The organism is Nonomuraea sp. NPDC049400, from assembly GCF_044466425.1.
Lineage (GTDB): Bacteria > Actinomycetota > Actinomycetes > Streptosporangiales > Streptosporangiaceae > Nonomuraea.
On sequence record NZ_JBITMP010000020.1, the window covers coordinates 1 to 56,858 of the forward strand.

The 56,858-nt window shown below is 69.9% G+C and carries 50 protein-coding genes and 2 pseudogenes (1 of these 52 running past the window's edge); 23 read left to right on the top strand and 29 right to left on the bottom strand.

The features are described from left to right. The first annotated feature begins 99 nt into the window (after window positions 1-99). Complete coding sequence (locus ACIBVN_RS29245) at window positions 100-1,848, top strand: ThuA domain-containing protein (RefSeq protein ID WP_397141718.1); 1,749 nt, start codon at window positions 100-102, stop codon at window positions 1,846-1,848. Window positions 1,849-1,868: 20 nt separating this feature from the next. Here the strand turns inward: ACIBVN_RS29245 and ACIBVN_RS29250 are convergent, their stop codons facing one another. The 9 genes from ACIBVN_RS29250 to ACIBVN_RS29290 all read right to left on the bottom strand — a co-directional run bounded on the left by ACIBVN_RS29250 (window position 1,869) and on the right by ACIBVN_RS29290 (window position 10,797). Next, entirely contained in the window at window positions 1,869-2,828 is a 960-nt protein-coding gene (locus ACIBVN_RS29250) for an aminoglycoside phosphotransferase family protein (protein WP_397141719.1), read from the bottom strand. 47 nt (window positions 2,829-2,875) lie between these two features. Further along, entirely contained in the window at window positions 2,876-4,207 is a 1,332-nt protein-coding gene (locus tag ACIBVN_RS29255; RefSeq protein ID WP_397141720.1) for an alkaline phosphatase family protein, read from the bottom strand. After that, window positions 4,207-5,319 carry a metabolite traffic protein EboE gene (gene eboE / locus ACIBVN_RS29260; protein ID WP_397141721.1) on the bottom strand — a complete coding sequence of 371 codons (1,113 nt, stop codon included), beginning with the start codon at window positions 5,317-5,319 and terminating at the stop codon, window positions 4,207-4,209. Before eboE ends, ACIBVN_RS29255 begins: the two co-directional genes overlap by 1 nt. 2 nt (window positions 5,320-5,321) lie before the next feature. Further along, window positions 5,322-6,167: a TatD family hydrolase gene (locus ACIBVN_RS29265; RefSeq protein WP_397141722.1), complete on the bottom strand. Its 846-nt coding sequence runs from the start codon at window positions 6,165-6,167 to the stop codon at window positions 5,322-5,324. Then, window positions 6,168-6,674 (bottom strand): EboA domain-containing protein, encoded by a 507-nt coding sequence (locus ACIBVN_RS29270; protein WP_397141724.1) that lies wholly within the window; start codon window positions 6,672-6,674, stop codon window positions 6,168-6,170. After that, window positions 6,619-7,485 (bottom strand): sugar phosphate isomerase/epimerase family protein, encoded by an 867-nt coding sequence (locus tag ACIBVN_RS29275; protein ID WP_397141726.1) that lies wholly within the window; start codon window positions 7,483-7,485, stop codon window positions 6,619-6,621. The genes ACIBVN_RS29270 and ACIBVN_RS29275 overlap by 56 nt, the downstream gene beginning before the upstream one ends. Next, entirely contained in the window at window positions 7,482-8,327 is an 846-nt protein-coding gene (locus ACIBVN_RS29280; RefSeq protein ID WP_397141728.1) for an SCO3242 family prenyltransferase, read from the bottom strand. The genes ACIBVN_RS29275 and ACIBVN_RS29280 overlap by 4 nt, the downstream gene beginning before the upstream one ends. Continuing rightward, window positions 8,324-9,457 (bottom strand): inositol-3-phosphate synthase, encoded by a 1,134-nt coding sequence (locus ACIBVN_RS29285; RefSeq protein ID WP_397141730.1) that lies wholly within the window; start codon window positions 9,455-9,457, stop codon window positions 8,324-8,326. The genes ACIBVN_RS29280 and ACIBVN_RS29285 overlap by 4 nt, the downstream gene beginning before the upstream one ends. 119 nt (window positions 9,458-9,576) lie before the next feature. After that, window positions 9,577-10,797 (bottom strand): ROK family protein, encoded by a 1,221-nt coding sequence (locus ACIBVN_RS29290; protein WP_397142059.1) that lies wholly within the window; start codon window positions 10,795-10,797, stop codon window positions 9,577-9,579. A gap of 109 nt (window positions 10,798-10,906) precedes the next feature. On the opposite strand from ACIBVN_RS29290, the gene ACIBVN_RS29295 reads away from it, so the two are divergent. The 8 genes from ACIBVN_RS29295 (at window position 10,907) to ACIBVN_RS29330 (ending at window position 25,256) form a co-directional block, all read left to right on the top strand. After that, window positions 10,907-12,355, top strand: coding sequence for a sugar ABC transporter ATP-binding protein (locus ACIBVN_RS29295; protein ID WP_397141732.1), 1,449 nt, complete (start codon window positions 10,907-10,909; stop codon window positions 12,353-12,355). Further along, the gene (locus tag ACIBVN_RS29300; RefSeq protein WP_397141734.1) at window positions 12,356-13,369 is read left to right on the top strand and encodes an ABC transporter permease; all 1,014 of its coding nucleotides are present in this window, start codon (window positions 12,356-12,358) and stop codon (window positions 13,367-13,369) included. Further along, on the top strand, window positions 13,366-14,316 hold the full coding sequence (locus ACIBVN_RS29305; protein WP_397141736.1) for an ABC transporter permease: 951 nt from the start codon (window positions 13,366-13,368) through the stop codon (window positions 14,314-14,316). Before ACIBVN_RS29300 ends, ACIBVN_RS29305 begins: the two co-directional genes overlap by 4 nt. Then, a complete protein-coding gene (locus ACIBVN_RS29310; RefSeq protein ID WP_397141738.1) occupies window positions 14,303-15,511 on the top strand; it encodes an ABC transporter substrate-binding protein in 1,209 nt (402 codons plus the stop codon). The genes ACIBVN_RS29305 and ACIBVN_RS29310 overlap by 14 nt, the downstream gene beginning before the upstream one ends. Window positions 15,512-15,549: 38 nt before the next feature. Beyond that, a complete protein-coding gene (locus tag ACIBVN_RS29315; RefSeq protein ID WP_397141740.1) occupies window positions 15,550-16,383 on the top strand; it encodes a sugar phosphate isomerase/epimerase family protein in 834 nt (277 codons plus the stop codon). A gap of 156 nt (window positions 16,384-16,539) precedes the next feature. Further along, window positions 16,540-21,129, top strand: a complete 4,590-nt coding sequence (locus ACIBVN_RS29320) for a ThuA domain-containing protein (RefSeq protein WP_397142061.1) — start codon at window positions 16,540-16,542, stop codon at window positions 21,127-21,129. A 470-nt stretch (window positions 21,130-21,599) separates the two neighbouring features. Continuing rightward, window positions 21,600-21,761 (top strand): hypothetical protein, encoded by a 162-nt coding sequence (locus ACIBVN_RS29325; RefSeq protein WP_397141742.1) that lies wholly within the window; start codon window positions 21,600-21,602, stop codon window positions 21,759-21,761. Window positions 21,762-21,779: 18 nt separating this feature from the next. Continuing rightward, window positions 21,780-25,256, top strand: coding sequence for a ThuA domain-containing protein (locus ACIBVN_RS29330; protein WP_397141744.1), 3,477 nt, complete (start codon window positions 21,780-21,782; stop codon window positions 25,254-25,256). Window positions 25,257-25,567: 311 nt separating this feature from the next. Here ACIBVN_RS29330 and ACIBVN_RS29335 read toward each other — a convergent pair whose 3' ends face one another. After that, complete coding sequence (locus ACIBVN_RS29335) at window positions 25,568-25,813, bottom strand: hypothetical protein (protein WP_397141746.1); 246 nt, start codon at window positions 25,811-25,813, stop codon at window positions 25,568-25,570. A gap of 97 nt (window positions 25,814-25,910) precedes the next feature. On the opposite strand from ACIBVN_RS29335, the gene ACIBVN_RS29340 reads away from it, so the two are divergent. Beyond that, window positions 25,911-26,111 (top strand): hypothetical protein, encoded by a 201-nt coding sequence (locus ACIBVN_RS29340; RefSeq protein WP_397141748.1) that lies wholly within the window; start codon window positions 25,911-25,913, stop codon window positions 26,109-26,111. A gap of 380 nt (window positions 26,112-26,491) precedes the next feature. Next, window positions 26,492-26,735: pseudogene (locus ACIBVN_RS29345) on the top strand (transposase); the annotation flags it as partial. Between the two features lie 61 nt (window positions 26,736-26,796). Here ACIBVN_RS29345 and ACIBVN_RS29350 read toward each other — a convergent pair. Both ACIBVN_RS29350 and ACIBVN_RS29355 read right to left on the bottom strand, forming a co-directional pair. Continuing rightward, window positions 26,797-28,011, bottom strand: a complete 1,215-nt coding sequence (locus tag ACIBVN_RS29350) for an FAD-dependent monooxygenase (RefSeq protein WP_397141750.1) — start codon at window positions 28,009-28,011, stop codon at window positions 26,797-26,799. 14 nt (window positions 28,012-28,025) lie between these two features. Next, window positions 28,026-28,889: an SDR family NAD(P)-dependent oxidoreductase gene (locus ACIBVN_RS29355; RefSeq protein WP_397141752.1), complete on the bottom strand. Its 864-nt coding sequence runs from the start codon at window positions 28,887-28,889 to the stop codon at window positions 28,026-28,028. A gap of 271 nt (window positions 28,890-29,160) precedes the next feature. Between ACIBVN_RS29355 and ACIBVN_RS29360 the strand changes: the two genes are divergently transcribed. After that, on the top strand, window positions 29,161-29,820 hold the full coding sequence (locus tag ACIBVN_RS29360; RefSeq protein ID WP_397141754.1) for a TetR/AcrR family transcriptional regulator: 660 nt from the start codon (window positions 29,161-29,163) through the stop codon (window positions 29,818-29,820). Between the two features lie 409 nt (window positions 29,821-30,229). Here ACIBVN_RS29360 and ACIBVN_RS29365 read toward each other — a convergent pair whose 3' ends face one another. Together ACIBVN_RS29365 and ACIBVN_RS29370 are read right to left on the bottom strand one after the other, a co-directional pair. Next, a complete protein-coding gene (locus ACIBVN_RS29365; protein ID WP_397141756.1) occupies window positions 30,230-30,994 on the bottom strand; it encodes a hypothetical protein in 765 nt (254 codons plus the stop codon). 64 nt (window positions 30,995-31,058) lie between these two features. Continuing rightward, complete coding sequence (locus ACIBVN_RS29370) at window positions 31,059-32,255, bottom strand: MFS transporter (RefSeq protein ID WP_397141758.1); 1,197 nt, start codon at window positions 32,253-32,255, stop codon at window positions 31,059-31,061. An 86-nt stretch (window positions 32,256-32,341) separates the two neighbouring features. On the opposite strand from ACIBVN_RS29370, the gene ACIBVN_RS29375 reads away from it, so the two are divergent. Further along, window positions 32,342-33,016, top strand: a complete 675-nt coding sequence (locus ACIBVN_RS29375) for a TetR/AcrR family transcriptional regulator (RefSeq protein WP_397141760.1) — start codon at window positions 32,342-32,344, stop codon at window positions 33,014-33,016. 291 nt (window positions 33,017-33,307) lie between these two features. On the opposite strand, the gene ACIBVN_RS29380 is transcribed toward ACIBVN_RS29375, so the two are convergent. From ACIBVN_RS29380 to ACIBVN_RS29390, 3 genes are all read right to left on the bottom strand, one after another. Further along, on the bottom strand, window positions 33,308-34,135 hold the full coding sequence (locus ACIBVN_RS29380; RefSeq protein WP_397141762.1) for a hypothetical protein: 828 nt from the start codon (window positions 34,133-34,135) through the stop codon (window positions 33,308-33,310). Window positions 34,136-34,567: 432 nt separating this feature from the next. Next, on the bottom strand, window positions 34,568-34,954 hold the full coding sequence (locus tag ACIBVN_RS29385) for a RidA family protein (RefSeq protein WP_397141764.1): 387 nt from the start codon (window positions 34,952-34,954) through the stop codon (window positions 34,568-34,570). 570 nt (window positions 34,955-35,524) lie between these two features. After that, a complete protein-coding gene (locus ACIBVN_RS29390) occupies window positions 35,525-36,556 on the bottom strand; it encodes an Rv2578c family radical SAM protein (RefSeq protein WP_397141766.1) in 1,032 nt (343 codons plus the stop codon). 134 nt (window positions 36,557-36,690) lie between these two features. On the opposite strand from ACIBVN_RS29390, the gene ACIBVN_RS29395 reads away from it, so the two are divergent. After that, the gene (locus tag ACIBVN_RS29395; RefSeq protein ID WP_349448729.1) at window positions 36,691-36,972 is read left to right on the top strand and encodes a DUF3040 domain-containing protein; all 282 of its coding nucleotides are present in this window, start codon (window positions 36,691-36,693) and stop codon (window positions 36,970-36,972) included. A 260-nt stretch (window positions 36,973-37,232) separates the two neighbouring features. Here ACIBVN_RS29395 and ACIBVN_RS29400 read toward each other — a convergent pair whose 3' ends face one another. Both ACIBVN_RS29400 and ACIBVN_RS29405 read right to left on the bottom strand, forming a co-directional pair. Further along, on the bottom strand, window positions 37,233-38,090 hold the full coding sequence (locus tag ACIBVN_RS29400) for a polysaccharide deacetylase family protein (protein WP_397141768.1): 858 nt from the start codon (window positions 38,088-38,090) through the stop codon (window positions 37,233-37,235). Window positions 38,091-38,166: 76 nt separating this feature from the next. Continuing rightward, a complete protein-coding gene (locus ACIBVN_RS29405; protein ID WP_397141770.1) occupies window positions 38,167-38,952 on the bottom strand; it encodes an IclR family transcriptional regulator in 786 nt (261 codons plus the stop codon). 91 nt (window positions 38,953-39,043) lie between these two features. Between ACIBVN_RS29405 and ACIBVN_RS29410 the strand changes: the two genes are divergently transcribed. The 6 genes from ACIBVN_RS29410 to ACIBVN_RS29435 are packed head-to-tail and all read left to right on the top strand — an operon-like array spanning window position 39,044 to window position 44,818. Beyond that, entirely contained in the window at window positions 39,044-39,373 is a 330-nt protein-coding gene (locus tag ACIBVN_RS29410; protein ID WP_397141772.1) for a hypothetical protein, read from the top strand. A 47-nt stretch (window positions 39,374-39,420) separates the two neighbouring features. Then, window positions 39,421-40,983, top strand: coding sequence for an ABC transporter substrate-binding protein (locus tag ACIBVN_RS29415; RefSeq protein WP_397141774.1), 1,563 nt, complete (start codon window positions 39,421-39,423; stop codon window positions 40,981-40,983). 11 nt (window positions 40,984-40,994) lie between these two features. After that, entirely contained in the window at window positions 40,995-41,921 is a 927-nt protein-coding gene (locus ACIBVN_RS29420; protein WP_349448724.1) for an ABC transporter permease, read from the top strand. Further along, a complete protein-coding gene (locus ACIBVN_RS29425) occupies window positions 41,918-42,838 on the top strand; it encodes an ABC transporter permease (RefSeq protein WP_397141777.1) in 921 nt (306 codons plus the stop codon). The genes ACIBVN_RS29420 and ACIBVN_RS29425 overlap by 4 nt, the downstream gene beginning before the upstream one ends. Further along, window positions 42,835-43,812: an ABC transporter ATP-binding protein gene (locus tag ACIBVN_RS29430; protein WP_397141779.1), complete on the top strand. Its 978-nt coding sequence runs from the start codon at window positions 42,835-42,837 to the stop codon at window positions 43,810-43,812. Before ACIBVN_RS29425 ends, ACIBVN_RS29430 begins: the two co-directional genes overlap by 4 nt. After that, complete coding sequence (locus ACIBVN_RS29435; RefSeq protein ID WP_397141781.1) at window positions 43,805-44,818, top strand: ABC transporter ATP-binding protein; 1,014 nt, start codon at window positions 43,805-43,807, stop codon at window positions 44,816-44,818. The genes ACIBVN_RS29430 and ACIBVN_RS29435 overlap by 8 nt, the downstream gene beginning before the upstream one ends. A gap of 200 nt (window positions 44,819-45,018) precedes the next feature. On the opposite strand, the gene ACIBVN_RS29440 is transcribed toward ACIBVN_RS29435, so the two are convergent. The 4 genes from ACIBVN_RS29440 to ACIBVN_RS29455 form a co-directional block, all read right to left on the bottom strand. Then, complete coding sequence (locus ACIBVN_RS29440; protein ID WP_397141783.1) at window positions 45,019-45,507, bottom strand: OsmC family protein; 489 nt, start codon at window positions 45,505-45,507, stop codon at window positions 45,019-45,021. Next, window positions 45,504-46,148: a GntR family transcriptional regulator gene (locus tag ACIBVN_RS29445; RefSeq protein WP_397141785.1), complete on the bottom strand. Its 645-nt coding sequence runs from the start codon at window positions 46,146-46,148 to the stop codon at window positions 45,504-45,506. The genes ACIBVN_RS29440 and ACIBVN_RS29445 overlap by 4 nt, the downstream gene beginning before the upstream one ends. A 567-nt stretch (window positions 46,149-46,715) precedes the next feature. Then, a complete protein-coding gene (locus tag ACIBVN_RS29450; RefSeq protein ID WP_397141787.1) occupies window positions 46,716-47,351 on the bottom strand; it encodes a transcriptional regulator in 636 nt (211 codons plus the stop codon). Then, window positions 47,348-47,743, bottom strand: coding sequence for a DNA-binding protein (locus ACIBVN_RS29455; RefSeq protein ID WP_397141789.1), 396 nt, complete (start codon window positions 47,741-47,743; stop codon window positions 47,348-47,350). The genes ACIBVN_RS29450 and ACIBVN_RS29455 overlap by 4 nt, the downstream gene beginning before the upstream one ends. 59 nt (window positions 47,744-47,802) lie before the next feature. Between ACIBVN_RS29455 and ACIBVN_RS29460 the strand changes: the two genes are divergently transcribed. Beyond that, the gene (locus tag ACIBVN_RS29460; protein WP_397141791.1) at window positions 47,803-49,050 is read left to right on the top strand and encodes a PEP/pyruvate-binding domain-containing protein; all 1,248 of its coding nucleotides are present in this window, start codon (window positions 47,803-47,805) and stop codon (window positions 49,048-49,050) included. Window positions 49,051-49,271: 221 nt separating this feature from the next. Further along, window positions 49,272-49,886, top strand: a complete 615-nt coding sequence (locus ACIBVN_RS29465) for a histidine phosphatase family protein (RefSeq protein ID WP_397141793.1) — start codon at window positions 49,272-49,274, stop codon at window positions 49,884-49,886. A 188-nt stretch (window positions 49,887-50,074) separates the two neighbouring features. Here the strand turns inward: ACIBVN_RS29465 and ACIBVN_RS29470 are convergent, their stop codons facing one another. The 4 genes from ACIBVN_RS29470 to ACIBVN_RS29485 form a co-directional block, all read right to left on the bottom strand. After that, window positions 50,075-51,355, bottom strand: coding sequence for a M24 family metallopeptidase (locus tag ACIBVN_RS29470; RefSeq protein WP_397141795.1), 1,281 nt, complete (start codon window positions 51,353-51,355; stop codon window positions 50,075-50,077). 79 nt (window positions 51,356-51,434) lie between these two features. Further along, window positions 51,435-53,009 carry a penicillin-binding transpeptidase domain-containing protein gene (locus ACIBVN_RS29475; protein WP_397141797.1) on the bottom strand — a complete coding sequence of 525 codons (1,575 nt, stop codon included), beginning with the start codon at window positions 53,007-53,009 and terminating at the stop codon, window positions 51,435-51,437. 52 nt (window positions 53,010-53,061) lie between these two features. Then, window positions 53,062-53,724 carry a lysophospholipid acyltransferase family protein gene (locus tag ACIBVN_RS29480; RefSeq protein WP_397141799.1) on the bottom strand — a complete coding sequence of 221 codons (663 nt, stop codon included), beginning with the start codon at window positions 53,722-53,724 and terminating at the stop codon, window positions 53,062-53,064. A 251-nt stretch (window positions 53,725-53,975) separates the two neighbouring features. Then, window positions 53,976-54,572 carry an NUDIX hydrolase gene (locus ACIBVN_RS29485; protein ID WP_397141801.1) on the bottom strand — a complete coding sequence of 199 codons (597 nt, stop codon included), beginning with the start codon at window positions 54,570-54,572 and terminating at the stop codon, window positions 53,976-53,978. Between the two features lie 122 nt (window positions 54,573-54,694). On the opposite strand from ACIBVN_RS29485, the pseudogene ACIBVN_RS29490 reads away from it, so the two are divergent. After that, window positions 54,695-55,012: pseudogene (locus ACIBVN_RS29490) on the top strand (ABC transporter permease); the annotation flags it as partial. Window positions 55,013-55,116: 104 nt separating this feature from the next. Here ACIBVN_RS29490 and ACIBVN_RS29495 read toward each other — a convergent pair. Continuing rightward, window positions 55,117-55,440 (bottom strand): hypothetical protein, encoded by a 324-nt coding sequence (locus ACIBVN_RS29495; RefSeq protein ID WP_397141803.1) that lies wholly within the window; start codon window positions 55,438-55,440, stop codon window positions 55,117-55,119. Window positions 55,441-55,526: 86 nt separating this feature from the next. Beyond that, window positions 55,527-56,858, bottom strand: partial view of a HelD family protein gene (locus tag ACIBVN_RS29500; protein WP_397141805.1) — the 3' portion only. It continues 642 nt past the right edge of the window; 1,332 of the gene's 1,974 nt are visible here — the last part of the coding sequence; its start codon lies off the right edge, out of view; it ends in the stop codon at window positions 55,527-55,529.

Genomic DNA, 56,858 nt, shown 5'->3' on the forward strand with positions numbered 1-56,858 from the left:
AGGACTCGAAGTCCAGGACGCGCAAGTGCTCACCTGCCGGACGGCTACCAACCACCGAGTCTGCCGCAAGGCGACTCGCTAACACTGATTAGGACACCCATGCTGCGACAGCTCACCCCCGCCGCGCTCGGGCGCATCGCAGGGAGCGACCGAAAGACATCTGTGCTGCGGCGCCTGTCAGCCACGGTGGCGGCGATCACCGCCGCCGCGACGCTGATCCCCGCCATCCCCGCCCAGGCCGCCGCCTTCAAGGTGCTGGTGTTCTCCAAGACGGCCGGGTTCCGGCACGACTCGATCCCCAACGGGATCCAGGCCATCCGCGACCTGGGGGCCGCCAACGACTTCGCCGTCGACGCCACCGAGGACTCGAACGCCTTCAGCACGGCCAACCTGACCCAGTACAAGGCGGTGGTGTTCCTCAACACCACCGGTGATGTGCTGAACGACAACCAGCAGGCCGCCTTCCAGACGTACGTGGACGGCGGAGGCGGTTACGTGGGGGTGCATTCGGCCGCGGACACGGAGTACAGCTGGGCGTACTACGGGCAGCTGATGGGGGCCTGGTTCAACAACCACCCGGCGATCCAGCAGGCCACCGTACGCAACGAGGACCGGGCGCACGCCGCGACCGCCCACCTGGGGGCGACCTGGTCACGTACCGACGAGTGGTACAACTACCGCGCCAACCCCCGCTCGAACGTCCGGGTGCTGCAGAGCCTGGACGAGGGCAGCTACAGCGGCGGCGGCATGGGCGATCACCCGATCACCTGGTGCCACCCCCAGTCCTCCGGCCGCGCCTTCTACACCGGCCTGGGGCACACCAAGGAGTCGTACGCCGATCCGAACTTCCGCACGCTGCTGCTCGGCGGAATCCGGTACGCGGCCAAGGTCACCAACGCCGACTGCCGCCCGGAGACCGGGTACGCGACGTTGTACAACGGGTCGACGACGGGCTGGTCGCAGGCCGGGCCGGGGTCGTTCGCCAACAGCGACGCCACGCTGACCTCCCAGGGCGGCATGGGCATGCTGTGGTACAGCGCCAAGGAGTTCCGCTCCCATTCCCTCAAGCTCGACTGGAAGATGACCGGCGACTCCAACTCCGGCGTGATCGTCGGGTTCCCCGCCACCAGTGACCCCAACGCGGCGCTCAACACCGGATATGAGGTGCAGATCGACGCGACCGACACCCCGGACAAGACGACCGGGGCGATCTACGGGTTCAAGGCCGCCGACATCGCCGCCCGAGACGCGGCGCTGAACCCGCCGGGTCAGTGGAACACCTATGAGCTGCTGGTGGAGGGCGAGCGGCTGCAGGTCTTCCTGAACGGCACCAAAATCAATGATTTCACCAACACCGATCCCGTCCGCTCGCTCCAGCAGGGCTACATCGGCATCCAGAACCACGGGTCCGGCGACGTGGTGTCATTCCGCAACATCCGCATCAAGGAACTGACCGGCACACCGGGCGGTACGAGCGCGCTGCGGGGTGTGGGGTCTGGGCGGTGCCTGGACGTCAGCGGCGCTTCGCAGTCCAACGGCGCGCAGGTGCAGATCTGGGACTGCAACGGGCAGTCGAACCAGCAGTGGACCTCCACCAGTTCCGGTGAGCTGCGGGTTTATGGCGGCAAGTGCCTGGACGTGAACGGGGCCGGGACGGCGGACGGCACCAGTGTGATCATCTGGGACTGCAACGGGCAGAACAACCAGAAGTGGCGCCTCAACGCCGACGGCAGCATGACCGCGGTCGGCGCGAACAAGTGCCTGGACGTCAGCGGCACCGCCAACGGCACCAAAGCGCGCATCTGGACCTGCACCGGAGGAACCAACCAGCGCTGGACCCGCGTCTAGCGATCAACGAGTGGCCGTGGTCACGACACCTGGCTGCTGAACACGGTGTTGCGGCGCAACTGTTCGGCGCACCACCGGAAGTGCCCGTCCCCGTCGCCCATGCCGAACAGATCGTACGTGGTGAGGGCGTATACGGCCTGGTAGGCGGTGAGGACGGCGGGCGCGTGGCCGAGTTCTTGTGCGAAGAACCGGGTGAGTTCCGCGGCGTGCTCCTCGGCATACGTGCCGTACATGTCCCAGACGGCCGCGGTGACGGCCGCCTCGAAGGCCGGATCGCCTGCGGTCGTGTAGAAGCCGAAGTCGAGTACGGCGACGGGCCGGCCGGCGGCGTCGGTGTGGATGTTGGGCGGCACGAGGTCACCGTGGATCGCTGTGACCGGAGTATCGGGAAGCGACCGCAGGGCGTTCAGCGTGCGTTCGACCCCCGCGCTGAAGTCCGGCACACGAACAGCCAGTGCAGGGCCGTGCCGCCCCACGGCCCGGACGACCAGGGCCGCGAGCGCGTCCTGGAAGCGGTCGTGACCCTGCCACAGCGGACGGTCGTCGCCCTGCACGGTCAGCCGGCGCATGGCGTCCGTACCCGGCACCAAGGCGAGGCCACGCAGGACGGCAAGCAGCGCATTCCTCAGATGAACGGGCAGCTCGCGCTCGTAGTCCTCGTGCGCGGAGTCGCCCCGCATCGGGACGCCCGGCAGCTCACGCTCGTACGTCACCACGACACCCTCGTGCTCCTGGACCTCGAAGATCTCCGGGGTGGCGAACGGCAGCCGGTGTTGCGCGATGTCCGCGTACACCTGGCGGGTGAGTTCGGTCGGCGGCCGCCCGGTCCACACCTTGGCGACCTGGCCGCCGCCCAGCCGGTAGACGACACCCTCGACGCCAGCGCCGATACGGCGGGCCCCTGGGTGTCCGCGGTCCGCGAAGTATCCGGGCCACGGATCGGCGACGCGGGCAGCCTCGGGCTTCAGCGAGATCTCCATGTGCGTATTAGATCAGCAGCTGTACCGGCCCAACCAGGAATTTTCCGTCAGCGGCTGCTCCGGGCCAGGCCGGCCAGGAGACCCTTGACCTCGGTCGCCTCATAGGAGTCACGGTCGAAGGGGCCGATGATCAGCGGGCCGTCGTCGGGGAGATCGGGCAGCCGGCCATGACTGCCCCGCACCGGCGCCGGGTCGAGCGGCACCACCCGCATCGTGTAGCGGAAGCCCAGTTTCTTCCTGGCCAGCGCCGCCGCGGCGCGGAGCTTGACGAACGGATCACTCGGGTCCATGAACAGCTCGGCGGGGTCGTAGCCGGGTTTGCGGTGGATGTCCACGAGCCTGGCGAAATCCGGGGCGCGGTCGTCGGAGAGCCAGTAGTAATAGGTGAACCAGGCGTCGGGCTCCGCCACCGCGACGAGCTCACCGGCGCGTTCGTGGTCGAGCCCGTACTTCGCCTTCCCCGCCTGGTTGAGCACCTCGTCCACGCCGGGCAGTTCGGCGATGACGGCGCGGGTGCGGTCGAGGTCGGCGGGGTCCCGCACGTACACGTGGGCCACCTGGTGGTCGGCGACGGCGAAGGCACGGGACGTCCACGGGTCGAGATACTCCATCCCGGCCTGGCTGTAGACCTCCAGGAGACCCGCGGCGCGCAGCGCCCGGTTGATGTCCACCGGGCGGGACGCCGGGGTGATGCCGTATTCCGAGAGCACGACCACCTGGGCGTCCTCGGCCAGGAGCGGGGCCAGGGCGGCGTCGACGGCGCGGGCCGCGGCGATCGCCTCGGGGCCGGCGGGGCCGTACCGCTGGAGGTCGTAGTCGAGGTGGGGCACGTAGACCAGCAGCAGATCCGGCCGTTCGCGGGCCAAAATGCGGCGGGCCGCGGCGATGATCCATTGGGAGGAGGCGATCCCCGCGTTGGGGCCCCAGTAGGTGAACAGGGGGAAGGGCCCCAGCGCGGTCTCGAGGTCGTCGTGGAGTGAGGGCGGGCGGGTGTAGCAGTCGGGCGACTTGCGGCCGTCGGCGTGGTAGACGGGGCGCGGGGTGACGAGCAGGTCGGTCGGCGCGCCCATCGCGTACCACCAGCAGACGTTGGCGGTGCGCAGGGCGGGCGCGGCGGTCCACAGCTGGTCGCCCTGGATGAGCGCGTTGTGCTGGCGCCACAGCAGCACCTCGCCGAGATCCCGGAAGTACCACCCGTTGCCGACGATGCCGTGGTCGCGGGGCATCGAACCGGTCAGCAGGGTGGCCTGCATCGAGCAGGTGACGGCCGGGAGCACGGGCCGCAGCGCGGCCGGTGCTCCCGCCTTCGCCACGTTCGGCATGTGCGCCAGCAGGCGCGGAGTGAGCCCGACGACATTGATCACGATCAGCGGTGCCATCACGTCTCCTTCAGCCCGAGGGCGGCGAGCTGCCCCCGCGTCCAGTCGAGCTCGGCGGCGATGCCCTCCGCGATGTCGGCCGGCGCGCCGGGAAGCACGTTCCACGTGTAGGTCTCCACCTCGACGTGCCTGGTCAGCGGCCGTTCTCCACCGAGGAGCGCGTCCAGCAGGTCACGCAGGTAGGGGGCGCTGGTGGCGAGCGGAGGGGGCGGCGCGTCGTGCAGCGGGACGTGGAAGTGCACGCGCCAGCTCTCGTCCGCGGGCAGGCCACCGGCCAGGGCCTCGCCCAGGTCGTCGGCGTATCCGGTGGCGGAGCGCGTCTGGTGGAGGAAACGGGCCTCGTCGAACGCGGCCAGCGCCCGCTGTGCCCCCGGCGGGGCCTCCAAGGCGCACGACGCCTGGAGCTTCACGATCGGCAGCCCGCTGCGGATGCCCGCGCCGGGTTCCTCGAAACCCACGGCCATGTGGCAGGCGTCCAGGCAGAGTCCGAGGTAGTCCTGGTCCACGTCGCTCAGCAGGGCGGTCGCCTGGGGCGTCGTCTCGACGATGCAACCGGGCTCCGGCTCGAAGCCCAGCCGGATCACCTTGCCGGTACGGCCGGCCAGCGCGCGCAGGCCCTGGGCGACCGCGTCGAGATTGGCCATGACCGCCGCCGCCTTCTTCCTCGTCCACCCGGTCCGCCAGGCGAGGGGAAGGGTCGAGATCGTGCCCTCGGAAACGTCGTCCGGCAGCAGCGCGGCGAGGATCTCGGCGAGCCCGAGCGTGTAGCGCAGCCGCTCCGCGTCGGCCCAGTCAGGGGTGTAGACGCGGTACTTCACGATCTCGTCGTGGAAGCCGCGATAGGGGAACCCGTTGAGGGTCACGACCTCCAGCCCGAGCGCGGTCAGCCGCTCGCGCAGCCCGGCCAGCTCCTCGGGCCGGGCGAGGAGGTCCGCGGCGGCGTGCTGGGACAGCCACAGCCCGAGCCCGAGCCGCTCGACGCCGAGCAGGCGCCTGACCCGCGCGGCGACGCCGGACAGCTGACCGTGGATACCGGGGAGATCCTCGGCGGGGTGGACGTTGGTGCAGTAGGACAGGTGCACCGTCGAGCCGTCCGGATGGCGCAGCCGCATGGTCAGCCCCGCTTGATCGTGTTGCCGGCGTAGTCCGGGCCGGCATCCGAGCCGGTCCCGAGGTCGAGTCGGCCGCTCTGCCCGTAGAAGGCGACCGGATTGCGCCACAGCACCCGGTCCACGTCGTCCTCGCCGAAGCCGGTCGCGAGCATGACGTCGGCCACCTCCCGCGTCTTCAGCGGGTCGCTCCGTCCCCAGTCGGCGGCCGAGTTCACCAGCATCCTGTCCGTGCCGTACTCCTTGAGCAGGGCCACCATCCGGTCCGGGTCCATCTTGGTGTCGGGGTAGATCGAGAACCCCATCCAGCAGCCCGAGTCCGCGACCATGCCGACGGTCATCTCATTGAGGTGGTCGATGAGCACCCGCTCGGGGGACATCCCGGCGGCCCGGACCACGTCGAGCGTCCGGCGGGTGCCCGCGGACTTGTCCCGATGCGGCGTGTGCACGAGTACCGGGAGATCGTTCTCCTGCGCCAGCGCGAGCTGGGCCTCGAAGGCCCGTTCCTCCTCTGCTGTCATCGAGTCGTAGCCGACCTCGCCGACCGCGACGACGGAGTCCTTCAGCAGGTAGCGCGGCAACTCGGCCAGCACCCCCGCGCACCGCGGATCGTTCGCCTCCTTCGGGTTGAGCGCGAGCGCGCAGTGGTGGTGGATGCCGTACTGCGCGGCGCGGTACGGCTCCCAGCCGAGCAGCGCGTCGAAGTAGTCGAGGAAGGTGCCCACGTTGGTACGGGGCTGCCCCAGCCAGAAGGCGGGTTCGACGACGGCCCGGACCCCCGCGGCGTGCATGCGCTGGTAGTCGTCGGTGGTCCGGGAGGTCATGTGGATGTGGGGGTCGAAGATGCGCATTCAGATCCTCTCCAGGATGTCGCGCGGGACGGGCCGGCCGGCCGCCCGCAGCTCCGCCGCGTAGTCCGACAACATCCGGGCCAGTTCGGCGTCGAAGCGGCGCTCCAGCTCGGCCACCGCCGCCAGCGGGATCGACATGAAGACGCACTTGAGCACCCCTTGCCGGAAGGAGCGGTCGTCCAGCCACGCTGAGCCGTACGGGCCGAGGGCCGCGGCGACCAGCCGCGCGTCATTGGTGCGCAGCGCGTCCTCCACCAGCCCGACCGCCGTCCCTTCCAGGTCAAGCTCATGTAGGACGGTCAAAATCGCCAGCCGCTCGCCGCTGTCGCCGGCCTCGTACAGGCTGCGGATCACCGTGTGGTGGCCGTCCAGCGCGCCGAGCAGCACACGCCGGGCGCCTGGGCCGCCCCGCCGTTCGGCCTGCGGGAAGAGCCGGTGGATCGCGTGCGGGTCAGTCTCGACCTGCCGGACGGCCTGTGCCAGCCACTCCTGCGCCGGCTCCTTCATGTGCCCTCCTCAAGAAGTCGATCGATCGGCGGGCGACCTGCGGGGCCGCATGGCTGTGCCGGGCCAGCTCCACGGCCACCAGACCCGAGTAGCCGTGCAGGGCGGCGAGCACCGGCACGAAGTCGATCTCACCCTCGCCGAATTCCAGGTGCTCGTGGACTCCCCGGCGCATGTCCTCGATCTGCACGTGCACCGTGTACGGCAGCGCCCGGCGGACACAGGTGTCCAGGTCCTCCCGCTCCACGCAGTGGCAGTGCCCGATGTCGAGGGTGAGACCGAACCGGGGATGGGCGCCGAGCATCGCACGCAGCCGCTCGAAGCCGTCCAGGTCGGCGACGAGCATCCCGGGTTCGGGTTCGAATCCCAGCGTGACGCCCACCCGGTCGGCCTCGTCGAGCAGCCGCGCGCACTGGCAGGCCAGCCGCGTGTACGCCTCCGCCTCCGGCATGCCGTCGGGCCGGACCCCGCTCCACAGATGCACCACGGGAGCGCCCAGGTCGGCGGCGACCCGCATCGCCGTGGTCAGGAACTCCACTCTGCGCTCGGCCTCCTCGCTGATGAGGGTCGGATGGTGTTTGCGCAGGGGATCGAGGGTGTAACGCCCGCCCGTCTCGACGACGGCATCGAGACCGAGGCGTTCGAGGAGCCCGGCGATTCTGGACACCTCCGCGGCCAGGCCGGGGGAGTGGGGGTCGAGATGACCGTGGTCGAGCGTGATCGCCGCACCGGTGTACCCCAGATCGGCCAGGACCGCGAGCGCCTCGGGGAGCCGGTGGCCGGAGAAGCCGTTGGTGCAGTAGGCCCACTTCACGATGTCGCCAGCCGGGATGAGAGCCACCTTCCCAGGGGCAGCGCACACAGCAGCGCGCCCGCCGTCGCGAACCGCCCGCCCCCGGCGACCGCCGCCGCCTGGAGCGGGATCAGGCCGAGGATGCTCAGACGGACGGCCTGCCGCACATTCTCGGGGTCGGGATGGGTCCGTAACCCGGCCTGGACCGGGAGGGTGGAGGCGAGATAGCCGGCGATGAGGACTCCCGCTCCGGCCCGGGCGGCGGCTCCGTTGCGCACGCAGGAGGCGGCCGCGAGCCCGGCCGCCGCGGTGCTGGCCACGAGCGCGCGCTCGGCGGTCCCGCGTGCCGCCCCCGTCACCTCGGCCCGTCCCAGAACGCTGATCCCGTAGGTGTGCGCGCCTATCGCCAGCGCCGCCGGCACGGCGGCCCTGGCCTGCTCGCCCGCGCCCAGGAGCACGTCCAGCACGCGGCAGGCCGCCATCGACGCCGCTCCCGCCGCCGTCCGTTTGAGGCCCAGGTCGTAGGCCCACACCGCGCCGGCCAGCAGGCCTGCGACGGTGAGACCGCGACGGCCGCCGGCGACGGCGGCGCTGGCCAGGCCCGCGCCGGTCAGGGCGGCCGCGAGCCCGAGCGCGGCGCCCGGGCGCACCCGGCCTGACGGGATCGGGCGTTCAGGACGCTCGACGGCGTCCGCCTCACGGTCTGCCCAGTCGTTGAGCGCCATCCCCGACCAGTACATGAGCACCGACGCCAGGGCCAGGCCGGGTGCTGGACGCCGCCCCGCGGCGGCGGCCCCCGCCATGGTGTCCCCCGGCACCGACAGCGCGGCCGGTGCGCGGACCAGCTCGAGCAGCGCCCTCATGACAGCTCCTCGGCGAAGGCGCGCAGCCGGGCGTACTGGGCGGCCAGCGCGTGCTCGTCCGTCCCCAGCGGGCTCTTGAAGAAGTAGCCGAGCTCGGGCAGCACGCCATGCCGCCCTTTCTCGTGCGCACGGGCAACCAGCCGGGCCAGGTCCAGGACGAGCGGAGCGGCCAGCGCCGAATCGCAGCCTTGCCAGGTGAACTGCAGCGTCATCCGCACGCCGAGAAAGCCTTCGAAGGTCACGTGGTCCCAGGCGGTCTTCCACTCTCCGAGATCGGGGACGTAGTCGATGTGCGTCTCCCCCTCGACGGGTTCTCCCAGGACCTTCGCGACGACCTGGTCCTTGGAGAGCTGCTTGCTGGATCTGGCGGCGGGATCGGAGAGTGTCGCCCCGTCGCCGCCGCCAAGCAGGTTGAGCCCGGACCAGGAGCGGACTCGCAGTGCCCGGTCGGCGAACATGGGCGCCAGGGCGCTCTTGACCAGGGTCTCGCCGGTCTTGCCGTCACGTCCCGCGTACGGCACGCCCCGCTGGGCGGCGAGTTCCTCCAGGGCGGGCAGGGCCGGCCCGGTGGAAGGGGTGAACTCCACATGGCCGCACCCGGCGTGGAACGCCGCATAGGCGTACAGCGAGCTCGGCGGCAGGACGTCGTCCCCCGCGGCGAGCCGCTCCTCGAGGTGGCTCAGCCTCTCGAACTCCGGGCGCGAATCCACTGGGGGCTCGGTCGACGACACGTTGACGACGACCACGCGGGCCAGCCCGTGCCGGGCGCGGAAGCCGGTGATGTCGTCGATCAGGCGGGTCGCGGCCCGGCCGCCGTCGCCGGGGACGTAGCCCGGCCGGATCTCGGCGTCGGCTGCGTCCAGATCGGACGCGAGCAGCCCCGGGAGGTCCGGTGGTATGACCCCCGCTCGGCCCAGCTGTTCGGCGCGCTTGCGTAAGGACGTCTCGGTGATGTCATGGCCGCCGAAGACCAGGTCGGTGAGTGGAACCAGGCGCCCGGGAAAGCCGGGGGACTCGCTCACACATCCTTGCGGGGATGCCGCTCCCGCCCTGAGGGCCGCGGCACCCACGATGGCCGTGGTCGCCACGGATCCCCGCGCCCCGATAAGCCACACACCGAGCTTGTCCATGAAAGCTCCATCGTGTCGGGACTACCCCCGCATGCGAAGGCATCCGGTATGTAAGTATCCGCGATGTTAAGAGTGCCTTTTGTCGATGGTCAAGCATAAGCGGGCTAATCGCTGTCTTATCATTCGTCGCTTATGGCCATCACCGCCTGGTCCACTGCCTCGGGCGCCAGCACGTGCTCGAGCACCATCACCGCCGCACCTGTGATGCCCGCGCGGTCGCCGAGCTCGCTCGGCAGGATGCCGAGGTGCTGCGTGGCCAGCGGCAGAGACCTGCTGTAGACCACCTCGCGGACGCCGGCGAGCAGGTGTTCGCCCGCCTCCGCGAGGTCGCCGCCGATGACAATGAGCGAGGGGTTGAAGAAACTGACGACCGAGGCCAGGACCGTGCCGATCTCCCGGCCGGCCTGCCGGACCGCCTGGATCGCGGAGACATTGCCCGCTCGCACCAGTCCGACGACGTCGCGGCCGACGGAGGCGTGCTCGCCCGCCGCGCGCAGGCGGGCGGCCAGCGCGCCACCGCTCGCCACGGCCTCCAGGCATCCGGTGTTGCCGCAACGGCAGACGACGTCCTCGTACGACGGGACCCGGATATGGCCGATGTCGCCGGCCGCTCCCTGGACGCCGCGATGCAGGCGGCCCTCGCTCATGATCCCGCAGCCGACACCTGTGCCGATCTTGACGAAGATCATGTGCTTGACCTGCGATCGCACCGCCCAGTACTCGCCGAGCGCCATGATGTTCACGTCGTTGTCGACCAGCACCGGGGCGCCGAGCCGGGCGCTCAGCCACTCGGGCACCGCGAAGCGGTCCCACCCGGGCATGATCGGCGGGTTGACCGGCTTGCCGGTGTCGTGCTCCACCGGGCCGGGGAGGCCGACGCCGATGCCGCACACGTCGGCGATGCCGCGTCCGCACTCGCCGAGCAACTCGTGGAAGCTCTCGACGAGCCAGGTCAGCACGGGCTCCGGGCCCCGGTCGATGGGCATCTCGGCACTGCGCTCGGCGAGCACGGTGGTCGCGAGGTCGGTGACGGCGAGCCGGGCGTGCGTCACGCCCAGGTCCGCCGCCAGCACGACCCGTGCGCTCTGGTTGAAGGCGAACGTCGTCGCCGGACGCCCGCCGGACTGGATCGCATCGTCGGTCGGTGCCACCAGGCGCTGATCGAGCAGGGCGTCCAGCCGGAGCGACAGCGTCGAACGGGCCCATCCGGTGAGCTGGGCCAGCTCGGCACGGGTGCGGGGCCGCCCGTCGCGCAGGATCGAGAGCAGGACCCCTGCACCAGTGGGCGAGCCACCGGTGTCGATCGGCGGGCTCTTCGTGGGGACGACATCTTTCGCGATCACCTCCCGATTATGTCGTATGGGTACGTGCTTTTGCTTGACCGTCGACATAAGCCCGCTTAGCATCCCGCAACATGAGGGATATAAGCCCGAAACGTGCCGATAGCTGGTGGACCGAGTGCTGAGCATGCGCGGCATCGGCAAGAGCTTCCTGGGCGTGCGGGTGCTGTCCGGAGTCGACCTGGACGTGACGGCCGGCGAGGTCCACGCCGTCGTCGGCGAGAACGGCGCCGGCAAGTCCACCCTGATGAAGATCGTCTGCGGGGTTCACGCGCCGGACGAGGGCACGATCGAGATCGACGGTCGGCCCGTCTCCTTCGGCCATCCGCTCGAGGCGCAGCGCTCCGGCATCGCGATCATCTACCAGGAGTTCAACCTGCTGCCCGAGCGCACCGTCGCCGAGAACGTCTTCCTCGGGCGCGAACCCGTCAGGCGGGGCCTGGTCGACCGGGTCGCCATGGAGGAGGCGACCGCGCGGCTCCTCGACGAGCTGGGCGAGGACTCCTTCGGCCCCCGTGACGCCGTCAAGCGCCTGTCGGTGGCCCAGCAGCAGGTGGTCGAGATCGTCAAGGCGTTGTCGGTGAACGCCCGGCTCGTCGTCATGGACGAGCCCAGCGCGGCGCTCGCCGAGCACGAGGTCGAGCTGCTCTACCGGCTGATCGGGCGGCTGAGGGAACGCGGCGTCGCCGTCGTGTACATCTCCCACCGATTACGCGAGGTGTTCGACCTCGCTGACCGGGTCACCGTGCTCAAGGACGGCTCGCGCGTCACCACGCTCCCGATCGGCGAGGTGACCCCCGACGAGCTGATCCGCCTGATGGTGGGGCGCGACCTCGGCACCTACTTCCCGCCCCGCTCGGCCGGCGCCGGCGAGGTACGGCTCAGCCTGCGCGGGGCGGGCAACAGCAAGCTCCGCCACATCGATCTGGAACTGCGTGCCGGGGAGATCGTCGGCATCGCGGGCCTGCAGGGATCCGGCAGATCGGAACTCGCCAAAGCGATCTTCGGCGCGGAGCCGTTCACCACGGGCGAGATGACCCCGTCGCGCCCGCGCTCGGTCCGGGAAGGCGTGGCCATGGGCATCGGGCTGGTGACCGAGGACCGCAAGGCCGAAGGGCTCGCGCTGCGCCAGTCCGTGCGCGACAACGCCCTGCTGGTCGCCCGCGCGGTGGGCGCCAAGGGCCGTAACGGCCTGCGCGACCTGCTCGAACGGGTACGCCTCTCGCCTCCCCGCCAGGACCAGGAGGTCCGCTACCTGTCCGGAGGCAACCAGCAGAAGGTCGTGCTCGCCAAATGGATGACGACGGCGCCGCGGGTGCTGCTGTTCGACGAACCGACCCGGGGCGTCGATGTCGGGGCCAAGGCCGCGATCCACGACCTGATGCGCGAGCTGGCGAATGACGGCATGGCCATCATGATGATCTCTTCCGAGCTGCCCGAGCTCATCGGCATGAGCGATCGCGTCGTCGTCCTGCGCGACGGCCGCATCGCGGGCACCCTGCCGGCAGGGGCCTCCGAGGAGGCCATCATGCGCCTGGCCGCGGGAGAGGTGGCCTGAATGAACCTGCTCGTACGCGTCCGCCGTCCCGCCCGCCGCGGCGAGGCGCACGGCGGCCTGGCGGCGCTGTTGCGCGAACCCACACAGGTGGTGTTCCTCGCGCTGCTCGGCCTGGTCGCGGTCGGCTGGGCCCTCGCCGCGCTCGATGGTGACCAGTTCCTCACCATGGAGAGCGTCGTCGGGATCCAGCAGCGTTCGGCGGCCCTCGGCATCGTGGCGATCGGGCAGACGCTGGCGATCCTGGCCGGGTCGCTCGACCTGTCCGTGGCGTACCTGATCAGCCTGGCCTCGCTGGTCGCGGCGGAGATCATGGCGGGCCAGGACGGAAACATCGTGCCGGCCGTCGCCGCGGTGCTGGCCATCAGCGCGCTGGTGGGGCTGGTCAACGGGCTGGTCATCACCCGGCTCCAGGTCCACGCCTTCATCGCCACGCTCGGCGTCGCCCTGATCATCAAGGGCATCGTCGACCACCTGTACGACGGCCCGGCGGGCAAGGTTCCCGAGTCGTTCCAGCTCCTCGGATACTCCCGCATCGGGCCGATCCCCATCTCCGCCATGCTCTGGGCGGGCGTGGCCGTCGTGGCCTGGTTCCTGCTGAGCAGGACCCGGCTGGGGTACCGGATCTACGCGGTGGGCGGGAACGAGGAGGTCGCCCGCCTGTCCGGGATCCGTACGGGCCGGGTCATCGTGCTCACCCACGTGCTCTGCTCGGTCTGCGCCGGCATCGCGGGCCTGCTGCTGGCCAGCAGGCTCGGGGCAGGGGCGCCCACGGTGGGCACCGACGGCGGCTACGACCTGGAGTCCATCGCCGCGGTCGTGCTCGGCGGGACCGCGCTGGCCGGAGGCAAGGGCGGGGTCGCCGGAGTCGTGGGCGGGGTCCTGCTGCTGGCCGTCCTGGACACCATCTTCAATCAGCTCGAGGTCAATTCCTTCGTCAAGGACGTGGTCCGCGGCGTGGTCATCGTCATCGCGGTGGCCGTCTACGCCCGGCGCGGAACAAGGCGGTCGGCATGAAGCGGACACTTCCCATCCTCGCGGTCCTCGTGGTGCTGCTGGCCGCGATCGCGGTCGCCAACCCCTTCTTCCTGGAGCCCGCCGGCTTCCTGGCGTTCCTCAAACGGGCCGCGCCGCTGGTGATCCTCGCCGCGGGACAGTATTTCGTCATCGTCTCCGGCGAGTTCGACCTGTCGGTCGGCTCGCTGGTGACGGCCGAAGTGGTGATCGCCGCGCGGCTCATCGACGGCGACGAGTCCGCCACCTGGCCGGTCCTCGCCCTGCTGATCGTCGTCGGGCTGTTCGCCGGACTGGTCAATGGCGTGGTCACCACCAAGCTGCGGGTGCCGTCGTTCATCGTGACGCTCGGCATGCTGCTCATCCTCAGCGGGGCGGTCTTCCTCTGGACGGGCGGCGCGCCGCGTGGCGCGCTGTCGGAGGGCTTCCGGGTGTTCGGCCGGGGCGGCCTCGGGCCGCTGCCGTGGTCGGTGCTGATCCTGCTGGCCGTGGGTGCGGCGGCGATCTGGCTCATGCGCGCCGATTTTGGCAAGACCCTCATCGCCACCGGTGACAACGAGCGTGCCGCGGCGCTGTCCGGGGTTCGGGTCGACCGGGGCAAGATCTTCGCCTTCATGCTCTCCGGTCTGGCCGCGGCCGTCGCGGCGATCCTGCTCGGCGGTTTCGCCGGGGTCTCGGCGCAGGTGGGCCAGGGACTCGAGTTCTCCGCCATCACCGCGGTCGTCCTCGGCGGCGTGGTGCTCGGCGGCGGCCGCGGCTCCGTGCTGGCCGCCATGGCCGGGGCCTTCACGCTGGAAGCGCTGTTCACCCTGCTCAACCTGTACGGAATCTCGGGGGCGCTGGAGTTCACCGTGCAGGGCGTCATCATCATCGCCGCGGTCGCGGCGGGAGCCATCCGACTTCCCTGGAAGTTCACCCCCCGAAGAGGAGACGCCCATGCCGCGTCGTAAGGCCGCAGCCGCCGTTCTCGCCGCACTCGCTCTCGCCGGCTGCACCACCGACAAGCCGACGGCAACCACCCAAGCCGCAGCCCCCGCCGCGAGCGCCAGCCAGAGCGCTCAAGGTTCGGGTACGGGCGCGCAGTCGAAGTTCTTCGTGCAGGCGGACTTCGACGCCCAGCTGGCCATGCGCTCCCAGACGCCGCAGGGCCCCACGGACAAGCCCTGGGAGCAGGCCATCGCCCCGAAGATGATCGACACAGCGAAGTACAAAAAGGACGGGCCGTACCACCTGTGCTTCTCCAACGCGGCGGTCAACAACCCCTGGCGCCAGGTCGGGTGGAAGACGATGCAGGCCGAGGCCGGCCTGCACAAGGAGATCACCAAGTTCACCGCGCTGGATGCCGAGGGCAAGGACGACAAGCAGATCTCCGACATCGCCGAGCTGCAGGCCAAGGGCTGCGACGCGCTGATCGTCTCGCCGAACACCACGGCCACGCTCACCCCCGCCGTGACGGCCGCCTGCGGGAAGGTGCCCGTCATCGTGTTCGACCGGGGCGTCGAGACGGACTGCCCGGTGACGTTCATCAAGCCCATCGGCGGCTACGCCTTCGGCGCCGACGCCGCCGAGTTCCTGGTCGAGAAGGTGCCGGCGGGCGGGAAGGTGCTGGCGCTGCGCATCCTGCCCGGCGTGGACGTGCTGGAGACCCGCTGGTCGGCGGCGAAGGTGGTCTTCGACAAGAGCAAGCTCCAGGTGGCGGGGGTGGAGTTCACCGACGGCGACGCCGCCAAGACCAAGAGCATCGTCAGCGACTACATCCAGCGGCATGGCAAGATCGACGGCGTCTGGATGGACGCGGGCGCCACGGCGGTGGCCGCGATCGAGGCGTTCGAGGACGCCGGCCTGCCGGTGCCGCCGATCAACGGCGAGGACCAGCAGGACTTCCTGCAGAAGTGGAAGGACGCGGGCCTGACCGCCGTCGCACCCACGTACCCGACCTACCAGTGGCGCACCCCGATCATCGCCGCTCTGAAGATCCTCAAGGGCGAGGAAGTGCCCGAGATGTGGAACCTGCCGCAGCCGAAGGTCACCAGCGAGAACCTGTCGACCTACCTCAAGCCCAACATGCCGCCGCTGCACTACGCGCTGTGCGGCTGTGAGGACCTGCCCGGGTTCCCCGAGACCTGGGGCGGGAAGAAGAGCTGATCGGCTCCTTCCGCGAACCGACGACGAAGAGGGACGCCATGTTCTCCATCGGAGTGAACACCTGGGTCTGGGTCTCCCCGCTGACCGACGAAGACCTGGCGCGGCTCGCGCCCCGCATCGCCGGGTGGGGCTTCGACGTCATCGAGCTGCCCGTCGAGCAACCCGGCGACTGGAACCCGGACAAGGCCGCGGCGGTGCTGGCCGAGCACGGGCTGGCCGCGTCCGTGGTGCTGGTCATGCCGCCGGGGCGCGAGCTCGTGGCCGCCTCCCCGGAGACGGTCCGCGCAACCCAGGACTATCTGCGGCACTGCGTCGACGTGGCGGCGACCGTCGGCTCCCCGGTGATCGGGGGGCCGGCGTACGCCTCGGTCGGCCGTACGTGGCGGCTGTCACCGGACGAGCGCCGGGGAGTCTACGTCGAGTTGCGTGAGCATCTGCGGCCCGTCCTGGACCACGCGGCCGAGCGCGGGGTGAAGCTCGCGGTCGAGCCGCTCAACCGGTATGAGACCAGCCTCGTCAACACCGTCGAGCAGGCGCTGGAGGCGCTGCCCGAGGACTGCCACCTGGCACTCGACATCTACCACATGAACATCGAGGAGAAAGACCCCGCCCAGGCGGTGCGGGTCGCGGCGGATCGGATCGCGCACGTGCAGGTGTGCGGCACCGATCGCGGCACGCCGGGGGCCGACCGCTTCGACTGGCCCGGCTTCACCCGGGCCCTGCACGACGTCGGCTATCAAGGCCCGCTCGTCATCGAGTCCTTCACCGCGCACAACCAGACCATCGCCACCGCGGCCTCCATCTGGCGGCCCCTCGCCGAAAGCCAGGACGCGCTGGCCGTCGACGGCCTCGCCTACCTGCGCGCCCTCTGACACCCGTTCACCGTTTCTGACATCCGCCGGCGTGCGCCCACTGACGTGCGCCTTTCCAGCAGCGTTCCCTTCGCGCCTCGTCTCGAGTTGTCCCCGCACTCCCGGAGATTCGCCATGCGACGATTTCTCGCTGCCCTCTTACTCCCCGCCTTGTTGATGGCGCTTGCGCCGGCTTCCGCCCACGCGACCGGCGCCGCCCTCCACGGGTTCCGCGCCCTGCTGTTCACCAAGGCAGTGGGATACGTGCACGCGTCCATCCCGGCCGGCGTCCAGATGGTGAACGAGCTGGCCGCGGCCCATGACTTCGAAGTGGTGCAGAGCGCCGACTCCTCGGTGTTCAACGACACCGACCTGGCCACGTTCGACGTGATCATCATGCTGCAGAACTCCGGCATGGTCTGGGAGAACGACGCCCAGCGGCAGGCGCTGCAGAAGTTCGTCCGGTCGGGCAAGGGCGTCGTGGCCATCCACAACGCGCTCGACATGGGCATCGAGAACGAGTTCCCCTGGTGGGACGAGCTGATCAACGGCGGCGCCCACATGCCGGCGCACTCGCCCGGCACACTCCAAGGGCTGGCCAAGGTCGTCGACCGCGTGCACCCCTCCACCAAGAACCTCCCGCAGCGGTGGCAGCGCGCGGAGGAGTGGTACAACTTCGCGCCCAACCCGCGCGGCAACGTGCACGTCCTGGTCGCCGCCGACGAGACGACCTACAACCCAGGCTCCTCGGCCATGGGGCCGGACCACCCGATCTCCTGGTGCCGCCAGGCCGAAGGCGCCCGGGTGTGGGCCACTGCCATGGGTCACGAGGCGGCCGCCTATGCCGAGCCGGAGTTCCGCGAGCATGTCCTCGGCGGCGTCGAGTGGGCGGCCGGTGTCCAGCCGGGCGACTGCGGCGGCACCGTGTGGAGCAGCTTCGAGAAGGTCACCCTGGACGACAACACCAGCAACCCGATGGAGCTGGACGTCGCTCCTGACGGGCGGGTGTTCTACGTCCAGCGCCAGGGTGAGGTGAAGATCCACAAGCCGGACACCCACATGACCGTCACCGCCGCCACCCTCAACGTCTACACCGGCGGCGAGGACGGCCTGGTCGGCATGGAACTCGACCCGAACTTCGCCCAGAACGGATGGATCTACCTGTACTGGTCGCCGGCCGGCAGCGCCGAAGACGTCAACCGGCTGTCCCGGTTCACCGTGCAAGGCGACAGCATCGACCTGAGCACCGAGAAGAAGATCATCGAAATCCCCGCCTATCGCGCACGGACCTACCCCGAGCCGGGCCACACCGGCGGCGCGGTCGAGTTCGGCCCCGACGGCAGCCTCTACCTGAGCGTCGGCGACGACGTCCCGCCGAACCTGTCCGGTGACTGGCAGGGTTACGCGCCGCTCGACTGGCGGCCCGGCCAGCACATGCTGGACACCGCCCGCACCGCGGGCAACACCAACGACCTGCGCGGCAAGATCCTGCGGATCAAGCCGAAGGCCGACGGCGGCTACGACATACCCGAGGGCAACCTCTTCCCGCCGGGCACCGCGAAGACCCGTCCCGAGATCTACGCCATGGGCTTCCGCAACCCCTTCCGGTTCACCGTCGACGCCAAGACCGGTTACCTGCACGTGGCCGACTACGGCCCGGACCGCGGCGGCCCCGCCACCGACCGCGGCCCTGAGGGGCTGGTGGAATACAACGTCATCAAGAAGCCGGGCAACTTCGGGTGGCCGTTCTGCCACGGTGACAACCAGCCGTACGCGCCGTACAACCCGGACACCAAGGAGGTCGGCGCCAAGTTCAACTGTGCCGCCCCCGTCAACGAGTCGCCGAACAACACCGGCCTCACCGAGCTGCCGCCGATCGAGAAGCCGGTCATGTGGTACGGCTACGGCACCTCCCCGGCCTTCCCTGAGCTCGGCTCGGGCGGCTCGGCGCCGATGAGCGGCCCCGTCTACCGGTATCAGCCGGACAACCCGTCGAAGACCAAGTTCCCGGCCTACTTCGACGGCGTCAACTTCTTCTACGAGTGGTCGCGCCACTACGTGAAGGAGATCCACCTCGACTCTGACGACCAGGTCTTCAAGATCAACAGCTTCCTCGGGAGTACGCCCTTCCTCAAGCCGATGGACATGACCTTCGGTCCGGACGGCGCGATGTACCTGCTGGAGTGGGGCACCGAATTCGGCGGCGGCAACAACGACTCCGGCCTCTACCGGATCGACTACGCGGCCGGCGCCCGCTCGCCGGTGGCGAAGGCCACCTCCTCGAGGGTCGACGGCGTCACTCCGCTGACCGTCGAGTTCGACGCCTCCGGCAGTTACGATCCCGACGGGGACTCCCTCACCTATGCCTGGGACTTCGACGGCGACGGCACCGTCGACTCCACCCAGGTCAAGGCCACCCACGTGTACCAGACCACGGGCCGGTTCACGGCCCAGCTCAAGGTGACCGACAGCACCGGCAAGGAGGGTTTCGCCAACATCGAGATCACCGCCGGCAACAGCAAGCCCATGGTGACCATCGAGACCCCGCTGAACGGCGCGCCGATCCAGTTCGGCCAGGACGTACCGTACAAGATCAAGGTCACCGACCCGGAGGACGGCGAGATCGACTGCGCCAAGGTGTTCGTCAACCCGGCGCTCGGCCATGACGACCACGAGCACGAGACCGTGGAGATCCCCGGGTGCGAGGGCGTCGTCAAGACCGGCGACCTCGGCGGGCATCCCGACGGCGCCAACCTGTTCTACGTCCTCAACGCCCACTACACCGACGGCTCGCAGGACATGCCGCTCACCGGCCGGGCCAAGGCGATCCTGCAGCCGATGCGCAAGCAGGCCGAGTTCTTCAACGCCCAGGCAGGCGTGCGGGTCATCGACGAGCCGGGCGCCGAGAGCGGCAAGCGCATCGGCGACATCAGCAACAACGACTGGATCTCGTTCACCCCGATGAACCTGCACGCCGTCAAGGGCGTGAACTACCGGCTGTCCAGCCCCGCCGGCGGCGGACTGATCGAGCTGCGCGCCGAGTCCCCCACCGGCCGGCTGCTGGCCAGCGCGGCCGTCCCCAACACCGGGGACTGGAACAACTACCAGCAGACCCAGACCGTCCCGGTGGCGGCGGACGCGACCACCTCGACGCTCTACGTGGTGTTCAAGAACTCCGCCAACAACGCCTTCGACCTGGACGCCGTCCAGTTCGTGAGCGAGGCTCCACCCCCCGCGATCGAGCCGGGCGTCTACACGGTCACCGCCCAGCACAGCGGCAAGAACGTGACCACGCAGAACGCGTCGACCGCTGACAACGCCAAGCTCGTCCAGATGGGCGCCACCGAAGACCCCATCCAGCGGTGGGAACTGGTGACCGCGCCCGGCGGCTACCAACTCAAGAACGTCGGCAGCGGCAAGTGCGCGGACATCCCGGGCGGCACGACCACACCCGGCACCCAGCTCGTCCAGTGGACCTGCCACGCAGCCGGCAGCGGGGACGCGCCCAACCAGTACTTCACCGTGGTCCCGACCGGCGGCGGCGAAGGCCTCTTCCAGATCGTCTCCGCCAAGACCGGGCTGTGCGTCGACATCAACGGCGTCTCCCAGGCCGACGACGCCGCGGTGATCCAATGGAACTGCTCAGCCGCACTCAACCAGACCTTCCGCCTCACCAAGGTCGGCGGAGGCGGTGACCCCGTCGACGAGACCGCGCCGACCACCACGGCGAAGCAGAACCCGGCCGAGCCGAACGGCAAGGACGGCTGGTACACCGCCGCGCCGGTCGAGATCACCCTGACCGCGGCGGACGAGGAGGACGGCAGCGGCGTGGCGGCCACCGAATTCCGGATCGACGGCGGCGCCTGGACCGCCTACAGCACGCCGTTCACGGTCAGCGGTGACGGGGCGCACACCCTCGAATACCGCTCCCGGGACGGCGCGGGCAACGTCGAGCAAGCCCGCTCGCTCACTCTCAAGATCGACGCCACCGCCCCGCAGACCACTGCGTCGTTCGCCCCGCCGAACGAGAACGGATGGAGCAAGGACTCGGTCCCGGTCGAGCTGGCCGCGCAGGACGCCCACTCTGGCGTCAAGCGCATCGAGTACTCGCTCGACGGCGGCGCCTGGACGGCCTACCCGGGAGCGGCCGTGGTGGTGGACGGCGACGGCGAGCACGAGTTGCGCTACCGCACGGCCGACGCGGCGGGCAACGTCGAGGAGGAGAAGGCGGCGGTGCTGAAGATCGACGCCACCAAGCCCATCCTGCTCGTGTCGGGCGTGGCCGACGGCGAGGTGTACGGCGACTCCCAGGACGTGGTGATCACCTGGGAAGCCGTGGACGCCACCTCGGGCGTCCGCAGCACGACCGGCACCCTCGACGGCGCCCCGCACACGCCGGGTTCGGTGCTGCCGCTGTTCACTCAGACGCTGGCGGCGCACATGATCGCGGTGACCTCGACCGACAATGCCGGGAACGCGGTGACGACCTCGGTGCGGTTCAACGTCACCACCTCGTTGCGGGACATGCAGAACCTGCTCGACCGATTCCGGGCCACCAGCTGGCTGTCAGCGGGCGCGCACGACAAGCTGACGAGCAAGCTGACCCAGGCCCGCAGGGCGGAGGCATCCGGCAACGACGGCCGGGCGGTGCGGCTCCTCACCGAGTTCAAGGGACTCGCCGCGGACGCGAAGCTGGTCCCGCGCGCCGAGGTGCGCCAGGTGCTCACCCGCGACGCCGACAAGATGCTCTCGGTCATCGGCGGCTGACAGCTGAACGTCGGGGGCCGGAGCGCATCGCTGCGCCCCGGCCCGCCGGTGTCCGTGTCATGCCTGAGGTGGTCGCTGATGATCGCCCGACACAGAGCTTGAAAGTTTCATACTTATCGAGCGCCTAACTAAATTCGCAAAGTATGGCCAATCTTTGCCGAGCTGAGAGTCAATGAGACAATAGGCGCCCTCGGTGCCCACCTGAAATGCCGATTTTCGATAAGGCGGCGAGACCTTCGCCCAGTGGAAGAGGAAAAGCCGGCCTCTGATCCGCCTGAATAAGCATGCTTGACAGGTATGTTAGCCAGGCCTATTTTCGTTCCGAATCGATTCGACATCTGTCGCATGGTCAGGCCCGGCGTCACCGTGCCGGGCGCCGTCCAGCGACCGTGGCGTCCTCGCCGGAAGACTGCCCCGGCGAACCGCAAGCCGCCCGACACGACTCCCGCCCCGCCCGTTAGGAGATCCCCGTGCTGAAGATGACCGGCATCGGCGAAAGCTTCCTGGGCGTACGGGTCCTCAACGGAGTGGACCTGGAGTCGTCCGCCGGCGATGTCCACGCGGTGGTGGAGAACGGCGCAGGCAAGCCGACGCTCACCAAGGCACCCTTCAACTCCGACCGTTGCCGGTAACCCCCCAGGAGATCCTTCATGCGAAGACCACGCCTGCTTCCCGCCCTGGCCGCAATGTTATTAGGGCTGTTGGTGTCCTTGGTGCCGCTGGTGGCGCACGCGGCCGCTCCGGAGTTCAAGGTGCTGCTTTTCACCGAGACGGCGAGCGGCGCCTATCGGCATGACTCCATCCCTGCCGGTGTCGCGATGTTCCAGCAGATGGCGACCGACAACAACTTCCAGCTCGACCACAGCGAGGACTCCGCCGTCTTCACGACCGCGACCCTGAACACCTACGACGCGGTGATCATGTTCCAGACCAACGGCATGGTGTGGGACAACGAGGCCCAGCGTCAGGCCTTCCAGGCGTATGTGCGCAGCGGCCACGGCATCGTCGCGATCCACAACGCCACCGACATGAACATCGAGGCGCAGTTTCCCTGGTGGGACCAGGTTGTCCTGGCGGGCGCGCACATGACCGCGCATTCGGCGATCCTGCAGGGCACCGCCAAGGTGGCCGACAAGGTTCACCCCTCCACGAAGGGACTGCCGGATCGGTGGGTGCGCCCGGAGGAGTGGTACAACTTCGACAAGAACATGCGCGGCTCGGTGCACGTGCTGGTGACCGCGGATGAGACCACCTATGACGCGGGGCCCAACAAGATGGGCGCCGACCACCCGATCTCCTGGTGTCACAACCCGGAGGGCGGCCGGGTGTGGGCCACCGCGATGGGCCACCAGGCGTCCTCCTATTCGGAGTCGTCGTTCAAGCAGCACCTGCTGGGTGCGGTGAAGTGGGCGGCGGGCGCGGCGCAGGGTGACTGCGGTGGCACGGTCGCGGCCCGGTTCCAGAAGGTGACCCTCGACGGCGCGCCGGACCAGCCGATGGAACTGGACGTGGCCGCAGACGGCAGGGTCTTCTACATCTCGCGCTCGGGCAAGGTGAACCTGATCCCCACCAACGGCGGGGGCACGCGCGTCATCGGCACCCTGCCGGTGTACGACGGCGGCGAGGACGGCGGCATCGGGCTGGCGCTGGATCCGAACTTCGCCGCCAACGGCTGGATCTACCTCAATTACTCGCCGTCCAACGGCGGTGAGGTGAACCGGGTGTCGAGGTTCACCTTCAACGGCACCAGCCTCGACCTGGCGAGTGAAAAGAGGATCATCGAGGTTCCGGCGTACCGCAACGTCGACGAGCCCGGCCACACCGGCGGCTACCTCGCGTTCGGGCCGGGCGGGAACCTGTACATCGGCCCGGGTGACGACACCAATCCCAACGGGTCCAGCGGCTACGCCCCGATCGACGAGCGGCCGGGCCGGGAGCATTACGACGCCCAGCGGTCCTCGGCCAACACCAACGACCTGCGCGGCAAGATCCTGCGCATCCACCCCGAGTCCGACGGCACCTACACGATTCCGTCCGGCAACCTGTTCGCGCCCGGCACGGCCAAGACGCGGCCGGAGATCTACGCGATGGGCTTCCGCAACCCGTTCCGCTTCTCGGTCGACAAGGTCACCGGCTGGATATCGGTGGGGGACTACGGTCCGGACGCGGGCAGCGCCAATCCCAGCCGCGGTCCCGAGGGCACGGTCGAGTGGAACCTGATCAAGCAGCCGGGCTTCTACGGCTGGCCGTACTGCGTCGGCAACAACATCCCGTTCAACGACTTCAACTTCGCCACCAACGCCTCCGGCGCGAAGTTCAACTGCTCGGCCCCGGTCAACGACTCGCCCAACAACACCGGCCTGACCAGTCTGCCCGCCGCCAAGCCCGCGACCGTCTGGTACAACTACCACGCCTCGGCAGAGTTCCCCGAGATCAACTGCTGCGGCGGTGCGGCCCCGATGGGCGGCCCGTTCTACCGCTACGACCCGGCTGGCGGCTCTGACCGCAAGTTCCCCGAGTATTTCGACGGCACGCCGTTCTTCTACGAATGGAGCCGCAACTTCGTCAAGGAGTTCCGCCTGGACTCCTCGGGCAACCTCCTGAAGATCAACCCCTTTGCGGCGCAGCTCGCCCCGCATGCGCCGATCGACATGAAGTTCGGTCCGGACGGCGCCCTGTACATGGCCGACTGGGGCAACGGCTTCGGCCACGCGAACACCGATGACAGCATCTACCGGGTCGACTACGTAGCCGGAAACCGCGCACCCCTGGCCAAGGCGAGCGCCAACCCCGACTCGGGCGCGGCGCCGCTGACGGTGGCGTTCTCCTCAGCCGGCTCGTCCGACCCCGACGGCGACGCGATCACCTACGCGTGGGACTTCGGCGACGGCGGGACCTCCACCAGTGCCAACCCGTCCCACACCTACAGCACCAATGGGACCTACACCGCCAAGCTGACCGTACGGGACTCCGGTGGGAAGACGGGCAGCGTCACGTTGCCCATCGTCGTCGGCAACAGCCGTCCCAAGGTCGTCTTCTCGGCTCCGCCCGACGGCGGGTTCATCGACTTCGGCGACCAGGTGGCCTACACGGTGAACGTCACCGATCCCGAGGACGGCGCCGTCGACTGCACCAAGGTCAACGTGATCACCGCGCTCGGCCATGACCAGCACGCCCATGACACCGGCCAGTACACCGGTTGCTCAGGGACGGTCACGACCACCGCCTCCGGCCATGACGAGGCCTCCAACGTCTACTACGTCCTGTCCGCCGACTACACCGACAAGGGCGGCCTGAAGGGCAGCGCCGGCATCACCCTGCAGCCCAAGCACAAGCAGGCCGAGCACTTCACCGGCTCGTCCGGAATCCGGATCATCGACGAGCCCGGAGCCGAAGGCGGCAGGCGCATCGGCGACATCTCCAACAACGACTGGATCTCCTTCAGTCCGATCAACCTGTCCGGGATCGACACGGTGTCCTTCCGTGTCTCTGCGCCGTCCAGCACCGGGGCGTCCATCGAACTGCACGCCGACTCCCCGACGGGGGCGCTCATCGCCTCCAGCCCCGTGCCGGCGACCGGGGGATGGAACAACTACGTGTCCCTGCCCGCGGTGCAGGTCACCGACCCCGGTGGCACCCGCAATGTCCACGTCGTGTTCAAGGCACCGTCCGCGAACTCGTTCGACGTGGACTCGTTCACCTTCAACGGCAGGGGTGTCGGGCAGGGTGACGGCTCGCCCCCGGGCAGCACCAGCGCGTTGCGGGGTGCGGGGTCGAACCGGTGCCTCAACGGAGGCTCGCAGACGAACGGCGCGCAGGTGCAGATCTGGGACTGCAACGGGCAGTCGAACCAGCAGTGGACGTCGACGGCCGCGGGTGAGCTGCGGGTGTCCGGCAACAAGTGCCTGGACGTGAACGGGGCCGGCACCGCCGACGGCACCAGCGTGATCATCTGGGACTGCAACGGGCAGAACAACCAGAAATGGCGGTTCAACGCCGACGGCAGCATCACCGCGGTCGGCGCGAACAAGTGCCTGGACGTCAGCGGCGCCGGCACCGCAAACGGCACCAAGGTGCAGATCTGGGCGTGCAACGGCCAGAACAACCAGAAGTGGACCCGCGTCTGATCCCCATGTGACGTCCGGACCCTGGAGCCGGCCCGTCCTTCCGCGGCCGGCTCCAGCGGCTTGGCCGGCGGGCGTCCTCGCTGGACAGCTCGTCCTCCTCCACCAGGCGCCCATGTAGGCCCCCGACGTGCTGACTGGCATCTCTCCTCGCCTAACTGCAAGTGTCGGTCAGCTGCGGGTATTGCGGTAGCTGCCTCCTTGAGGCAGGTCTTCCAGTCCCGGAACGGTCATAGGTCGATGCCGCGCTCGCAACCGCGACTCGTCGGCGTTGACGAGCGGCCCACTCGCCGAGGCCGAGCGGCTCGCCCTGCTCAATGCGGCGCAACGGTCGCGCGGATGTCAGGCGTCACGAGCCGTTCCGGCCATGCATGCGTGGACCTCGGGATTCGGGCCGAGTCGGCGGCTGAGGACACGCGGGCGTCGAGCAGGACCTCGTGTGCCCGCTCGGGTTCGGCGGGGTCGCCGTCCAGGAGCACAAGGCCGTAACTGGCGCGCAGCATGGCCGGGTTTCGCTGGTGGTTGGTCTCGCCGAACGAGGCCAGTGCGCGCTCTGCCATGACCCGGGCATCGGCGGAGCGTCCGCGGTAGTAGGCCGTCACTGCGGCGTTCCAGTGGGCCGAGCCCCTGGCCTGAGGGCTGCCGAGGGTATCGGAGATGCCGATCAGCCGTTGCAGCAGCCTGGCGGCGCGCCAGGTCGCCCCGAAAGGTGTAGTTGCCGGCCAGGGTGACGCCGAGCTGTATCGAAGCGTCGCTCCACTCTCCAGGTTCAGGCTCTCGATCGCCCAGTTCGATCCCGACTGGGGCGCCGCCGACCTCGTGCGCGCCACGCTCGCCCCGTTCCGGCAGCGGCCCTGAGCTCAGCTCAGAAGATCACTGCCTCCGGACCGCTGTAGAGGGAGCCATGGCCGTCACATATTTGATGCTCACGCGGCTACCTGAAGGAGGCTTGTGCGCCTTCGACGCTTATGAAAGCGAAGTTTGCCACTCCTTGCCGAGTAGGATGCCTCGAACGACGACTGCGCACTCCGGACGATCAGGTCGAGGCCCACCTCATAACCTTTCCCGACACGCAGACCCCCGGCGTTCTGCCGCTGCACCACTGCTGGAATCGTCTGGGGCAGCGGTCGAACTGTCGCGGTTCGCGACGTGTAGTGATGGGGTGCAGCGTCAGGGGGAGGCAGACACAAGTTCCGTGATCATGGAGTTGCGACGCACTGTGATCATCGGGGAGACCTGTGCCTGCGCTGCCCTCATGGCTGACGGAACCGCTGTGGGACCAATTCGCCGCCGTGCTGCCGCGGCGGCCGGAGCACGATCCGGCCCATCCGGCTGGGCTGCCATCGGCGCCGGATCGTCTGCGACAAGCTGCTGCAGGTCCTCCGGTTCGGGTGCTCCTACGAGGCGATCGCGGATTCCACCTGCTCGGCCACGGCCATCCGTAACCGCCGCGACCAGTGGATAAGCCTGGGCCTGTCGGCGGCCAGGTCCGAGGAGCCCGTGCTGATCCCTGCACCGGCCGCCGCCGACCGCGCGGCGGGCGTCAGTTTCGCAGGTCGTCGGGGTAGCTCTTGACGTCGACGTCGTCGTGGACGCCCATGCTGTTGGCACGCTTTGACAGGGCGCGACCCACACGGGCGGGCAGGCCACCGATCAGGCGCAGGGCCTGGGCGCCCGCCCACACCTGGGCCGGGGTGCCGGGAATGACCTGCTTGACCATCCGAGCGGCGTAGCCGCGTGCCTTTTCGACGTAATCGGCCATTTCTCGCTCGTAGGCCGGGAAGGCCGCGGTGTGGTCGCCGCCGGCCGCGGCCAACTCCCCGGCGAGCACATACGCCCCGATCACCGCCATGCTGGTGCTGGCACCGACCGCCGGCCCCGGGCAGTACGCGGCGTCGCCGACCAGGCTCACTCTGCCCCGCGACCAGGTGTCCATGCGCAGCTGCGTGATCTCGTCGAAGTAGAAGGCGGGGGCGTGGTCCAGCTCGGCAAGCAGCCGGGGCGCCTCCCAGCCGATCCCGGCGTAGTGCTCGCGCAGCAACTCCTTCTGCCGTGCGGCGTCGCGGTAGTGGTAGTCGAGGCGGCCGGGGCTGCGGAACATGAAGATCACGCGAGCCTCGCCCAGATGTCGCGGGCTGTAGAGGGCCAGCATGCGCCCGGGGACGGCCAACGTAATCATCTCGGCGGAGAGGCCGAGGTAGTCGGGAACGGTGGCCACCGCCACGTAAGCGCCGAGATGGCGGGCGAAGCGGCCTTCCTCGCCGAAGGCCATGCCGCGGACGTTGGAGTGCAGCCCGTCAGCGCCGATCACGAGGTCGAAGGAGCGGAGCGAGCCGCGCTCGAATGCGACCCGCACCTCGTCCCGGCCCTCGTCGATGGAGGTGATGGAGTCGCCGAAGACGTATTCGACATCGTCGCGGGTGGCTTGGTAGAGGATCTCGCTCAGGTCGTCGCGCATGATCTCGATGTGCGCGTCGGTCGTCACGCCCAGGGCGCTGTGGTGGTCGAGGCGGATCGGCTTGGCACCCCCCATGAGGAACGTCACGCGTTCGGTGCCGACCTCGCTGTCCAGGACCTGCCGCCGCAGTCCCATGCGTTCGATGATCTGCAGGGAGGGGCGGAACAGGTCCACGGCGTGCCCGCCGGTCTTGCGGAGGGTGGGGGCCCGCTCGACCACGGTGGGAGAGAAGCCGTGCCGGTTCAGCCAGTATGCGAGCACGGGGCCGGCCACGCTGGCCCCGGAAATCAGGATGCGCATCGCGTCGCCTCCGCTTATCCGGACAGGATCGCGGACTTGATCGCGCCCTCGAAGGCGGCGGCGATCTGGCGGTCGCGCTCGGTCTCCGGTGGCATCGCCTCCAGCAGGACCCGGGAGCGTTGCTCGATCGGGCCGGCCAGCATCCGGTCGGTGTGCACATAAAGCCTGTTCTCCCGAACCGCCTGGAAGACCTGCTCGCCGACCACGTCCGGCGGCAGCCCGAAACGCTCGAAGAGCGCGTCGCGTGCCTCGTTGGCGGGCAGCGCACCACCGGGATCGAGCTTGGCACTGTTGGCCATGACGTTGGTACGCACGAAACCGGGACAGGCGACGCTCACCCCGATGCCGCGTTCGCTGAGCTCCCTGTGTTGCCGCAATGATTCCGACAGTCCGACGACGGCGTACTTGGAGGCGACGTAGACGATCTTGTCGCTGGCGACGAGCCCCGCCCCGGAGGCGACGTTGACGATGTGGGCCGGCCCGCCGCGGCTGAGCATGCGGGGCAGGAACGTCTGAAGGCCGTTGACCGTGCCGCCCAGGTTGACGCCGAGGACGTGGTCCCACAACTGGTAGGTCAGCGCGGACGGGGGCGCGGCGGCGGCGACCCCCGCGTTGTTGCACAGCACGGTGACCGGCCCGAACCGCTCTTCGACGGCGTCGGCCACGCGGGCGAAGGCGTCACGGTCGCGGACGTCCAATGTGTGCGTGCTCACCTTGCCCAGGATGGACAACTCCTGCTCGGCGACCCGGAGCTGGTCACGATCGACGTCGGCCAGCGCGATGCGAGCGCCAGCCCGGGCGAAGGCGCGGGCGATGCCGAGCCCGATGCCCTGTGCCCCTCCGGTGATGAAGACGGTGGCATCCGCGATGTTGTCCATGATCGTCTCCTCTTTGCTGCAGTTACTGCATTTGTATAGCTACCTCATAACATACGCTACTGTATCCAAGGCAGCGATAGAACGGCCGGGGATGATGGGCGGTTGAAGAGGTGCAGCGGCTGGCGGACGAGCCTGGACGGGCGCATCTTCCCGAACGGGTGTGCGGCAGCTGCCGGCCTTGATCCGGCGAAGCAGGCGTCTGCGGGGCCATCCAGCGACGATGGCGAATAAGTGCAGCAGCAATAAAGATACGGTAGCTATAGTCGAGCCCATGGCTGAGACTACGGGGCGACGAGAGCGCAAGAAGCTTCAGACGCGGCAGGCGCTGGTGAACGCGGCGATGCGGCTGTTCGAGGAGAAGGGTTTCGAGCGCACCATGGTGACCGAAATCGCCGAGGCCGCCGACGTGTCCGAGCGGACGTTCTACCTGCATTTCCCCACCAAAGAGGATGTCGTGATCGGCAGCGCGCAGGAACGTCTCAACGAAGGGCTACAAGCCATCGCGGAGTGGCGGCCCGGTCAGAGCGTGGCGGAAGTCCTCGAACGCGCTGCGGAGTCGATCGTCGAGGACACGTGGCGCTTCGATCTGCCCAGCGGTCTGGCCGCGCTTCGGGTGAAGCTGCTCGCCTCCACCCCATCGGTTCAGTCGCGGCTGGTGCACCGCATGCTGCGGACGCAGAGCGAGCTGATCGAGGCGCTACATCGGGCGGCACCGGAGCTGGTCAGCCGGACCGATGCGGCGGCGCTGGTGGGCGCGGTGCTCGGCGCGCTCAACGCCACCGCCATCCTCAGTATCGAGCAGGGCGATGGGCCCGATCAGGTGCGCGCCGCGCTGCGCCGCGCCATCGGCCTCGCGCTGCGGCCCACCCAGATGATGGGCCTGAGGAAACAGAGCGGAGCGGCGAGCGAGACCAGCGAAGCATCCACGTGAGGCCTGCCGGGCCAATATCATCCGTGACCTACAGTTGGCCGGCCTCCTGCGCCGCGTCGATACCCGCCGCTCATCTTCACATTTCTATACCTGTCGGTTTGGCATTGGGCAGAAATATTGGGGACAGCACTCCAGGAGTTGAGGCCTCGAGTGCTGTCGTGTGTTTATGTGTTTTCTAGTTCCAGCCAGAAGTACGCATGACGCACCTCCTCTCGTCACGTTCAATCACGAACCGGTATCCATGAGCTCGAGCGCTGTTGTCGTTAGTCAGGGATCGACAGATACTTGGCGCGGCATACACTTCGGGGTTTCCGAAATCGGTCGGGGTGTGCCGCCCACGGGAGATACCGAAAGACACTGCGCCATTAGTGCTCCGCGATTCGTCATCGGTATCGGTGCTCGGGAGCGGTTACGACGGTGCGAGAGCGTACGGGGAGGCGGGTTGCGGGCCGGTTCCCTCGTACGCGGCGACCCAGGAGTCGTGGAGCCACATCTGGGTGCCCCGGCGTCCCTGACCGGAGTCCCACGTGATGTCGCGCTCATAGGTCAGCACGGTCTCATCGGGGCCGACGATAACCCAGGAATAGAGGCCGTTGTCGTGATGCATCTTCACTTTCATCCCGGAGATCGTCTCGGTGGTGCCGTCGGGCCGGGTCACGGTCTCATCGTGTTGCGCGACCCAGTTGACGGTGAGCCCTTCGGCATGGTCGGGCGCCACCTGCCGCAGGAAGCGCAGAGCGATCTCCTCGGCGCGACGTGCGCGGGGGAGCGGTCCTTGATCGCCGTCCTGGAGGCGGGTGAATCCGAGAATCGTGCCGTCGGCGTCGAGGACGAGGCTGGTGTGGGGGCCGCCGAGGCGGTAACCGTCGGGTTGGTGGCGGATGACGGTGACGTCGCGGTCGTCGTGCCGTTCCTCGCGCACCCTGACGATCTCCCACCCGCGGGGGATGCGGAGACCGGTACCGTTCAGCGCGTCGGCCTCCAGGTGTCGGGCGCCGTTGACGTCGGCGGTTGGACGTTCGGTGGCGGGCGGCATGGTGATCTCCTGTCGGCTGGTCCCGGGCGCGGTGGCCGCCGGGATCTCGTCGCGGGTGGTCGCGGTGTAGGCGGCTCCGGAGGTGGCGAGGACCGCGACGGCGACCCCGGAAAGGAGGACGGAACTTGGACGAGGCATGTAACAACTCCTCACGTGGCGATACGGGCGTGTACTTGGCAGGAGACGACGTGGGCGGTCATGGTCACTGGCGGCCCTTCATGGCACAGGACGCGTAGACGACGGCGCCTGCGGCGAGGTATAGCCCGGACGTGACGCCGAGCGCGCCGCCGAAACCTCCCGGCAACTCGATGGCATAGGAGCCCAGACCGGCTCCGAGGAAGAGGACGAACCCGTTGACGGCCATCCCGACGCCTCGGGCGGGATGGGCGGCTTCGCCCCACAGTGTGATCATCGTGGGGACCAGGACGGCGACGCCGGCGACGAAGACGACACTGGCGGCGAGGAGACCTGTGAGTGCGTCGGCCAGTACGGACTCGGCTGCAAGGCCCGCGGTCGCGAGGATGAAACCGGTGAGTGCGGTACGTGCCGGACCGAGGCGTGCGGCCAGTGGCCCGGCGAGCAGCGAGCAGAGCATCGCCGGCAGGGCGGCGGCGCGAACGAGCATGATCTCGGTGGCGGAAAGACCGGCCGAGGTCAGATGCGTGCCGAGCAGGTTGTACATTCCGACGAAACCGCCCAGCACAACCAGATGTCCGAGCGCGAGGAGCAGGGAACGCGGCCGGAGAGCGAACCGGAGGAGACCGGCGTAGCGTTCCCGAAGAGGCTGATGGGGCCGATCGGCGTCGGGCTCGCGGATGATGACGAATGCCGCGAGGGTGAGGGCGGCGAGCAGGATGCCGCCGATGAAGAACGTTCCGCGCCAGCCTGCGGCGGTGGCGATGGCGGCGGTGGGCAGTTGTCCGATGATTCCCGCGGTGAGGAAGGCCACCGAGATGGCGCCGATCGCGGTGGCGCGCCGGGGAGGGGGCAGCGCCTCTCCGAGGTAGGCCAGGGCGGTCGGCGCGAACGTGGCGGCGGCCAGGCCCTGTAGGGCTCGCAGGACGGCCAGGGCACCGGTTGAGGGGGCGAGGCTCACGGCGAGCGTGGCGACCGTGAGAGCCGCGAGGCCGGAGACAAGAATGCGCCGGCGGCCATAGTGGTCCGACAACGGCCCGTAGATCAGGAACCCTAGTGCGTAGGCGAATGAGTAACCGGCGGCCAGCGCGGTCGTTACGTCGGCGGACCCGAGGTCGGCGGCCACGGACTGGTGAAGCGGGATGGCCGCGTAGAGCTGAATGAGTACGACGAGCGCGGTGCCGACGAGCAGGGGGATGGTGCCTGCCCGCGTGGCTCCCCGCTCGGCTGTGGGCGGTGGCGGCGTGTTCACGATGGTGGGCATGAACTCCAACTCCAACGTTTGGGTTGGAAGCTACTTTAGCGTCCCATCGGAGATTTGCAACGCAAGCGTTGGATATGCTGGCGGGCATGGCCTGGAACACCGCCGAGACCAAACGCAGGCTCAAGGAGTCCGCAGTCGCCGAGTTCGCCGCTCACGGCCTCGGCGGCACCACCATGGAGCGCATCGCCCGCCGGGCGGGGATCAACAAGGAGCGCCTGTACACCTACTTCGGCGACAAATCCCGGCTGTTCGCCACCGTGCTCGCGGACGAACTGAACAAGGTTGCGGCGGCCGTTCCGCTGGACAGACTGGACGGACCGGAAGCCGTCGCCGCGTACGCCGCCGCGGTGTACGACTACCACGCGGAGCACCCCGAACTGACCCGGCTGCTGCTGTGGGAGGGCCTGCTTGACCTGCCAGAAGTGCCCGACGAGGATTCCCGCACCGAGTACTACCGCACCAAGGTCGCGGCTTTCACCCGAGCCCAGCAGGCGAACCTGATCAGCGACGACATGCCAGGCGCCGACCTCGCCTTCCTCATCCTGGCCCTCGCAGGCTGGTGGTACGCGGTTCCGCAGATGGCGCGCATGATGCATACCGACGATCCGGCGACCCAGGAAACAGCCAGGGAAGCGCTCATGCGCGCCGCCATGAAGCTGGCCACGCCCGCGTCACTATGGTCCCGCGGCGGCGAACGAGGCGACGGCCTGCCCGACCGCGATGGTGAGCAGGGCCGCGGCGAGCAGGATGACGAAACTTGACGGCGGCGCGGCCAGACAATGACGTCGTGGTCTTGGGGGCCGATGCCGCCGGGCCGTCTTGTCTGGACGATCTGCTGATCGAAGCCGTGTCAGGGCCGGTGCCCACCTCGGCAGCGTGCATTTCCTAGCCCCAAGCCGCCGACTCCTGCGGATGGAGGTCCGCCAAGCGAGACGGAAAGGTGGACGCGAGGAATCAGCGGTGTAAAGCCTCTCACGACTTCTGCCAGCTCAGCGGGCCCGGCTGATCTACCGCATGATGATCTACCGGCGGCGGGAACGAACGCAAGGGATTCACCGAGACCGACTACGCCCGGCTGCTGGATGCCGCCCACCAAGCCCTTGGCCGCGTTCGAGTCCCAGGTGTTGATCGCGTGGGGATTGCCGCCGGACTCTTGCCGGATGATCGTTTAGATGTCGTTCACGTTCATCTTCTCGACCGGGTAGCCGTTCGCCTTGAGGATCTCGACGGCCTGGTTGATCCAGCCGGCGATCTGCCTCTGGGGCGCCGGCCCGCAGCCGGTCGCAGTGGTACGTGAGGCCGCTGGGTGCGATCTTCATGCCGGTGGCCGGCATCGACATGGTCATGGGCTGGTCGAGCGCGCAGAGCAGGTCCGCGCGGACCGGGCCCACCAGGGCCGACAGCTCGTCCACCGCGGGCGCCGCCGGCTTGCGCCACAACGAGTCCGCCCCCGGGACGGGGTAGGCGATCCACACCGCTTCCGGGCTGTCCAGGCTGGTGATCAGGGCGTCCTTGCCGGCCAGCATCGGCACCAGGACGATCTTGCGGTCGCCCAGTTCGAACGTGCCGGATTCGAGGTCCGAGATGAGCAGGCCGCGCTCTCCGTACGCGATGCGGTCGCTGAGCGCGCCGAGCAGCAACTCCGGGTCGCCGCGCACCGCGGCGACGCTCACCCGCTCGACCTCCCTGTCCAGCAGCGGGCGGCCGCGCTTCCACAGGGGCTCGGTGGTGTTCCAGACGTCGGCCAGGGCGCCGGCGTAGCCGCGCAGCCAGCGGGCGGGCCGCTCGGCGGCCGAGCGCCAGTGCGGGGGCGGGTCGCCGCCGCCGAACGCCTGCTTTTGTCCCTGATCACCAGGTTGCGCGCGGCGAGTCGCCCCCACCCGGACGCTCGGCGACTGTGATCGGCACCGAGGTGACCGCGCCGTCGGCGAGGGCGACCCGGTAGGTGCGCCACCTATGCACGTACAGGGGGTGTTCGCCGGTCCCGTCGACGCTGAAACGCAGGCTCAGCGAGGCGTCGGGCGGCAGCTCCGGCCGGGCCAGGACCTGCGCCGGCCCGCCCGTCAGGGGGACACGTTCGACGGTGTGCCCAGCCGCGTAGATTAGCGTGTTGCCGTCAGAACATTTCCTCGATCACGCCGATGAGCAGGTCGCCCGGATCCGCGCGTTCGGCCGCAAGAGCTGGCTACCGGCGTTCCGGGACGCGGTCCGGTTCAGCTGGTGTGACACGTTCATCACGAACGGGTCGCAGCGTTGCGGAGTCGTGCAGGACCCGTCGGCGGTCTATCGTGGCCTGTCGCTCAGCGCACCACTTAGCCCGCCGCCACCACCTCGATCTCCACCAACCAGTCACTGGCGAGTGTTTGTGCCACGATCGCCGTCGTGGGCACCCGCCGTTCACCCAAGGCGGTCACCCTGGCTTTCGCATTCGCATCAGCGTAGGAGGGATCACGCAGGTAACTCGTGAGCCTCACGATGTTGTCGACACTCATCCCCGCTTCGGCGAGAATCACCCGAAGATTCCCCCAGATGAGGTCGAGCTGTTCTTCAAGCGTGGTGCCGGGGATGCTATTGGAATCCAGCCCCATCGTTCCCGCGATGAACAGTAGCCGAGACGGATTCCGCACCTCAATCGCGTGTACGAAGTCATCGGTGGCGGCGTAGATGCCCTCAGCCGGGTTGTGAACGATCGTCTCCATGACGGCCATTCTGTCCCCCCGCAGAGCTCGCGCCCAGGGCCAATCTGATGCAATTGGTTCTCATCACAAGACGAGATCTCGCACACGCCGTTTGGCCCACTTATGCCGACTGTGATATTCGGTGAAAATGTTCTGGTCGAAGGACGAGAAGTGGGTGGAGTCGGAGGCCACCGCGGTGGTGCCATCCCCACAGTGAGGCCTGGCGCGCGGGCAGATGTCGTGCCTGAGCCACTCCCGGACGGGCGCCCGGATGTCACGTTGTCCCATCGACTTTCTGGATCGAGATTGCTGGACGGCGTTGGCCCTGGTCGCTACGTTGGCCGGAAAGGTAAATGTTTCTGGCCACTGCCGGGAGGCGGTCCACCCGAACCTGAGCGCCCGGCACCACCTCGAAACAGCGATGCAATCCCGCCAGCTCTCCGGGCTGATACCAAGGCTGGCTGCAATCCGCGGGCGCGCCTCCGCAAGTGGATCTTCACTCGCTCATAGTTGCCGGTGAATCCGTGGCTGTGCTCGGATGGCGCCTGCTCGGCCCGAGCGGCTGTTCTGCCACGTGTACCGCCGGCGGGCCTACAACAGGCGTAGCTGCTCCGGCTCCTCGGGGATCGGTGCAGGGCGTGGTGGGATGCGGCGGGCCATGGCAGGGGTCGCGCGGCCGACTCCGTGACGCTCGGCCAGCTCCTTGACGAGCCCCGTCACCCGCTCCTGGTACGCCTTCGGAGCGTACGCGCCCCGCCCGTACAGCTCCAGATAGCGCGGCACCAGGCGCGGGTGCTCGCGCGACAGCCACCCCAGCCACCACTCCCGCGCCCCGGGCCGCAGGTGGAGCACGATCGGGGCGATGTGGGTGGCGCCGGAGGCGGCGATGTCCTTGACGGTGGCCTCGAGCTGGGCGGGGGAGTCGGTGAGGTACGGGAGGATCGGGGCCATCAGGACGCCGCAGGCGATGCCGTTGTCGTTGAGCGTCGCGCACGTCTCCAGGCGTCGGCGCGGGTTGGGGGTGCCCGGCTCCACCGCGCGCCACAGCGCCGGGTCGACGAAGCCGACGGACACGTTGGCGCCCACTTCCGTGACGTCCGCGGCCTCCGTCAGCAGGTCGAGGTCGCGCAGGATCAGGGTGCCCTTGGTCAGGATCGAGAACGGGTTGCGGGCGTCGCGCAATGCGGACAGGATGCCGCGCATCAGCTTGTAGCGGCCCTCCGCGCGCTGGTAACAGTCGACGTTTGTGCCCATGGCCACGTGGTGACCGCCCCAGCGGGGCGAGGCCAGCTCCTTGCGGGCCAGCTCGGCAGCGTTGACCTTGACGACGATTTTCGAGTCGAAGTCCGCACCGGCATCAAAATCTAGATACTCGTGCGTCTTTCGGGCAAAACAGTAAATGCAGCGATGAGTGCACCCACGATAGGGGTTGATCGTGTATTCGAACGGGACCCGGCTGGCCCCGGGGACCCGGTTGATGAGGGATCTGGCCCGGATCTCGTAGAAGGTCATCCCCTTGAACTCGGGCGTGTCGAAGGTGCGGGTGACCGCGCCGCGAGCGAACAGCGGCACGGCCGGGTCGTCCCGGCCGGCCCCGGCCAGGCGCAGGTTGTCCCAGCGCATGGCATGATTAGAACAAAGGTTCGAGCTTGATCGCAAACCGAAAAGAGGTTGCAATTAGGTAGTCAGGTGGGGGCTAATGATCTTCAGGGTTGGGCAGAAAGACGTCGCAGAGCTTGCGTTCGGGAGGTGCGCCTATGGCCTGGTCGCAGGACGAGGAGCGGATGCTCGCCCAGATCGAGCAGCACCTCGTCGACGACGATCCGCGACTCGTCGCGCGGCTGGAGTCGTTCAACGAGCGAGTGCGTCGCAGCGAGGAGAAGGCTCAGGGGCAGCGAGTCCGGAGGCACCGGCCGCGCCGCTCGACGGTCATCATCCTGATCAGCTGGCTCCTCATCGCCACGCTGGTCGCCACGCTTCTGATCATGGTTCTCCGCCACGAGGCCGCCGCGGCGCTGGCCCTGGCCGCCGCCTTCTGACCACCCCGCTTCCCCGCCCCGTTTCCCCACCCCGCCCCCTCGTCTGACGACCGCGCCCCGCCACTTCCCGGTCGCCATCGTCCTCAGGCGGCGCTGCCGGGTGTCGCTTTCTGGGGCTTTCCCCTCCCATCGACTGACGGCGTGGTCGCGTCCACCTGCCGCCGTGCCGCCCACGCGACCGGCGGCGCGGTTGATGCGTGACCCCGGCGGCGTTCATGACTGCGCACCCGGGTAGCGCAGGACGCTCGGGGACGGGCGCCTTACGCCGCGTCCCCGCTCCTCGCCGAGGCCGTCCAAGCCGCCTGGAGGATCCGGTAGTCGATCACGACGATCCCTTCCTTCCGGAGAAGCTCGCGCGCCTCCGGCGACGTGAGGAACTCGTAGTCGGTCCGCCGCACACGCCACCCGTCAGGGTCGATCGCCCTGGCCTCCTCGTCCCCCAGCCCCGGATGGACGGCCCACTCGCTCAGCCCGGGCGGCACCTCGCGCAGCAGCCTCGCGTACGTGGCCGCCTTGTCGTCGAGGCCGAGCCGGAAGCTGTCCAGGAAGTCGTGCTCCACCACCGGCAGCCCGCGCGCCCGCAGCTTCCGGCGCGCCGGGTCGAGCCAGGCCCGCACCGCCAGCCCGTACTCGTCGGCCAGCGCCACCGTCAGATCGAAGATGTCGGCACGTCCGCCGTCGGCCAGGCAGTGCCAGTCGAGGTGGGTCGGCGCCGGCCCGGCGTCCGTCACCGCGGCGATCTGCGCGCGAAACTCCCGCTCCACCTCGTCCAGCCGGGCCTGTGCGAGCAACTCCGGTACGCGGTCCGGCGCGAACAGCTCGCCCGTCCCGTCGAGCAGGGACGGCACGTTCTCCTTCCCCGCCAACGGCCCCCACCGACGGCGGGGCGTGTCGCACACCAGCGTCAGATGAATCCCGAAGGGCAGCTCCGGCCGCTCGCGCAGCAGCTCTATGGCGTGTCCCGCAGCCGGGCAGGGCGGCATGAGGCTGCACGAACTGGAGATCCCCTCCTCGATCGAGCGCACGACCGCCTCGTTGACGGCACGGTACATCCCGAAGTCGTCGTTGTTCACGATCAGCAGGCGTGCGTCAGGCTCGAATCCCGGGAGTGCGTCCATGATCCCAGCCTGTCGGTCGCCAAGGACGGGATCCACCGGTTTTCGCAGCGCGAGATCCACGGTCAGGGCCGCGTGGTCAGCGGATGATGCGCTCCGCGGCCCGGAGCAGGGCGGCCACGATCACCTTCTCCCGTTCGGGGTCGAGGCGGACGACGGGGACGGAGCAGCTGAGGGCCTCGTTCGGGGGAGACCCGAAGCCGAGGGCGACGGCGAAGCAGCGCAGGCCGATGGTCGACTCCTGCTCGTCGACGGCATGGCCGCGGCGCCTGATCTCCTCGAGCTCGGCACGCAGGGTCGTCCGGTCGGTGATGGTGTTGACCGTACGCGGCTCCAGGTTCTCCGGCAGGAGCTCGTCGACCTCCCGCCAGGGACGCCGGGCGAGGATCGCCTTGCCGAGCCCGGTCGCCCATGACGGCAGGCGACGGCCTGGCCGGGAGACGACGGCGAGGGAGTGCCGGGAGATGTTGGTGGCCAGGTACACGATCTCCGCGCCGTCGAGCCGGGCCAGGTGCACGGTCTCGCCGAGCTCGTCGTTCAGCACGTTCATCACGGGCTGTGCCCGCTGGACGACGTCGTCCCGTTCGACGTACGCCGCGCCGGCGCGGAGCGCGCGGATGCCGATCCGATAGCGGCCGGCGCCGTCGGTCTCGACCCAGCCGGTGTTCACCAGCGTCGTGAGCAGTGCGTACGCGCTGGCCCGGGGCAAGTCGAGGTCGGTGGCCACCTCGCGCAGCGAGCACGCGTGCGTGGCGGAGCTCAGGTATTCGAGCACCGCGATGGTCCGCTCGGCTGACTTGACGCTCTTGACGCCTCCTCCGGTGCCGACGAGCTGGGGTGATGGATCCGGGATGTGTTGCGCCATTGCTCACACTCTTGACGTTCGCGGAAACATCAACTTAATGTCTCGGCTACAAATATAGACGCTGTCTCCATATGTAGACAAGAGGTTGCTTTTGATACCCCCCACCGCTCCGCGGGCCGCCGCCTCACTCTCCGGTCTGCTCGCCTTCCCGGTCACGCCGTTCACGGCATCGGGGGACGTGGATCTGCCCCGCCTCAAGGGCCACCTCGCCGACGTGCCCGCCGCGAAGCCCAGCGCGATCTTCGTTGCCTGCGGCACCGGGGAGCCGGCGTCGCTGACGGGCGCGGAATCCGCCCGTGCCGCCCAGGCCGCCGGACCCGTCCGCGCGCCGCTGGCGGAGCTCACTCCTGAGCACCGCGAGCAGCTCGCCCGCATCATCGACCGCGGCCTGGCCGCTCTCGGCGCGACGCCTGTCGCATAGCACCATGGCCTGCTCCGGCAGCGGTAGCAGGCGATTTCGGAGGTACCATGATCACCACCATCACTCCCCGCCGCCGGCAGGCAGCCTCCGCCCTCTTGGCGCTGGGCGCCATGTTGTCAGCAGGCGCCTGCTCGGTCGCGAACAGCGGTCCTGAGCCCTCGTCCGGCGCGGCGGCCGGCACCGTCCGCATCGTGCTGCCCGAGGAGCCGCCGACGCTGGAGCCGTGCGACGCCTCGCTCACCGCGACGGGGCGCGTCACCCGGGCCAACATCACCGAGGCGCTCACCGAGCGCGACCCCGGCACCGGCCAGCTCCAGCCGGCGCTGGCCACGGAGTGGAAGCAGGACTCGCCGACCGAGTGGACCTTCACCCTGCGCAAGGGCGTGAAGTTCCACGACGGCACGGCGTTCGACGCCAAGGCGGCCGCGTTCTCCATCGAGCGCACCGTCGCCTCCAAGATCGACTGCAACGTGAAGGGCTACGTCTTCGGCGGCATCGAGCTCACGGCGACGGCCGCGGACGAGGCGACCGTCAAGGTGAAGACGGCCAAGCCGGACCCGATCCTGCCGCTGCGCCTGTCCTTCATCGAGATCGTGCCGGCCACGACGAGCATGACCGGCAAGGTACGCGAGCCCGTCGGCACCGGCCCGTACAAGATCGCCAAGTGGGACTCAGGGCGCAGCCTGCGGCTGGAGCGGTATGCCGGCTACTGGGGCAAGGCACCGGAATTCGCCGCGGCAGAGTACGTCTGGCGCGCCGAAGGCAGCATCCGCGCGGCCATGATCCAGAGCGACGAGGCGGACGTCGCCATCGGCCTGGCCCCCGAGGACGGCGCGGGCGAAGCCGCCGTGGAGTTCCCCAACAACGAGACCTCCTACCTGCGCATCGACGCCGGCAAGGCGCCGCTCAACGACATCCGCGTGCGGCAGGCGATCAACTACGCCATCGACAGGAACGGGCTCGTCGCCTCCGTGTTCGCCGGGCTCGGCAAGCCGGCCGGCCAGCTCGTCCCCGAAGGCGTGACCGGTCACAGCTCCGCCATCCAGCCCTGGCCGTACGACATGGCGCAGGCCAAGAAGCTGATCGCGGACGCCAAGGCCGACGGCGTACCCACGGACACGCCCATCACGATCATCGGCCGGAACGGGATCTACCCCAAGGCGGCCGAGGCGATGGAGGTCGTGCAGAACGCGCTGACGCAGGCCGGGCTCTCGGTGAAGATCCAGATGCTCGACGTGAACGCCTGGCTGGAGTACCTGCTGGCGCCGTTCCCCAAGGACGCCGGCCCCACCCTGCTGCAGGCACAGCACGGCAACCAGGCCGGCGACGCGGCCTTCACGATGGGCCAGATCTACGGCACCAAGGGCGCGCAGAGCAGCTACGGCACCAAGGAACTGGACGAGCTGATCTCCACCGCCGAGCAGGCCTCCGGCGAGGAGCGGCAGGCGGCGTTCGCCAAGGCGCTGGAGTACCAGGGCAAGGACGTCGTACGTGACGCGGTCATGGCTCACATGACGGGCATTCTGGCCCTGTCGAAGAAGGTCTCCTACAAGCCCAACGCCGCCACGAATGACGAGATGCGTCTCGCCGAGATGCACCCGGCCGGCTGAGAGGAGCAGTTGTGCTGACCTTCCTGCGGCGTCGCATCACATCAAGTGCGATCCCGCTGGTCGTCGTGATCCTCGGGGTGTTCTGCCTGGCCCGCCTCACCGGCGACCCGGCGAACCTCTACCTGCCCCTGAGCGCCACGCCGGAGATGCGGGCGGAGTTCGCCGCCCGGCACGGGTTCGACCAGCCGCTGCTCGTCCAGTTCGGCGACTACCTGGCTCAGGTGGTCCGGCTGGACTTCGGCGAGTCGCTGCGGACCGCAGAACCCGCCGCCGCGGCCGTGCTGCGGGCCTTCCCGGCGACACTGCAGCTGGCGGGCACCACGATGGTCCTGGCGATCCTCGGCGCGGTCGTCGTCGGGAGCTGGGCGGCCTACCGCCCGAACTCCCTGGCCGACCGGATCGCCAGCTTCACCTCGACCACCGCGGCGAGCATGCCGGACTTCTGGTTCGCCATCATGGGCGTCCTGGTCTTCGCCGTGGCCCTCGGCTGGCTGCCCACGTCGGGCACGCAAGGCGCGGCCGCGTGGGTGCTGCCGGTGGTCACCTTGCTGGTCCGGCCGTTCGGCGTGCTGGTGCAGGTGGTGCGCGGGGCGATGGTCTCCGCGCTGTCGGCCCCGTACATCAAGGTCGCCCGGAGCAAGGGCGCGGGAGAGCTGCGGGTGGTCTTCGGCCACGCGCTGCGCAACGCCGCCCCTCCGGCGCTCACCGTGGCCGGTGACCTCGCGGTCGGGCTGGTCAACGGGGCCGTGGTCGTCGAGACCATCTTCGGCTGGCCGGGCATCGGCAAGCTGATGATCACCTCGATCCTGCAGCGCGACTTCGCGGTGCTGCAGGCCGCGGTCCTGGTGACCGCGGTCACCATCTTCGCGCTCAACATCGTCATCGACGCCTGTTACGCGCTTCTCGACTCGCGTGTGCGTCAGGGGGTGACGGCATGACCCTCGTCGACACGCCCCTCGCCAGGCGTACCGGCTGGTGGGGACTGCTGCTGCGGGACCGGTTCGCCTGCGTGGCGGCGGTGATCCTGCTGATCGTGGCCGCCTCCGCCCTCGTGGGGCCGATGCTGCTCAGCGACCTGGCCGTGGGACAGAACCTGCGGGCGGCCAACCGGCCGCCGTTCAGCCTCGACGACGGCTGGGCGTTCGTGCTCGGCAGCGACTCGCTCGGGCGCAGCGTGCTCGCCCGGCTCATCGTGGCCAGCCGTACGACGCTCTCCGTGGCGATCCCGGCCGTCGTGATCTCCCTCGTCATCGGGTCGATCTGGGGAATGTGGGCCGGCTACCACCGGGGGTGGCGGGAGAACGTCTCCATGCGCATCGCCGACGTCATCCTCAGCTTCCCCTCGCTGCTGCTGGCCGTGGTCGTGCTGTACGTCTTCTCGCCCAGCGCCGGGAACATCATCCTGGTCCTGGCGATCGCCCGGATCCCGATCTACCTGCGGGCCGCCCGCGCGGAGTCGGCCGAGCTGCAGAGCCGGCTGTTCGTCGACGCGGCGCGCACGTTCGGCACCAGGAGCTGGGCGATCATCGGCAGGCACGTGGCGCCGACCGTGCTGCCCACCCTGTTCACCGTCGCAACGTTGGACTTCTGTTTCGTGATGCTGACCGAATCGTCGCTGAGCTTCCTGGGCATCGGCATCCAGCCCCCCGACATGAGCTGGGGCCTGATGGTCGCCCAAGGCCGGCAGGTGCTGCAGAGCGCCTGGTGGATCGCCGTCTTCCCGGGGCTCGCCATCGTGGTGACCACCGTGTCGGCGACCGTGCTCGCGTCCTGGGCCCGCCTGGCCATGGACCCCGGACAGCGGTGGCGGCTCACCCTGCCCCGCTCCCGCCGCCTCAAGGAGGTGAAGCCGTGACCCCGGCGCTGGAGGTTGATCGGCTGGCCGTCGACATCCGTACCCCGTCCGGGACGGTACGCGCCGTGCGCGAGGTCAGCTTCTCCGTACGCTCCGGTGAGACGTTGGCCCTGCTCGGCGAGTCGGGCTGCGGCAAGAGCATGACCGCGCAGGCCATCGTCGGCCTGCTCGACCCGGTGGCGCATGTGGCGGGCGGCGCCGTGCGCCTGGAGGGTACCGACCTCCTGACCCTGTCGCCGCAGGAGCGCCGGCGGCTGGCCGGGCCCGGCCTGGCCATCGTGTTCCAGGACGCGCTCACCGCGCTCAATCCCGTCCAGACGGTCGGCGCCCAGCTCGCCGAGCCGTTCCGGATCCACGAGCGCCTCTCGCGCCGCGCGGCCCGGAAGCGGGCCGTAGAACTGATGGAGCGGGTCGGCATCCCCGAGGCGGGCACCCGGGCCGGCGCCTACCCGCACCAGTTCTCCGGCGGGATGCGCCAGCGGCTGCTCATCGCGCTGGCGGTCGCCCTCCACCCCAAGGTCCTGCTCGCCGACGAGCCGACCACGGCCCTCGACGTCACCGTACAGGCCCAGATCATGGAACTGCTGCGGGAGCTGCGCACCGAGCAGCAGACGGCGCTGATCCTGATCACCCATGACCTCGCCGTCGTGGCCGAGCAGGCCGACCACGTCGCCGTCATGTACGCGGGCAGCATCGTCGAGACCGGCAGGGTGGCGGAGGTGTTCTCCCGGCCACGCCACCCGTACACCCGTGGGCTGCTCGACTCGATGCCCGCAGAGGTGGCGCGCGGCACCAACCTGAAGTCCATCCCCGGCAGCCCGCCCGACCTGCACTCGGTGCCCTCGGGCTGCGCCTTCCGCGCGCGCTGCCCGATGGCCACCGACGTGTGCGCGGATCAGCGCCCGGTCCTCGCCGAGACAGGACCGGGCCGCCTGTCCGCCTGCCACCACTGGAAGGAGCTGACGGATGACTGAGCCCGCCACTGCCACGCCCGCTCCGCATGGTTCGCTGCTGGAGGTGGCGGGGCTGACGAAGACCTTCCACGTGAGCGGCCGCAAGCGTCTGCGCGCGATCGACGGGGTCGACCTGCGGTTGGCGCGAGGCGAGACGTTGGGCCTGGTCGGCGAGTCCGGCTGCGGCAAGTCGACCCTCGCCCGGGTCCTGCTCATGCTGGAGCGCCCGGATCAGGGCCACGTCAGGTTCGAGGGCACTGACCCGTTCGAGCTGCGCGGCAAGGAACTGCTCAAGTGGCGCCGCCGGGTCCAGATGGTGTTCCAGGACCCGTTCGCGTCACTGAACGCCCGGCTGTCCGCCGAGGACATCGTCGCCGAGCCGTGGCGCACCCACCGGGACCTGGTGCCGGTGAAGGAGCGCGGCAAGCGGGTGGCCGAACTCCTCGAGATGGTGGGGTTGCGGGCAAGCGACGCCCGCCGGTACCCGCAGGAGTTGTCCGGCGGGCAGCGCCAGCGGCTGGGAATCGCCCGAGCGCTCGCCCTCGGACCGGACGTCATCGTGTGCGACGAGCCGGTGTCGGCGCTCGACCTGTCGGTCCAGGCGCAGGTGCTCAACCTGCTCACCGACCTGCAGGCCAGGCTGGGCGTGTCGTACATCTTCATCTCTCACGACCTGTCCGTCGTCCGGCACGTCGCCGACCGCGTCTCGGTCATGTACCTCGGCAAGATCGTCGAGACCGGGCCGACGAAGCAGGTGTTCGACCAGCCGCGCCATCCCTACACCGCCGCGCTGATGTCCGCGGCGCCGGTGCTCGACGTCAACCCTGAGGGACGGCGCGAACGGATCCTGCTCAAGGGCGAGGTGCCTTCCCCGCTCCACCCGCCGTCGGGTTGCCGGTTCCGGACCCGCTGCTGGAAGGCTCAGGACATCTGCGCCCAGGAGGCGCCGCCCCTCGAGCCCTCCGGCAACGCCTCGCCGCACGCGGCCGCGTGCCACTTCCCCCTCCAGGAGGCGGCCACCGTGTGAGGCCCGGCCGGGGTGTGAGGTGGCACGCGGCCGCGTGCCACTTCCCCCTCCAGGAGGCGGCCACCGTGTGAGGCCCGGCCGGGGTGTGAGGTGGCACGCGGCGGCGTGTCACTTCCCCCTCCAGGAGGCGGCCACCGTGTGAGGTCCCGCCCCCGCGCGATGGCGCGCGCCTGGTCAGGGATGCCGTGCGCGGCCTCGGCTCACGAGGCCGCGGCGTCCTGGCCCTCGCTGCCGACGGTCGGCTCGTGGCGTACCGGGAAATTCACGGAACTGGCGATGAAGCACGCGCTATGGGCGTCTTCGTGCAGCTTGACGGCGGCGTCCACCATGTCGGGCGACGCCACGGTGACGGCCGGGCGCAGCACCACCTCGGTGAAGTGGCCGCCGTCCGCAGTCTCGGCCATGGTGCCGACCGCGTTGTCGACGTACTCGGTGACAACGACGCCCGCCACGGCGCACTTGTGCAGATACGACAACATGTGGCACTGCGAGAGCGAGCCGACCAGCAACTGCTCAGGGTTCCAGCGCGACGGGTCGCCGCGGAAGGCGGGGTCGGAGCTGGCCGCGATGGCCTGCGGGCCCTCGGCGGTCAGCTCGTGCTCGCGGCCGTAGTCGCGGTAGCCGCTGGTGCCGGTGCCCTTGTTGCCGGTCCAGGTCACGACGACCGGATAGGTGTGCTGGCGGCTCATGCTCGCTTCTCCTCACTGGTGGTGATGGTACGGGTGTCGAGTACGTGTGCGCGGGCCACCTTGGCGGCTTCCTCCGCCTGGCCGAGGACGATCGCGGCGACGAGCTCCTCGTGTTGCGCCGAGACGTGCGCGGGCCGCGACGGCGGCGCGAGTGAACGCAACGTGGACACTTGGATCTGGTCCCAGATCCGCTCCAGCGCGTGCAACGCCATCGAGTTGCCCGCCAGCTCCGCGATCAGCTGGTGGAAACGGCGGTTCAGCCGAACCGCCTCGGCGAACCGCCCCTCCGCGGTGGCGGTCGCCGTCTCGGCCGCGACGTCACGGAGCGCGACGAGCTCGGCGGGGGCGATGCGGCCCTCGCGCTGGCGCGTGGCGGCCAGCTCGGCGGTGAGCGCCTCCAGCGCCGCCCGTACCTGGTAGGCCTCTTCGAGGTCGCTTCGCTCCAGCGCCACGACCACCACGCCGCGCCCCGAGGGCCGCACGAGCCCGTCGGCCGCCAGCGCCCGCAGCGCCTCCCGTACGGGGGTCCGGCTCATCTCCAGAGCGGCCGCCACTTCCATCTCGGTCAGCCGCGCCCCGGGCGGGTAGGCGCCATCGAGGATCAACTCCCGCAGTCGGCTGCGCGCTACATCGGTCTGCACGCGAGCAAGCATAGCGCTCGGCATGCATTGCATGCAAAGGATGCAATGCATGCCGAACGTCTTCAGCTGGGCATATGGATGCTCATCCCAAAGGCCATACCGGGCATCCGGAACGGGTGTCGGGCTGGAGCGGGTTCGCCATTCGCATTGGGAACGGTCACTGAGGTTTCTCGGCGAAATGATCTGTGCGGCGTTATACGGTTCGGCTCAGCGGGCGGTGCTGGAGCGATCGGTCCGGGCATGAGACCCCGCCCGGCGAGCGGGTCAACCGCACTGACCCGCCACGTGCAAGTCGATCGGCACGCCGCCCCGCCAACGCGCTGACGCCCTGCTCAACGTCGCCTTCAAGGCCCTGCGCAGGGTCGGCCCCGACCCGCCGCCATCGCCCGGTCCGCCTTGCCCGCTGCGCCTTGCCTGGTCCGCCTTACCTGGCCAGGCCGGATCGGCAGGGTAGGCGTCCTTCTCGCCGGGGTTCGCCGGGCGGCCCAGGCGGAACCGCGCCGGACACGAAGCGCGAGACTCCGCTTCCCGGGCACGCAATCGGGCGGACGTACGCCTGCGACGCGGTCATGGTTGCGCGTGCCGGTCGAGGCCGAGCGTGGCGATGAGGTCTTCGTGGAGCTGGAACCAGACGCGATGACAGGAGTCGACGTCGGTGCGGTCCACCCAGGCGTTCTCCCCGGCTCGGGCGCGCGCCAGGGCTGCGGTGAATCGGGTGTCGTATCCGCGCAACCGGGTCAGGATGCTCCCGAGCCGGTCGGCCAGTGGCGTGAGGGCGCGGGAGATGCCGGCGAGGTCGTAGAGGATTCGGGCGTCCCAGGCGAAATCGGAGTGGTCGTTGACGGCGAGCCGGTCGCCGGCGGTGGGCCGGAGTTGCCAGTCGGTGCAGGCTCGGAGCAGGAGGGCGTTCAGCGGGAGGAACTCGCGGTAGACGTCCCGGACCTCCTCGGCGGCGCCGACGCGTGCGAGCTCGGCCGCGAGCCGGCGCTCGTTCTCGGCCCGGCCAGGTTCGGTAAGCGACCAGCCGGCGGTGCCGGCGAAGGCGGTGTGCCCGGCCCAGCCGCGTGCCTCGGCGTCGCGCAGCAGCTCTTCGGTCAGGGCCGCGTCGAGCTCGTACCGCTGGGCGATCAGCGGGGTGTCCGCGAACCCGAGGATGCGCACCGCGTGCAGGACCAGCAGGTCGGGCGGAGAGTCGCGCGTCATGAGCCGGCGTCCTGTCGCGCTGTCAGGCGGGTGTAGTGCTGCTGGCACGCCTGCGGGGAGTTGAATCCCATCTGGTGCGCTATCTGCGCCCACGTCAGTCCGGCGCTGCGGGCCATGAACAGCAGGGCGGATTCGAGTCCTTCGACTTCGGCGCGTGCGGCGGGCAGGAGGGCCAGCGCACTCAGGACGCCCTCCGGGTCCAGGTCGGCGTTACGCCAGACGGCGAACTGGACGAGGTCGACCGCCGACGGCAAGGCCGGCGAGGGGCGCCATGGGCGGGCGTCGAGCGCGTCCGCGCCCAGGCGCAGAAGGCGTTGGCTCGCGTGGTGCTCGCGGTCGGCCTGGGCGTGGTCTGCGCGCCCGGTGTGCGTGATGTCCTGCTTGCGTGACATGCCGTCCATGATCCACAATCAAGAAATTGTTGTCAATGTTTCGTTGAAAGGCGGGGCGGATGATCGTACCCCTCATGTCGGCTGCCGCCGACACGTGCGGGGGCAAGGCCGGTGCGCTCGGCGCGCTGCTTCGCGCAGGACTGCCGGTTCCCGACGGCTTCGTGGTGTCGTTCGCCGCCTACCGCGCCGCCGTCCGCGACCTGGACCTCGAGCGGTTCGCCGGCGAGCCGGACCACCTCGGCGCGGTGCGGCGGGCGATCGAGGCGCGCCCGGTCCACGCCACCGTGATCGACGCGCTCGGACGCGCGCTCGACGAGCTCGGCGATCCGCCCGTCGCGGTGAGATCATCCGCCGCGCACGAGGACACCGGCCAGGCGTCGGCGGCCGGTCAGCACGACAGCTTTCTCGCCGTGCGCGGGGTCGGCGCGGTCACCGACGCCATCCGCGCCTGCTGGGCCTCGCTGTTCACGTCGCGCGCCATCGACTACCTGGGCGCCTCCGGCCGCGGCGGCCGGCCCTTCGACGATCTCGCCATGGCCGTCCTCGTGCAACGCCATCTGGACGCCGAGGTGTCCGGGGTCATGTTCACGCCCGCGGACCCGTACGACGCGACCCGGATCGAGGCGTCCTGGGGGCTCGGCCCCAGCATCGTCGGCGGCACGGTCACGCCTGACGCCTACCGCGTCGCCGCGGACGGGTCGGTCACCCGCACGGTCGCGCACAAACGGACCCGCCTCGACCGGCGCGGCAGGCGGCTCGTCATGTCCGACGTGCCCACCCATGCCCGCGACCGGCCGGCAATCGACGACGCGACCGCCAGACTGCTCGCCGAGCTGGGCAAGGAGAGCGCCGCCGTACGCGGCGGACCGCAGGACGTCGAGTGGGCGATCGCCGACGGACGTACCTGGATCCTGCAGGCACGGCCGGTCACCGCCGCGCCCCCGGCGTGGCCGTCGTCTGCCGGCCCCGCCCCGGCCGTCGCGTCCACGCTGACCGGAACGCCCGGCAGCCACGGAGTCGTGACCGGGACCGCGAGGATCATCCGCGGTCCCCGCGACTTCACCCGCGCGCACCCCGGCGACATCATCGTCTGCCCCTTCACCGACCCCGCCTGGACGCCGCTGCTACGCATCGCCGCCGGCGTCATCACCGAAACCGGAGGCGTGCTCTCCCACGCCGCGATCGTCGCTCGCGAGCACGGCATCCCCGCGGTCCTCGGCATCCCGGACGCGACCAGCAGACTCCACGACGACACCACCATCACCATCGACGGCACCACCGGCACTGTCACGGCGGCCAACGCGTGACCGATCCTCTGCCTTTCCGGCTGACAAGCCATCACCCGCGAGCCGCACACCGCCGAAGAAGCACGAGTACCGGCAGCCGTCACGGCATGGACTCCACCCATCCGGCGGCGCACAGCCTCCTCTCCCTACGCCGCATCGAACAGCCGCACTCGCACCCACGTCACCCACGATCGAAAGGAGACGGGAAGCGGGCCCACGCGGGCGCCGCGCCCCAGCTGCTCATGACCACGCGACACCTCTACCTGGCACGCCACGGCGCGGCCGACGCCTTTGGGAACCTCACCGACATCGGTCGCCGGCAGGCGGGCCTGCTGGGCGAACGGCTCGCCGGCCTGCCGGTCGACGCCGTGTGGCACTCTCCGCTACCGCGCGCCATGGCCAGCGCGCAGGAACTCGCCCGCCACCTGGGCAACGCGCCCGTCGCGGAGGCCGCCGAACTCATCGACCATGTGCCCTACGTCCCCCCCGCAGCCGAAACACCCCCGTCCTGGGCCGGCTTCTTCGACGGCTACGACGACGCCGAGGCGGCCTCGGGGCAGAAACTCGCCGAGGCCCTGGTCGCCCGGTTCGCCAAGGTCCCCGACACAACCGCGACAGGAACGCGGCGCGACACCCACGAGGTTCTGGTGACGCACGCCTACCAGATCGCGTGGCTGGTGCGGCATGCCATGGACGCGCCGCCGTCGCGGTGGCTCGGCCTGAACAGCGCCAACGCCGCACTGACGGTCATCGACTACCGCACCGGCCTGCCGCCGACGCTCGTGATGTTCAACGACATGAGCCACCTCCCGGCCGACCTGCGCTGGACCGGGTTCCCCGACGGCATGAGGCCATGAGGCGGCCAGCCACGTCCCGAACGCGTCTGCACGGCTGGGCTCCGACGCCCCCTCGCCCATGTCTGATCGTGAAGCTACTCCGGGCTGCACGCCTACGGAGCCCGAGTAGCGCCGCCGGGCGGCAGACGCTCGGCCACATCCAGCCGTACCTCGCCGCCCACAGTGGGGCTTGTGCCGGGAGGCCGGTTTCACGGCCGGCGTGTGGCCGATTCGGGGGTCCGGTGGCTCACGGTGGTGAGCTCCGGTCCCGCGTCCGTGACGATGACGTCCTCCTCGTACCCGGCCCCGCCCACCGAATGAACCGCGAGCCTGCGCTCCAGAGCCAGGCACATCCCGGCCTCGGCCCGCTCGCCCGCGTGCGGCCCGTCCTCGATGATCCACGGCGGTTCGAACGACAGCCCCAGCCCGTGCCCCCAGCCCCCGTGCATCTCGGGTTCGGGCAGCCCGTGGTGGGTCGCGAACGCCGACCGTTCGAACACCTGCTGGCACCGGCGCGCCACCTCGCCGAAGGGCCGGCCGGGCCGCAGCAGCTCGATCCCGGCCAGGACGCTGTCGCGGACCGCGTCGAGCAGCCGCCGCTGCTCCGTGGTCGGCTCCTCGCCGACGACCCACGTGCGGGCCAGCTCGAACAGGTAGCCCTGCACCGACCCGTACAGGTCCATCCTGAGCAGGTCGCCCGCCGCGAGCCGCCGGTCGGCGGAGTAGGGCGCGGGACCGGAGGCGGCGAACGTGTGGGACTCGGCGCCGGACGAGATGCCCATGCCGTAGTAGGCGCCGCCCGCCCGGACGATCTCGGCGACGGCGGCGGCCGCCACGTCGGCCTCCGTGGCGTCCGGCGCGGCGGCGTCCCGGGCGGCGGCCATCGCGCGTACGCCCAGCGCTCCGGAGGCGCGCAGCAGGTCCAGCTCGGCCGGGCTCTTGATCCGGCGCGCCTCCCAGGCCAGCTCGTCGGCGCACACCAGCTCGTGGCCGGGCAGCACCGAGCGCAGGCGGCACCACCAGGGCGCGGCCATCGCCTCGCAGCCGATCAACGCGACCTTGCCGGGCCGGATCCAGGCCCTGATCTGCTCGGCGAGCGCGTCCACGAGATCGGCCGCGACCCGCACGCGCGCCACCGGCCGCGGCTCCTGGAGATTCCCGGAGTCGGTGATCAGCATGGCCGCGACACGATCGTGGCCCCTGAGCGCCGCGGTCCAGCCGGTACGCGCCGCGTGGCCGTTCGAGATCGCCGGGGGAACGTCCACCGGCAGCACGACGGCCGCGTGGCCCCGCGCCCGCCAGTGGCCGGGAGCGTCGGGGACGAAGGGCTGGTGCTGGTAGAAGCCCGTGAGGTGGTGGACGTCGGCGTAACGGTCCTGCCCGGATCCGCCTCTGGACCAGGCCACGACCCCGTGGAAGCCCTCCCGCGCGGCCCGCCGCCTCATCGCCTCCTGCCGCGCCGCGTACTCCTCGGCACCGATTCCCCCCACAATCGACACCTGCCCAGCACCGGCGCGGGCTCACCTCACCCAGTTCGGCTGCCCCCGAAGGCTCCAAGCAGAGTGAGCCTTACAGCCCCTTGAGGAAGGCCGCCGCCACAGGCGCCGCGACCTTGCCACCCGCGCCGCCGCCCTCCACGACCACCGCGAACGCCACGTCGCCCTTGAAGCCCATGAACCAGGCGTGGCTGTTCAGGTCGTCGCCGGTGCCGTACTCGGCTGTGCCGGTCTTGCCGTGCGTGCCGGCGGGCAGCCCCGCCGCCTTGGCCGTGCCCTTGGACACCACGGCCGCCATCATCTCGTGCAGCTGCTCCTTCACCCCGTCGGGCAGCTGCCGCTCCGTGACCTTCTGCTTCAGCGAGGGTACGAGCGTCGGCGGCCGCCAGGTGCCGTCGGCGATGGCGGCGGCCACCGAGGCCATCGTCAGCGGGCTGGCCGTGATCCTGCCCTGCCCGAACGCCTCCGCGGCCAGCTCGGCGTCGGACTGGGCCTTGGGGAAGCTGGGCTTGGTGGCCGGCACGCCGATGTTGAGTGGCTGGTTGAAGCCCACGTCCTCGGCCGCCTCGAGCAGCTTGCCGGCGCCCAGCTTCTGCTGGGCCAGCGGCGCGAACGTGGTGTTGCACGAGTGCGCGAACGAGTCGAGGAACGACAGCGACCCGAACTCCTCCTTGTCGGAATTGCGGATCTTCAGCCCGCCGACGGTCGAGTACATCGGGCACGTCACCGTGTCCTGAGGCGTCATCCCGGCCGCGAGCAGCCCGATCGCCGTGACCGCCTTGAACGTCGAGCCGGGCGGGTAGCGGCCGTCCAGCGCGCGGTTGAAGCCGCCCTGGTTGTTCACCACGGCCAGGATCTCGCCCGTGGACGGCTTGATCGCCACCATCGAGGTGGGCTTCTTCATGTCCTTGACCGCCCCCACCGCCGCGGCCTGCGCGTGGGGGTCGAGCGTGGTCTGCACGGGCTTGCCGTCGGTGCCCTCGATGGTCTGCAGCGCCTTGCCGCCGAGCTGGATCTCGGTGGTGGGCGTGCCCGCCAGCTGCTTCTGGAACGTCTCCTGCAGCCCGCCGCGTCCGATGGCCTGGCCGACCTTGTAGGAGGAGCCGAGCCGGGTCACGTCCTTCTTGCCGGCCTTGTCGAGGTAGCCGACGAGCTGCTGCACCGACCCGCCGACCGTGCCGGTGTCGATCCGGCCGCCGTCGGCGTCGGTGATCTCGGCCCGGTCGGGCCAGCGCGTCTTGATCCCGAAGGTGGCCCCCGCCGTCATCGACGGATGCAGCGTCGTGGGCTTCCAGTCGACCTTCCAGGTGCGGTCGGCCACCATGAGGTCGATCTGGCCCTGGTAGGACCACTTGCCGATGTTCTTGAGTGTCAGGGTCGCGGTGTACGGGGCGCGGGCCCGGTCGTCGACCTCGGTGATCTTGCCGAGCTGGATCGCGGTGGACTCGACCGCGAGCGCGCTGCGTTGCTGGTCGTACGCGCTGAGCTGCTGCGGCTTGGCCAGCAGGGCCGTCATGGCGGCCTTGTCGCCCGCCTGCCACGCGGCGGCGAAGCGCTGCGCCGTCTCGGCCGGTGTGCCCCTCGTGTGCAGCACGTAGTACGCGCCACCGGCCGCGGCCCCCACCGCGAGCACGACGGCGCCGGACACGATCGCGATCGTACGACCCCGCGCCACTAGATCCCCCTGACCTTCGACGACATTAGGACTGTCCGTTGGTGGCTGCCTTGACGCTGGCGGCGTACGCCGGCACGTATTCCTGGCCGGACAGCTTCTGGATGGCCGCCATGATCTCGTCGGTCACCCGCCGCCGGTCGCGGGCCTTGGTGTGGTCGCCCTCGAACCGCATGGGCGCCCCGATGGAGATGCCGATCCGCGCGGGCCTCGGCACCTTCGAGCCGAGAGGCAGCACCTTCTCGGTGCCGGTGAGCGCCACCGGCAGCACCGGCGCGCCCGTCTTGAGCGCCAGCCAGGCCACCCCGACTTTGCCCCGGTAGAGGCGGCCGTCGGGGGAGCGGGTGCCCTCCGGGTGGATGCCGAACAGCTCGCCCCGCTCCAGCAGCTCGGCGGCGGCGTCGAGCATGGCCTGCGCGGCGTGCGCGCTCTCCCGGTCGATCGGCAGGCTGCCGCCCAGCCGCATGAAGAACCCGGAGACGGGGTTGCCCTCGAAGTACTCGTTCTTGGCGGTGAACGTCACGTGCCGCGGCAGCAGCGCCGGCAGCAGGAACGAGTCGAGCACCGACAGGTGGTTGGCGGCCAGGATCGCGGGCCCGCTCCTGGGCACATGCGCCGCGCCGGAGATGTGCGGCCGGCACATCGCTTGGGCGAGCGGCGCGGCGGCGAACTTGACCACTTCGTACAGCAACGAGCTCTCCTGATCATCGGGCGGTCGGCCACCCCACCATAAAGCAGGCGCCCCGCCCGAGGGCGGGACGCCTGGAAAAGCCGTCTAGGCCGATGTGGCGGTCGCCTCCTCGGCGAGATGCACAACACGGCTCCAGCCGAACGGTATTCCGTGAAGGCGGTAATTTGCGGCCCGGGGGACACAGACCACATCGGCCTTTTGATGCTAACGGACATCCGGCGATCGCTATTCCACCGGGCCCCAAGATTCGGTCAGGTTCTCGTCCAGCGAGGCTGAACCACATCGAAGACCCGCTGCTCGCGGCCACGAAGCGCAACCTCCGCGAATTGCCACAAAATTGCCCCAGTCGGTGCGTGCACCACGATGGAGGGCCCCAGCGGCATCTGCAGCAGCTCCCCCTGCCAGCGTGGCACCCCGGGCCTCAGGAACCACTCCAGCGGCACGGCGTGCACCGAGGCCACTTCACGGGGGTCCGCCACCGGCTCCTGCGTGCCGCCGAACGCCACCACCGGCGTGATCACGAACCCCGAGTCGGTGACGAAGTCGTCGAGCAGCCCGGCCACCTCGACCCCGGTGACGCCCGTCTCCTCCTCCAGCTCGCGCAGCGCCGCGTCCACCGGCCGCTCCCCGTCGTCGAGCCGCCCGCCGGGCAGCGCCCACTGCCCGGGATTGCGGCCGCGGGCGGCCCGCTTGATCAGGACCGTGTACGGGACCCGCTCGGCGTCCTCCAGCACGCACACGGTGACGGCGGCCCTGCGCACCCCGCCGGTGGGCGGGACCTCCCGCCGGTCGAAGGCGGTCAGATGAGACCTGATCTGCTCGCGCAGTTGATCGATCGGCGACAGCACACCTCAAGGATCGCACGGCGCCCTGCGCGGGAGCGCTCACAGGGGCCGGCAGCGCCTGCACGATGGCCCGCACGATCGACAGCCCCAGCCCAGCGCCCCTGGACGAGCGCACCCGCTGGCGCACCATGGTCATCTCCGTGCTGGAGCGCCGCAAGGAGATCGGCCTGCGCCGCTCCCTCGGGGCCACCCGCGGTCAGGTGCGCATCCAGTTTCTGGCGGAGTCGCTGCTGCTGTCGGCCCTGGGCGGCGTGGCGGGCTCGGTGCTGGGCGCGCTGGCGACCACGGCGTACGCCCTGTCACGGGACTGGCCGCCGGTCGTGCCGCCGTGGGCCCTGGGCGGCGCGATCGGGGCGACGCTCCTGATCGGCACCCTCGCGGGGCTCTACCCGGCCATGCGGGCCGCCCGGCTGTCTCCCACGGTCGCCCTCGCCGCCACCTGAGGTGTGCGGCGGGCCCCGGAACCCGCCGTGCCCGGGCTCGTCCATGCGGCGGCCCGGGCTTTGGGCACGCTGAACGCAGGGCGGCAGCCCCGGGATGGTCGACGTCAGGGCGACATGCTGCCCACGATGATGGCGCCGAGCACGATCCCCAGGACCATCCCCACGCCGGCGGCGACGGCGGCCCACTTGCCCAGGGGCTCGCCCCGCGTGTGGCCGACGACGCCGAGCACGATGCCGGCCAGCCCGAACAGGATCGGGATGAACAGCACGGCCACCGCCGCGCAGACGAACCCGATGATCGACAGGACCTGGTTGCTCGGTGGCTGCTTCTGGGGAGGCGGCGGCGGGTATGGCGGCGGCTGCGGCCACTGCTCGTCGCGCGCGTGCGGCGCGTCGTCGCCCTGGGACGGATCCTGCGAAGAGGTCACTGACGGGCTCCTCTCGAGACGTGAACAACATCACACACCGAAGGCGCCCGTCCTGTCGAGCCGACGTACCGGGATATGTAGGGAAATCAAATGGCTTCTGCCGGGCGGGAAAGCTGGTGCGGCAGAGCCCTGGCGTGTACGACGTCCAGCCGGGAGACGGCGCGGGTGACTGCGACGTACAGGCGGTTCAGGCCGCGCCGCTCGGCCTCGGCGATGGCGGCGGGCTCGGCCACGATCACATGGTCGTACTCCAGGCCTTTGACCAGCGAGGCGGGCTGCACGCTGAGGCGGCCGTCCACGTCCATGCCCTCGTCCCAGAGCGCGGACGTGAGCGCCTCGACGTCGGCGTCCGCCGCGATCACCCCGACCGACCCCTCGAACGCCAGCGCCTCGCGCACCGCCGCCACCACTCCCTTCTCCAGCCCGCTCACGTGCGTGACGCGCAGGCGGCCGTCCGAGCGGTACGAGCGGGTCGCGGGCACCTGGACGGCCAGCGCCGCCAGGAGGGTGTTGGCCAGCTCGACCACGGCGGCGGGCACCCTGAAGCCGGTGGTCAGGGCGATGACCCGGCCCTCCGGCTTGCCCAGCAGCGCCATGCGCTCCGGCCACGAGGAGGCCGCCCACGGCGTGGTGCCCTGGGCCAGGTCGCCGAGCACGGTGAGCGAACCGTGCTCGCTGCGCCTGGCCACGGCGCGGCACTCCATGGGCGACAGGTCCTGGGCCTCGTCGAGGATGACGTGGCCGTAGCCGCGCGGGCGCTCGATGAGGCCGGCGATCTCGTCGAGCAGCACGAGATCGGCGGCCGTCCACTTGGCGCTCTTGACGCTGCGTGGCGGCCTGGCCCAGGTGACGGCCGCCCACTCGGCGTCCGTCAGCACGCCTGCGACCGCCTCGCCCCGCAGGACCCCGTACAGGACCTCTTCCGGTTTGACGGCGGGCCAGACGGCGTCAAGGAACGGGATGACGCCGCGGGCGATCTTGCGGGTCCAGGCCGCGCCGGCCGTCCGCCCCCTCGCCTCCGACTGGCGGCGGATCGCGGAGACCACCCTGGCCTGGACCCGCTCCCTGCCCACCCCGTACGGCAGCGACTCGCGGCGCGTGTCGTCCACGATGCGGCGCAGCTCGTCCTCCTGCACCCGCCACCGGTAGGAGCCGTCGGGCACCGCCACCGGCTCCACCGGCTTGCTGATCCGCCCGTACAGGGCCTTGCGCAGGACCTCCGCCATCCGGACGTCGTGCTTGACCATCCCGGCGGCCTCGCTGTCCACGGCGGTGACGGGGACGGTGGCGAGCAGGCGCTCCAGAGTGGTCTGTACGACGTCCATCTCGCCGAGCGCGGGCAGCACGGCGGAGATGTAGCCGAGAAAGGCCCGGTTGGGGCCGAGCACCAGCACGCCGGAGCGTTCGAGCCGCTGCCG

Bases quoted from the DNA above. Each gene is read 5' to 3' on its own strand.
- ACIBVN_RS29360 (WP_397141754.1), top strand. From the start codon at position 29,161: ATGGCTGAGACTACGGGGCGACGAGAGCGCAAGAAGCTTCAGACGCGG.
- ACIBVN_RS29450 (WP_397141787.1), bottom strand. From the start codon at position 47,351: ATGACGCGCGACTCTCCGCCCGACCTGCTGGTCCTGCACGCGGTGCGC.
- ACIBVN_RS29315 (WP_397141740.1), top strand. From the start codon at position 15,550: ATGTTCTCCATCGGAGTGAACACCTGGGTCTGGGTCTCCCCGCTGACC.
- ACIBVN_RS29440 (WP_397141783.1), bottom strand. From the start codon at position 45,507: ATGAGCCGCCAGCACACCTATCCGGTCGTCGTGACCTGGACCGGCAAC.
- ACIBVN_RS29465 (WP_397141793.1), top strand. From the start codon at position 49,272: ATGACCACGCGACACCTCTACCTGGCACGCCACGGCGCGGCCGACGCC.
- ACIBVN_RS29255 (WP_397141720.1), bottom strand. From the start codon at position 4,207: ATGGCACCGCTGATCGTGATCAATGTCGTCGGGCTCACTCCGCGCCTG.
- ACIBVN_RS29320 (WP_397142061.1), top strand. From the start codon at position 16,540: ATGGCGCTTGCGCCGGCTTCCGCCCACGCGACCGGCGCCGCCCTCCAC.
- ACIBVN_RS29350 (WP_397141750.1), bottom strand. From the start codon at position 28,011: ATGCGCATCCTGATTTCCGGGGCCAGCGTGGCCGGCCCCGTGCTCGCA.
- ACIBVN_RS29335 (WP_397141746.1), bottom strand. From the start codon at position 25,813: ATGGCAGAGCGCGCACTGGCCTCGTTCGGCGAGACCAACCACCAGCGA.
- ACIBVN_RS29415 (WP_397141774.1), top strand. From the start codon at position 39,421: ATGATCACCACCATCACTCCCCGCCGCCGGCAGGCAGCCTCCGCCCTC.
- ACIBVN_RS29270 (WP_397141724.1), bottom strand. From the start codon at position 6,674: ATGAAGGAGCCGGCGCAGGAGTGGCTGGCACAGGCCGTCCGGCAGGTC.
- ACIBVN_RS29460 (WP_397141791.1), top strand. From the start codon at position 47,803: ATGATCGTACCCCTCATGTCGGCTGCCGCCGACACGTGCGGGGGCAAG.
- ACIBVN_RS29245 (WP_397141718.1), top strand. From the start codon at position 100: ATGCTGCGACAGCTCACCCCCGCCGCGCTCGGGCGCATCGCAGGGAGC.
- ACIBVN_RS29265 (WP_397141722.1), bottom strand. From the start codon at position 6,167: ATGCGCATCTTCGACCCCCACATCCACATGACCTCCCGGACCACCGAC.
- ACIBVN_RS29280 (WP_397141728.1), bottom strand. From the start codon at position 8,327: ATGAGGGCGCTGCTCGAGCTGGTCCGCGCACCGGCCGCGCTGTCGGTG.
- ACIBVN_RS29250 (WP_397141719.1), bottom strand. From the start codon at position 2,828: ATGGAGATCTCGCTGAAGCCCGAGGCTGCCCGCGTCGCCGATCCGTGG.
- ACIBVN_RS29435 (WP_397141781.1), top strand. From the start codon at position 43,805: ATGACTGAGCCCGCCACTGCCACGCCCGCTCCGCATGGTTCGCTGCTG.
- eboE (WP_397141721.1), bottom strand. From the start codon at position 5,319: ATGCGGCTGCGCCATCCGGACGGCTCGACGGTGCACCTGTCCTACTGC.
- ACIBVN_RS29300 (WP_397141734.1), top strand. From the start codon at position 12,356: ATGAACCTGCTCGTACGCGTCCGCCGTCCCGCCCGCCGCGGCGAGGCG.
- ACIBVN_RS29390 (WP_397141766.1), bottom strand. From the start codon at position 36,556: ATGCGCTGGGACAACCTGCGCCTGGCCGGGGCCGGCCGGGACGACCCG.
- ACIBVN_RS29375 (WP_397141760.1), top strand. From the start codon at position 32,342: ATGGCCTGGAACACCGCCGAGACCAAACGCAGGCTCAAGGAGTCCGCA.
- ACIBVN_RS29340 (WP_397141748.1), top strand. From the start codon at position 25,911: ATGCCGATCAGCCGTTGCAGCAGCCTGGCGGCGCGCCAGGTCGCCCCG.
- ACIBVN_RS29355 (WP_397141752.1), bottom strand. From the start codon at position 28,889: ATGGACAACATCGCGGATGCCACCGTCTTCATCACCGGAGGGGCACAG.
- ACIBVN_RS29455 (WP_397141789.1), bottom strand. From the start codon at position 47,743: ATGTCACGCAAGCAGGACATCACGCACACCGGGCGCGCAGACCACGCC.
- ACIBVN_RS29365 (WP_397141756.1), bottom strand. From the start codon at position 30,994: ATGCCTCGTCCAAGTTCCGTCCTCCTTTCCGGGGTCGCCGTCGCGGTC.
- ACIBVN_RS29285 (WP_397141730.1), bottom strand. From the start codon at position 9,457: ATGGACAAGCTCGGTGTGTGGCTTATCGGGGCGCGGGGATCCGTGGCG.
- ACIBVN_RS29330 (WP_397141744.1), top strand. From the start codon at position 21,780: ATGCGAAGACCACGCCTGCTTCCCGCCCTGGCCGCAATGTTATTAGGG.
- ACIBVN_RS29305 (WP_397141736.1), top strand. From the start codon at position 13,366: ATGAAGCGGACACTTCCCATCCTCGCGGTCCTCGTGGTGCTGCTGGCC.
- ACIBVN_RS29310 (WP_397141738.1), top strand. From the start codon at position 14,303: ATGCCGCGTCGTAAGGCCGCAGCCGCCGTTCTCGCCGCACTCGCTCTC.
- ACIBVN_RS29385 (WP_397141764.1), bottom strand. From the start codon at position 34,954: ATGGAGACGATCGTTCACAACCCGGCTGAGGGCATCTACGCCGCCACC.
- ACIBVN_RS29395 (WP_349448729.1), top strand. From the start codon at position 36,691: ATGGCCTGGTCGCAGGACGAGGAGCGGATGCTCGCCCAGATCGAGCAG.
- ACIBVN_RS29405 (WP_397141770.1), bottom strand. From the start codon at position 38,952: ATGGCGCAACACATCCCGGATCCATCACCCCAGCTCGTCGGCACCGGA.
- ACIBVN_RS29400 (WP_397141768.1), bottom strand. From the start codon at position 38,090: ATGGACGCACTCCCGGGATTCGAGCCTGACGCACGCCTGCTGATCGTG.
- ACIBVN_RS29425 (WP_397141777.1), top strand. From the start codon at position 41,918: ATGACCCTCGTCGACACGCCCCTCGCCAGGCGTACCGGCTGGTGGGGA.
- ACIBVN_RS29370 (WP_397141758.1), bottom strand. From the start codon at position 32,255: ATGCCCACCATCGTGAACACGCCGCCACCGCCCACAGCCGAGCGGGGA.